At 31.7% G+C, this 57,671-nt stretch carries 64 protein-coding genes (1 of these 64 running past the window's edge); 54 read left to right on the forward strand and 10 right to left on the reverse strand.

What is annotated here, in order from left to right:
* Positions 1-28: 28 nt before the first annotated feature.
* The 7 genes from ACKI32_RS08700 to argH all read left to right on the forward strand — a co-directional run bounded on the left by ACKI32_RS08700 (position 29) and on the right by argH (position 3,746).
* Positions 29-421, forward strand: coding sequence for a PIN domain-containing protein (locus ACKI32_RS08700; RefSeq protein ID WP_407415507.1), 393 nt, complete (start codon positions 29-31; stop codon positions 419-421).
* 36 nt (positions 422-457) lie between these two features.
* Positions 458-1,036, forward strand: a complete 579-nt coding sequence (locus tag ACKI32_RS08705) for a DNA-directed RNA polymerase (RefSeq protein ID WP_407415509.1) — start codon at positions 458-460, stop codon at positions 1,034-1,036.
* A 2-nt stretch (positions 1,037-1,038) separates the two neighbouring features.
* Positions 1,039-1,215 carry a transcription elongation factor subunit Spt4 gene (gene spt4, locus ACKI32_RS08710; protein WP_407415511.1) on the forward strand — a complete coding sequence of 59 codons (177 nt, stop codon included), beginning with the start codon at positions 1,039-1,041 and terminating at the stop codon, positions 1,213-1,215.
* A gap of 10 nt (positions 1,216-1,225) precedes the next feature.
* Positions 1,226-1,735, forward strand: coding sequence for a GTP-dependent dephospho-CoA kinase family protein (locus ACKI32_RS08715; protein WP_407415513.1), 510 nt, complete (start codon positions 1,226-1,228; stop codon positions 1,733-1,735).
* A 21-nt stretch (positions 1,736-1,756) separates the two neighbouring features.
* Positions 1,757-2,095 (forward strand): 30S ribosomal protein S24e, encoded by a 339-nt coding sequence (locus tag ACKI32_RS08720; protein WP_407415515.1) that lies wholly within the window; start codon positions 1,757-1,759, stop codon positions 2,093-2,095.
* Between the two features lie 8 nt (positions 2,096-2,103).
* A complete protein-coding gene (locus ACKI32_RS08725) occupies positions 2,104-2,256 on the forward strand; it encodes a 30S ribosomal protein S27ae (protein WP_067042875.1) in 153 nt (50 codons plus the stop codon).
* Between the two features lie 68 nt (positions 2,257-2,324).
* Entirely contained in the window at positions 2,325-3,746 is a 1,422-nt protein-coding gene (argH, locus tag ACKI32_RS08730; RefSeq protein WP_407415517.1) for an argininosuccinate lyase, read from the forward strand.
* A 220-nt stretch (positions 3,747-3,966) separates the two neighbouring features.
* Here the strand turns inward: argH and ACKI32_RS08735 are convergent, their stop codons facing one another.
* Positions 3,967-4,980 (reverse strand): 7-cyano-7-deazaguanine synthase, encoded by a 1,014-nt coding sequence (locus ACKI32_RS08735; protein ID WP_407415519.1) that lies wholly within the window; start codon positions 4,978-4,980, stop codon positions 3,967-3,969.
* A complete protein-coding gene (locus ACKI32_RS08740) occupies positions 4,981-5,577 on the reverse strand; it encodes an NAD(P)H-binding protein (RefSeq protein ID WP_407415521.1) in 597 nt (198 codons plus the stop codon).
* Positions 5,578-5,674: 97 nt separating this feature from the next.
* Between ACKI32_RS08740 and ACKI32_RS08745 the strand changes: the two genes are divergently transcribed.
* The 17 genes from ACKI32_RS08745 (at position 5,675) to ACKI32_RS08825 (ending at position 30,059) form a co-directional block, all read left to right on the forward strand.
* Entirely contained in the window at positions 5,675-6,823 is a 1,149-nt protein-coding gene (locus ACKI32_RS08745; RefSeq protein ID WP_407415523.1) for an aldo/keto reductase, read from the forward strand.
* 86 nt (positions 6,824-6,909) lie between these two features.
* Positions 6,910-8,196: an O-acetylhomoserine aminocarboxypropyltransferase/cysteine synthase family protein gene (locus tag ACKI32_RS08750; RefSeq protein ID WP_407415525.1), complete on the forward strand. Its 1,287-nt coding sequence runs from the start codon at positions 6,910-6,912 to the stop codon at positions 8,194-8,196.
* A 139-nt stretch (positions 8,197-8,335) separates the two neighbouring features.
* Positions 8,336-10,699, forward strand: coding sequence for a BspA family leucine-rich repeat surface protein (locus ACKI32_RS08755; RefSeq protein ID WP_407415527.1), 2,364 nt, complete (start codon positions 8,336-8,338; stop codon positions 10,697-10,699).
* A gap of 69 nt (positions 10,700-10,768) precedes the next feature.
* Positions 10,769-11,548, forward strand: a complete 780-nt coding sequence (locus ACKI32_RS08760; RefSeq protein WP_407415529.1) for a hypothetical protein — start codon at positions 10,769-10,771, stop codon at positions 11,546-11,548.
* A 277-nt stretch (positions 11,549-11,825) separates the two neighbouring features.
* Positions 11,826-16,871 carry a cobaltochelatase subunit CobN gene (locus ACKI32_RS08765; RefSeq protein ID WP_407415531.1) on the forward strand — a complete coding sequence of 1,682 codons (5,046 nt, stop codon included), beginning with the start codon at positions 11,826-11,828 and terminating at the stop codon, positions 16,869-16,871.
* Positions 16,872-16,879: 8 nt separating this feature from the next.
* Entirely contained in the window at positions 16,880-17,587 is a 708-nt protein-coding gene (locus ACKI32_RS08770) for a DUF2162 domain-containing protein (RefSeq protein WP_407415533.1), read from the forward strand.
* Positions 17,588-17,595: 8 nt separating this feature from the next.
* The gene (locus tag ACKI32_RS08775) at positions 17,596-18,240 is read left to right on the forward strand and encodes a MotA/TolQ/ExbB proton channel family protein (RefSeq protein WP_407415535.1); all 645 of its coding nucleotides are present in this window, start codon (positions 17,596-17,598) and stop codon (positions 18,238-18,240) included.
* Between the two features lie 9 nt (positions 18,241-18,249).
* A complete protein-coding gene (locus ACKI32_RS08780; RefSeq protein WP_407415537.1) occupies positions 18,250-18,579 on the forward strand; it encodes a DUF2149 domain-containing protein in 330 nt (109 codons plus the stop codon).
* A gap of 256 nt (positions 18,580-18,835) precedes the next feature.
* The gene (locus ACKI32_RS08785; RefSeq protein WP_407415539.1) at positions 18,836-22,573 is read left to right on the forward strand and encodes a DUF3344 domain-containing protein; all 3,738 of its coding nucleotides are present in this window, start codon (positions 18,836-18,838) and stop codon (positions 22,571-22,573) included.
* A gap of 294 nt (positions 22,574-22,867) precedes the next feature.
* A complete protein-coding gene (locus ACKI32_RS08790; protein ID WP_407415541.1) occupies positions 22,868-23,671 on the forward strand; it encodes a tetratricopeptide repeat protein in 804 nt (267 codons plus the stop codon).
* Between the two features lie 78 nt (positions 23,672-23,749).
* Complete coding sequence (locus tag ACKI32_RS08795) at positions 23,750-25,549, forward strand: ABC transporter ATP-binding protein (RefSeq protein WP_407415543.1); 1,800 nt, start codon at positions 23,750-23,752, stop codon at positions 25,547-25,549.
* Between the two features lies 1 nt (position 25,550).
* Positions 25,551-27,335 carry an ABC transporter ATP-binding protein gene (locus tag ACKI32_RS08800; RefSeq protein ID WP_407415545.1) on the forward strand — a complete coding sequence of 595 codons (1,785 nt, stop codon included), beginning with the start codon at positions 25,551-25,553 and terminating at the stop codon, positions 27,333-27,335.
* Between the two features lie 293 nt (positions 27,336-27,628).
* On the forward strand, positions 27,629-28,486 hold the full coding sequence (locus ACKI32_RS08805; protein ID WP_407415547.1) for a DUF1002 domain-containing protein: 858 nt from the start codon (positions 27,629-27,631) through the stop codon (positions 28,484-28,486).
* Positions 28,487-28,882: 396 nt separating this feature from the next.
* On the forward strand, positions 28,883-29,470 hold the full coding sequence (locus tag ACKI32_RS08810) for an acyltransferase (protein ID WP_407415632.1): 588 nt from the start codon (positions 28,883-28,885) through the stop codon (positions 29,468-29,470).
* Between the two features lie 108 nt (positions 29,471-29,578).
* Positions 29,579-29,737: a rubredoxin gene (locus ACKI32_RS08815; RefSeq protein WP_407415549.1), complete on the forward strand. Its 159-nt coding sequence runs from the start codon at positions 29,579-29,581 to the stop codon at positions 29,735-29,737.
* Positions 29,738-29,816: 79 nt separating this feature from the next.
* On the forward strand, positions 29,817-29,936 hold the full coding sequence (locus ACKI32_RS08820; RefSeq protein WP_407415551.1) for a rubredoxin: 120 nt from the start codon (positions 29,817-29,819) through the stop codon (positions 29,934-29,936).
* Positions 29,937-29,948: 12 nt separating this feature from the next.
* Positions 29,949-30,059, forward strand: coding sequence for a rubredoxin-like domain-containing protein (locus tag ACKI32_RS08825; RefSeq protein WP_407415553.1), 111 nt, complete (start codon positions 29,949-29,951; stop codon positions 30,057-30,059).
* A gap of 13 nt (positions 30,060-30,072) precedes the next feature.
* On the opposite strand, the gene ACKI32_RS08830 is transcribed toward ACKI32_RS08825, so the two are convergent.
* The gene (locus ACKI32_RS08830) at positions 30,073-30,669 is read right to left on the reverse strand and encodes a YigZ family protein (RefSeq protein WP_407415555.1); all 597 of its coding nucleotides are present in this window, start codon (positions 30,667-30,669) and stop codon (positions 30,073-30,075) included.
* Positions 30,670-30,735: 66 nt separating this feature from the next.
* Between ACKI32_RS08830 and ACKI32_RS08835 the strand changes: the two genes are divergently transcribed.
* Positions 30,736-31,137 (forward strand): hypothetical protein, encoded by a 402-nt coding sequence (locus ACKI32_RS08835; RefSeq protein ID WP_407415557.1) that lies wholly within the window; start codon positions 30,736-30,738, stop codon positions 31,135-31,137.
* Here the strand turns inward: ACKI32_RS08835 and arfB are convergent.
* The 3 genes from arfB to ACKI32_RS08850 are packed head-to-tail and all read right to left on the reverse strand — an operon-like array spanning position 31,134 to position 32,830.
* Positions 31,134-31,826, reverse strand: coding sequence for a 2-amino-5-formylamino-6-ribosylaminopyrimidin-4(3H)-one 5'-monophosphate deformylase (arfB, locus tag ACKI32_RS08840; protein ID WP_407415559.1), 693 nt, complete (start codon positions 31,824-31,826; stop codon positions 31,134-31,136). The two genes, ACKI32_RS08835 and arfB, sit on opposite strands and share 4 nt — an antisense overlap.
* A 9-nt stretch (positions 31,827-31,835) precedes the next feature.
* Entirely contained in the window at positions 31,836-32,318 is a 483-nt protein-coding gene (locus tag ACKI32_RS08845; RefSeq protein ID WP_407415561.1) for an RNA-binding protein, read from the reverse strand.
* Positions 32,319-32,371: 53 nt separating this feature from the next.
* Complete coding sequence (locus tag ACKI32_RS08850) at positions 32,372-32,830, reverse strand: type II toxin-antitoxin system antitoxin SocA domain-containing protein (RefSeq protein WP_407415563.1); 459 nt, start codon at positions 32,828-32,830, stop codon at positions 32,372-32,374.
* Between the two features lie 290 nt (positions 32,831-33,120).
* Here ACKI32_RS08850 and ACKI32_RS08855 point away from each other — a divergent pair, with 290 nt between their 5' ends.
* The 4 genes from ACKI32_RS08855 to ACKI32_RS08870 all read left to right on the forward strand — a co-directional run bounded on the left by ACKI32_RS08855 (position 33,121) and on the right by ACKI32_RS08870 (position 34,534).
* Positions 33,121-33,351, forward strand: a complete 231-nt coding sequence (locus ACKI32_RS08855) for an LSm family protein (protein ID WP_116591755.1) — start codon at positions 33,121-33,123, stop codon at positions 33,349-33,351.
* A gap of 57 nt (positions 33,352-33,408) precedes the next feature.
* Complete coding sequence (locus tag ACKI32_RS08860) at positions 33,409-33,597, forward strand: 50S ribosomal protein L37e (protein WP_292804605.1); 189 nt, start codon at positions 33,409-33,411, stop codon at positions 33,595-33,597.
* A 129-nt stretch (positions 33,598-33,726) separates the two neighbouring features.
* Positions 33,727-34,137 carry a hypothetical protein gene (locus tag ACKI32_RS08865; RefSeq protein WP_407415565.1) on the forward strand — a complete coding sequence of 137 codons (411 nt, stop codon included), beginning with the start codon at positions 33,727-33,729 and terminating at the stop codon, positions 34,135-34,137.
* A gap of 7 nt (positions 34,138-34,144) precedes the next feature.
* Positions 34,145-34,534 (forward strand): hypothetical protein, encoded by a 390-nt coding sequence (locus ACKI32_RS08870; protein WP_407415567.1) that lies wholly within the window; start codon positions 34,145-34,147, stop codon positions 34,532-34,534.
* Here the strand turns inward: ACKI32_RS08870 and ACKI32_RS08875 are convergent.
* A complete protein-coding gene (locus ACKI32_RS08875; protein ID WP_407415569.1) occupies positions 34,527-34,874 on the reverse strand; it encodes a hypothetical protein in 348 nt (115 codons plus the stop codon). The genes ACKI32_RS08870 and ACKI32_RS08875 overlap by 8 nt on opposite strands.
* A gap of 163 nt (positions 34,875-35,037) precedes the next feature.
* Here ACKI32_RS08875 and rnc point away from each other — a divergent pair, with 163 nt between their 5' ends.
* The 24 genes from rnc to ACKI32_RS08995 all read left to right on the forward strand — a co-directional run bounded on the left by rnc (position 35,038) and on the right by ACKI32_RS08995 (position 55,233).
* Positions 35,038-35,709, forward strand: a complete 672-nt coding sequence (gene rnc, locus ACKI32_RS08880; RefSeq protein ID WP_407415571.1) for a ribonuclease III — start codon at positions 35,038-35,040, stop codon at positions 35,707-35,709.
* The gene (locus tag ACKI32_RS08885) at positions 35,710-37,176 is read left to right on the forward strand and encodes a homoserine O-acetyltransferase (protein ID WP_407415573.1); all 1,467 of its coding nucleotides are present in this window, start codon (positions 35,710-35,712) and stop codon (positions 37,174-37,176) included.
* Between the two features lie 50 nt (positions 37,177-37,226).
* The gene (locus ACKI32_RS08890; protein ID WP_407415575.1) at positions 37,227-37,910 is read left to right on the forward strand and encodes an AzlC family ABC transporter permease; all 684 of its coding nucleotides are present in this window, start codon (positions 37,227-37,229) and stop codon (positions 37,908-37,910) included.
* Positions 37,910-38,224, forward strand: coding sequence for an AzlD domain-containing protein (locus ACKI32_RS08895; RefSeq protein ID WP_407415577.1), 315 nt, complete (start codon positions 37,910-37,912; stop codon positions 38,222-38,224). The genes ACKI32_RS08890 and ACKI32_RS08895 overlap by 1 nt, the downstream gene beginning before the upstream one ends.
* A 432-nt stretch (positions 38,225-38,656) precedes the next feature.
* Positions 38,657-38,893, forward strand: coding sequence for a helix-turn-helix transcriptional regulator (locus ACKI32_RS08900; protein ID WP_366513274.1), 237 nt, complete (start codon positions 38,657-38,659; stop codon positions 38,891-38,893).
* An 11-nt stretch (positions 38,894-38,904) separates the two neighbouring features.
* Positions 38,905-39,636, forward strand: a complete 732-nt coding sequence (locus ACKI32_RS08905; RefSeq protein WP_407415579.1) for a DUF4013 domain-containing protein — start codon at positions 38,905-38,907, stop codon at positions 39,634-39,636.
* Between the two features lie 10 nt (positions 39,637-39,646).
* Positions 39,647-40,483 carry a DUF4013 domain-containing protein gene (locus ACKI32_RS08910; RefSeq protein ID WP_407415581.1) on the forward strand — a complete coding sequence of 279 codons (837 nt, stop codon included), beginning with the start codon at positions 39,647-39,649 and terminating at the stop codon, positions 40,481-40,483.
* A gap of 61 nt (positions 40,484-40,544) precedes the next feature.
* Positions 40,545-41,462, forward strand: coding sequence for an ABC transporter ATP-binding protein (locus ACKI32_RS08915; RefSeq protein ID WP_407415583.1), 918 nt, complete (start codon positions 40,545-40,547; stop codon positions 41,460-41,462).
* Between the two features lie 10 nt (positions 41,463-41,472).
* Complete coding sequence (locus ACKI32_RS08920) at positions 41,473-42,198, forward strand: ABC transporter permease (RefSeq protein ID WP_407415585.1); 726 nt, start codon at positions 41,473-41,475, stop codon at positions 42,196-42,198.
* Positions 42,199-42,515: 317 nt separating this feature from the next.
* Complete coding sequence (locus ACKI32_RS08925; RefSeq protein WP_407415587.1) at positions 42,516-43,964, forward strand: asparagine synthase-related protein; 1,449 nt, start codon at positions 42,516-42,518, stop codon at positions 43,962-43,964.
* Between the two features lie 74 nt (positions 43,965-44,038).
* Positions 44,039-44,254, forward strand: coding sequence for an Asp-tRNA(Asn) amidotransferase subunit GatC (gene gatC, locus ACKI32_RS08930; protein WP_407415589.1), 216 nt, complete (start codon positions 44,039-44,041; stop codon positions 44,252-44,254).
* Positions 44,255-44,265: 11 nt separating this feature from the next.
* Complete coding sequence (locus tag ACKI32_RS08935; protein ID WP_407415591.1) at positions 44,266-44,751, forward strand: amino acid-binding protein; 486 nt, start codon at positions 44,266-44,268, stop codon at positions 44,749-44,751.
* A gap of 8 nt (positions 44,752-44,759) precedes the next feature.
* Positions 44,760-45,779: a homoserine dehydrogenase gene (locus ACKI32_RS08940; RefSeq protein WP_407415593.1), complete on the forward strand. Its 1,020-nt coding sequence runs from the start codon at positions 44,760-44,762 to the stop codon at positions 45,777-45,779.
* 28 nt (positions 45,780-45,807) lie between these two features.
* Positions 45,808-47,019, forward strand: a complete 1,212-nt coding sequence (locus tag ACKI32_RS08945) for a cofactor-independent phosphoglycerate mutase (protein WP_407415595.1) — start codon at positions 45,808-45,810, stop codon at positions 47,017-47,019.
* Positions 47,020-47,655 carry a flavodoxin family protein gene (locus ACKI32_RS08950; RefSeq protein WP_407415597.1) on the forward strand — a complete coding sequence of 212 codons (636 nt, stop codon included), beginning with the start codon at positions 47,020-47,022 and terminating at the stop codon, positions 47,653-47,655.
* Positions 47,656-47,658: 3 nt separating this feature from the next.
* Positions 47,659-49,014 carry an MATE family efflux transporter gene (locus ACKI32_RS08955; protein ID WP_407415599.1) on the forward strand — a complete coding sequence of 452 codons (1,356 nt, stop codon included), beginning with the start codon at positions 47,659-47,661 and terminating at the stop codon, positions 49,012-49,014.
* Complete coding sequence (locus ACKI32_RS08960; RefSeq protein ID WP_407415601.1) at positions 49,014-49,421, forward strand: GNAT family N-acetyltransferase; 408 nt, start codon at positions 49,014-49,016, stop codon at positions 49,419-49,421. The genes ACKI32_RS08955 and ACKI32_RS08960 overlap by 1 nt, the downstream gene beginning before the upstream one ends.
* Before the next feature lie 8 nt (positions 49,422-49,429).
* Complete coding sequence (locus ACKI32_RS08965) at positions 49,430-50,206, forward strand: alpha/beta hydrolase (protein ID WP_407415604.1); 777 nt, start codon at positions 49,430-49,432, stop codon at positions 50,204-50,206.
* 8 nt (positions 50,207-50,214) lie between these two features.
* Positions 50,215-50,598, forward strand: coding sequence for a hypothetical protein (locus ACKI32_RS08970; RefSeq protein ID WP_407415606.1), 384 nt, complete (start codon positions 50,215-50,217; stop codon positions 50,596-50,598).
* Positions 50,599-50,672: 74 nt separating this feature from the next.
* Positions 50,673-52,292, forward strand: coding sequence for a CTP synthase (locus ACKI32_RS08975; protein WP_407415634.1), 1,620 nt, complete (start codon positions 50,673-50,675; stop codon positions 52,290-52,292).
* Positions 52,293-52,377: 85 nt separating this feature from the next.
* The gene (locus ACKI32_RS08980) at positions 52,378-53,247 is read left to right on the forward strand and encodes a prepilin peptidase (RefSeq protein WP_407415608.1); all 870 of its coding nucleotides are present in this window, start codon (positions 52,378-52,380) and stop codon (positions 53,245-53,247) included.
* A complete protein-coding gene (locus ACKI32_RS08985) occupies positions 53,248-53,673 on the forward strand; it encodes a class III signal peptide-containing protein (RefSeq protein ID WP_407415610.1) in 426 nt (141 codons plus the stop codon).
* A gap of 71 nt (positions 53,674-53,744) precedes the next feature.
* Positions 53,745-54,548, forward strand: a complete 804-nt coding sequence (locus ACKI32_RS08990) for a hypothetical protein (RefSeq protein ID WP_407415612.1) — start codon at positions 53,745-53,747, stop codon at positions 54,546-54,548.
* A gap of 4 nt (positions 54,549-54,552) precedes the next feature.
* Positions 54,553-55,233 carry a TIGR00289 family protein gene (locus tag ACKI32_RS08995; protein WP_407415636.1) on the forward strand — a complete coding sequence of 227 codons (681 nt, stop codon included), beginning with the start codon at positions 54,553-54,555 and terminating at the stop codon, positions 55,231-55,233.
* A 1-nt stretch (position 55,234) separates the two neighbouring features.
* On the opposite strand, the gene ACKI32_RS09000 is transcribed toward ACKI32_RS08995, so the two are convergent.
* From ACKI32_RS09000 to ACKI32_RS09010, 3 genes are read right to left on the reverse strand one after another with little or no spacing between them, the layout of a single operon-like run.
* Positions 55,235-55,774 (reverse strand): nucleoside monophosphate kinase, encoded by a 540-nt coding sequence (locus tag ACKI32_RS09000; protein WP_407415614.1) that lies wholly within the window; start codon positions 55,772-55,774, stop codon positions 55,235-55,237.
* Positions 55,775-55,779: 5 nt separating this feature from the next.
* Positions 55,780-56,517 (reverse strand): phosphopantothenate/pantothenate synthetase, encoded by a 738-nt coding sequence (locus ACKI32_RS09005; RefSeq protein WP_407415616.1) that lies wholly within the window; start codon positions 56,515-56,517, stop codon positions 55,780-55,782.
* A 12-nt stretch (positions 56,518-56,529) separates the two neighbouring features.
* Positions 56,530-56,913, reverse strand: a complete 384-nt coding sequence (locus tag ACKI32_RS09010; RefSeq protein WP_407415618.1) for a hypothetical protein — start codon at positions 56,911-56,913, stop codon at positions 56,530-56,532.
* Positions 56,914-57,245: 332 nt separating this feature from the next.
* On the opposite strand from ACKI32_RS09010, the gene ACKI32_RS09015 reads away from it, so the two are divergent.
* On the forward strand, positions 57,246-57,671 hold the beginning of the coding sequence (locus tag ACKI32_RS09015; RefSeq protein ID WP_407415620.1) for a ribonuclease H-like domain-containing protein. Its footprint extends 567 nt past the window's final position; the window shows 426 of its 993 coding nt (coding positions 1-426); its start codon is at positions 57,246-57,248; its stop codon lies off the right edge, out of view.

Below are 57,671 nucleotides of genomic sequence, written 5' to 3' on the forward strand. Positions count from 1 at the left end.
TTACGGTATTATTAAATAGAGGTAAATAATGAACTCTAAAGAAGTTGTGATTGATACCAATTTTTTTATGGTTCCTTTTCAGTTCAATGTGGATGTAATCACAGAACTTGAAAACTCATTACCTTCTTATAGGCTGACTACTCCTAGCTTTGTTATCAATGAATTGAAGGGTTTAAAAAGAAATTCCAAAGGAAAAGTAAGGTTAAATGCAAATTTGGCCTTAAAGTTAGCTAATTCTTCAAAAGTTGAAATAAAGGATATTTCATTACTTGAAAATGAAACTGTGGATGATGCGTTGCTTAGAGTTTCAGAAGTTTTAGCTACAAATGACATTGAGTTGAAAAATCGTGCAAAAGAAAAAGGCATTACTGTTGCCTACTTAAGACAAAAAAAATATATTGCTGTTGAAGGTAAAATATAATATTAATTAAACTTATTAATAAAATGAGGGATTATTTTGTATTACAAAACAAAAATTGAGGACACTGTAAGAATACCACCTTACAGGTTTGAAAGTCCTCTTGAAGAAGTCGCTATTCAAACTCTAAACGAAACTTATGAGGGTCGTTTAGATAAAAAACTCGGTTTACTTATCTGTGTTAATGAAATTGTAGAAATTAGTGAAGGTAGACTCATTATGGGTGATGGAGCTTCATATCATAATGTTGTCTTTGAAGCAATTTTCTTTAAACCAGAACAACATGAAATTTTCGATGGTGAAGTAATTGATATTGTTGATTACGGCGCTTTTGTTAGAATTGGGCCTATGGATGGTTTAATACATGTTTCTCAAGTAACTGATGATTATATTAACTATGATGGTAAAAGAGGAGCTTTAATCGCTAAAGAATCTAATAAAACTTTAGATGAAGGTGACTTAGTTAGAGCTAGAGCCGTCAGTGTTTCTATAAAAGACGAATCTACCAATAATATTGAAAATAATAGGAATTCTAAAATTCCTCTCACTATGAGACAAACCAATTTAGGTAGATTCGAATGGATTGAAGAAGCTAAAGAAAAAAGTAAGAAGGTTTAAGAATGAAAGCTTGTACTGTTTGTAAAATGATTTCAAGTAAAGACCATTGTCCTAGTTGTGGAAATCCAACTTCTGACAATTGGAGTGGTCTTTTAATTATAACCGATCCAGAAGAATCTGAATTAGCTCGTGAATTAAATATTCAAATTCCTGGTGAATATTGTTTAAGAGTAAGGTAGAGGTTTTATTGTGTTACGTTTAGATGCAGAATTAAATAAAGATATAATTAATGAGCTTAAAAAGCCATTAGGTAAATTATATCCTGACTTTGAAGATGCAATCGATGAAATAAAATCTTCTGAGTTTTTAATTTCTGTAGGTGATGCAACATTTGGTAATCTTACTAAATATGAATTATATCCAAACATTGGTATAATTGATAATTTAATTCAAAGAAAAAATCATACTCATGAATTTATACATGCAGATAATATTTTAAAAGCAGATAATCCTGCCGGATGCATTACAGATGATCTATGGGAAACCATAGGCCAAGCTCTTGAATTATCTAACAATGGCGAATGTTATGTAATTGAAGTAGCAGGGGAAGAAGATCTTGCAGTTCTTCCTTGCATCTTAATGGCAAATCCGGAAACTACCATATTATATGGTCAACCGAATGAAGGTTTAGTGCTTTTAAAAGTTTCTGATTTAAAAGATAAAGCTCAAATGCTTATTAACGGATTTATTAAAGAATAAAAATTAAATGAGGTTTTTATAATGGAAATCGAATTCATTGAAGAAAAAGAAAATAAATTATTTAACAGAAAAGAAATTAAATTTTATGTTGATTATGATGGAGAAGCTACTCCTAAAATCTTAGACATTAAATCTAAATTAGTTGCTTTATTAAACACTAAAAAAGATTTACTTGTAGTTGACAATGTACAACCTCACTATGGTGAACCTAAAGCTTTAGGTTATGCTAAAGTTTATGATACTATAGATGATTTAGAATACATTGAAACTAAACATGTTTTAGCTAAAAATGAAGAACCTGAAGAAGAACCTGCTGAAGAGGAAGAAGAAGCTGAAGCTGAAGCTGAAGCAGAAGAATAGGTGGTTTTATGGTAAGAAAATCTGATTTATATGAAGTAGATGGAGACAAAATTGTTAGAAAAAACCAAATTTGTCCTCGTTGTGGTGAAGGTGTATTCATGGCTGATCACGGTGACAGAGTTGCTTGTGGTAAATGCGGATACACTGAAATGAAAAAATAAGATTTTATAAATCTTCATTTCTTTTTTTATTTATTTTTATTTTTAATTATTTTTAAGAAGGGATTTCTTTGGATAATATTAGAAATGGTCGTTTTAAGACTGGAATGACTGATGAAGCAGCTGAATATACTTCATCTTTTGATGCTGATAAATATCTCTTTGAAGCAGATATTAAAACTAATTTTGCACACACTTCAATGTTAAAACATGAAGGTATTATAGATGGTGAAATTGCAGATAAAATTTTGTGTGCTCTTGATGAACTTAAAGAAGAGGGCTTTGATGCTTTAGTTTTTGATCCATCTGTAGAAGATGTGCACATGGCTATTGAAAATTATGTAACTTCTAAAATAGGTCCTCAAGCTGGGTTTATGCATACTGCAAAATCACGTAATGACCAGGTTGCATGTGATGTTAGATTAGTTTTAAGGGAGATGATTGAAGAAATTCAAATCGGAATTTTGGAATTTATTGAAGGTTTAGTTGAAATGGCCGGAGAGCACCTTGAAGATGTTTTCATTGGTTTTACACACTTACAACATGCTCAACCGATTACAATAGCTCATCATTTAATGGCTCATGTACAAGCATTAAAAAGAGACTATGAACGTTTAGCGGATACTTATAAACGTGTAAACTTAAATCCATTAGGCTCAGCAGCTATGGCTACTACAAGTTTTCCAATTAATAGGCAGTTAACCACTGATCTGCTTGGATTTGATGAATATTTGGAAAATTCTATGGATGGAGTTTCTGCAAGGGATTTTATCTCTGAAACAGTCTTTGATTTAGTGGCACTTTCATCAACACTTGCTAAAATCTGTGAAGAATTAGTATTGTGGAGTACATATGAGTTCGGTGTTATTGAAATGGCTGATGAATATTCATCAACTTCTTCTATTATGCCTCAAAAGAAAAACCCTGATGTAGCTGAACTTGCAAGAGGTAAAACAAGTATTGCTACTGGTGAGTTAATCACAATTTTAACCATTTTAAAAGCTATTCCATATACTTACAATAGGGATTTGCAGGAAATTACTCCTCATTTATGGAATGCAGTTAATGTAACCCGTGATACATTATCAATTGTTACTAAAATGATGTTGTCTGTTGAATTCAAAGTTGAAAGATGTGCAGAGCTTGCAGGTAAAAACTTTGCAACCGCAACCGACTTGGCAGACATTATGGTTCGTGAAAAAGAGATTCCATTTAGAACAGCTCATAAAATTGTTGGAAGAATTGTTAATGAAGCAACAGCCAATAATATGGCAGAAGAGGATATTACTTCTCAATTCATTGATGACATTGCAGTTGAGTTAGGCTTTGATGAGTTAAAATTAGATGATGATTTAATTCAGAGGGCTTTAAACCCTGCTGAAAATGTGAGAATTAGAGCTGTTCCTGGTGGTCCTGCACCGGAAATGGTTGAGATTGCTCGCGATAATATTAAAGTATTCTTAAATGAAGAATTTGAAAAACATGGAATTTAATTAAATTCCTATATTTTTTTAATTTTAAATTTATTTAGGCATACCTAAAATTTATATGCTTTCGAGTTCAATATTATAATCACTGAAATAATCTTTGATTATTGAAGTTGATATGCAAGAGATAATAGGATACTTATTCAAATTCAATAAGTAATGCTCAGCTCCTATAATCTCTTTTGCATAATCATAAGTTGTTTTTTTTAAATTAAAAATATTATAATTATTTTGTTTTGTAAAAACTCCAGATTAAATCAAGGGCTTCACCAGGCTCAAGTGCACCTGAACGGGTTTCCCTAAGTATCCTTTGTATTGAGAATTTTTTCATGTATGGAAATTTTTTGTGGACTTCATACAGCAGCGGACAACCAAATCCTTTAAACTCATTTAAATCATAGTTTCTGATTAAGGATTTTATCTCTTGTTTACCTACACTTAAACTTGCTGGAAGGTTCAAGCGATATAATGATTCATCTTGTAAATTTATGCATTGACTACCAGTTGCAAGCATATCACCAAAGACAATTATCGGTATTTCGTCATCTTTTGCATATTGCTTTACTAACTCACTGGTATTGTTTGAACATCTGCCGCAGGGATGAACTTTACCTGTAAAAGATTCTTTGATAACCTCCGAATAGTCAACTTCAATATATTCATGATGAATGTCTAATGATTCGGTTAAAAGTTTGATGTTTTCTTTAAATTGCTTTGGTAAGATTATTGTTCCCGGATTAACTGTAACTGCAATTGGGTTAAAACCTAACTTTTTAGCCAAAATAAGAGAAAAACTACTGTCAACACCACCTGAAAGAGCAACAACAGCTTCAGTTTCAGCTGATTCTTTAAATTTATTTTCTCTAAAGTAATTGTCGAAGTTAAAACTGTAAATGTTATTTAGTTTATCTTCAATTATTTTTTCCAAGTTTTTAAGGCCTATTAAATCCAAATCTATATTATGGACAGTTTTTTTAGATAATTTGAGTTTATATTCCTTGTTTAGAAAGTCACCATAACTTTCAACATGAATGCTATCCAGATTTAATTTTTCTTTAAGTTTTCCAACCACCCAACCGCCTTTTCCAATGATGGCTGATTTATCGGGACGGTCTTCAGTTATAATCCATAATTCATTGGCCTTAAAGTAAATCTCTTCGATAGAAATATTTACTTTGTCATGACCAATCTCTTCTCTTATGGCATTTATTTCATCTAAAAGGAATTCTTTTGTATACATCTAACTCATATCTCTTGTGACACTTATGCTTTCACATGAATAAAGTTTAGGATTTTTGATAATGTCTAAAACTATTTTTTTAATTGATTTTGCATTAGAAACATAACCTTTGGCAGGCTCTCCTTTTTTAGTGATGACATAATCCTCTTCATTCTGGTATGCAATGTATCCTGACCTTAAGATAGTATAGTCCAGGGAACTGTTTTCTATAATATCTGTTGCATTTCTGTGAACTCTTTGTTCTGGCTCATTGTCTAAATTAAATTCGTCACCATTGCCTTTGGGAAGTTCATTGTAAATTCCAACAACGCTCATGAAAATTAGTCTGTTCACATTTAATTCTGTTAGGTTACGTGCAATGGTTACTTGATCAGAACCTGAAACGGCACAGAATACAATATCCTGATTTTCTAAAGCACTCTTTAAATCTTTCTGATTTGTTGCATCTATGCTTTTAGCGGTTACCCTATGGCTGTTCTCATAGATATTTTCTGCTGATTTTGAAATTGCTGTTATTTGATAATTTGGAATAGAAAGTAATTTGGATATGAATAGTCTTCCAAATTTTCCGGTAGCACCAATTACTGCGATATTCATTATTTCACCTTTAAAAACTTATCATATATTCTTTTTAATTTTAAATGTTAAATATTTTTTAGTTAATTTTTTTTAATTTGAAATATAGAATAATAGTATGGAATATAGAAAGTTGGGAAATACTGGAATTGAAGTATCTGAAATAGCTTTTGGAGCCGAATTTTTAGTTGAAAGACCTTATGAAGATACTGAAGTATTAATTAAAGCCTGTGAAGCTAATGGGATTAATTTTGTTGACTGTTGGATGAGTGAACCGGATGTACGTTCACACTTGGGCCGAGCCATTAAGGACAATCGCAAAAATTGGATTATTCAGGGCCACATCGGTTCAACTTGGCAAAATAACCAATATGTTCGAACACGGGATATGGATAAGGTAATTCCTGCTTTTGAAGACTTTATGGAAAGGTTTGAGATTGATACTTTAGATTTTGGTATGATTCACTATGTTGACCAATTAGATGATTATAATGAAATAATGAACGGACCATTCATAGATTATGTTCGCAAGTTGAAAAGTGATGGTACGATAGCACATATTGGATTAAGTACACACAATCCAGATATTGGAATTTTAGCAGCTCAAAATCCTGAAATCGAGCTGCTGATGTTTTCAATTAATCCTGCATTTGACATGTTTGGTTCAATGAGCGATATTGAAGAATATAGAAAAGAAGATGCATATGATGGCGAGTTTTCAAGTGTTCATCCTAAAAGAGCGGAGTTATATAGTTTATGTGAAGAAAATGGGACTGCGCTAACAGTGATGAAAGGTTTTGCAGGGGGAAATTTGCTTTCTGATGAAACATCACCGTTTGGAGTGGCTCTAACACCGATTCAATGTATACATTATGCATTGTCTCAAAAAGGTGTTTCAAGTATTTTTGTTGGGGTAAAGACAGTTGATGAGCTTTTGGAGTCTTTAAAATATTGCCAAGCAACAGATGCTGAAAAGGATTATGTTGAGGTTCTAAGAAATGCTCCAAAACATTCATTTGAAGGACAATGTACTTATTGTGGGCATTGTCAACCATGCACTTCAGAAATTGATATTGCAATGGTAAATAAATTGTTTGACCTAGCAAAAAACCATGATGAAGTGCCTGCAAGCGTGCAAGAGCATTATAATAACTTAAAGTACAATGCAACAGATTGTATTGCATGCGGTGAATGTGAACTTAGATGTCCTTTTGATGTGCATATTGTAGATGTGATGTTGGATGCACAGGATCTGTTTGGTTTTTAGTGTTTGGCGAAATCTTTTTTTAAGCATTAAAAATTCAATCGAATAGTTTAATATAAGTATTTTTACAAATGTTTTAAGTGATTATTATGGCGTATGAAATTAAAAACAAAAAAAATATATCAACAATTGGTGTTCATGCCGGACAAGAAGAAGTTGATGAAACAGGTTCAAGGGTAACACCGATTTATCAAACCACTTCTTATGTATTTGATTCATCTGAACAAGCAGCAAACAGATTTGCACTTAAAGAAGGGGGAAATATTTACACAAGATTGACAAATCCTACAACAGAGGCTTTTGAAAAAAGAATGGCTGCTATTGAAGGTGGAACTGCCGCATATGCGACTGCTTCTGGTATGGCTGCTATATTTTATGCAATCATTAACTTGACTCAAGTTGGAGACAATATTGTATCCGCTGATAATTTATATGGCGGAACATATGAGTTGTTTGAAAATACTTTAGAAGAATTGGGCCGTACAGTTACTTTTGTTGATTCACAATCTCCTGATTTATTTGAAGAAGCTATTGATGATAGGACCCGTGCAATCTATGTTGAATCAATTGGAAATCCAAAACTAGACATTCCTGACTTTGATAAGATTTCTGAAATTGCACATTCTCATGGAATTCCACTAATTGCTGATAATACTGTGGGTATTGGTTCAGTTAGGCCTTTCGACCATGGAGCAGATATTATTGCTTCATCTGCAACTAAATACATTGGAGGTCATGGAACCACTCTTGGGGGGATTGTCATTGAAAAAGGTGATTTTGACTGGATGAATGGAAAATTCCCGACATTATCCGAACCCGATGAAACTTATAATGGATTGGTATTTGCTGAAACATTTAAAGGAGCTGCTTTTACAACAAGGATCAGGACAGTTGTTGGAAGGGATACCGGTGCCGTACCTTCTCCATTTGGTTCATTTTTACTTTTACAGGGTTTAGAAACCTTAGGCTTAAGAATTGAAAGGCATGCTTCAAATGCAATGGCTGTTGCTAAACACTTGGAAGCCCATCCAAAAGTAGCATGGGTGACTTACTCTGGTTTGGAGTCTTCCCCTAATCATGAAGTGGCTAAGAAATATGCTGAAAAGGGTTATGGTGGAATTGTGTCATTTGGTTTAAAAGCAGGTTATGATGGTGCTTTAAAATTCATTGAAAATGTGGAACTGATTTCATTTTTAGCAAATATTGGAGATGCAAAATCATTAGTTACCCATCCAGCATCAACCACTCATTCTCAACTATCTGAAGAACAGCAATTATCTACAGGTGTAACTCCGGATTTAATTAGATTTTCAGTAGGTATTGAGGATATTGAAGATATTTTAGCTGATGTAGATCAGGCTTTAGATAAAATTTAAGGTTTAATGGCAATTATTCTCAAAAAACTTTTTTAAACTTTTTTTATTAACTTTTTTTTAATAATTATAATGATGTAAAAAATTTTATATTTTCTAACTGATATAGTATTAAATAGCTATTTTAGGAAAACGAGAAAACATGATTAGCAAGCAATTAAGAGAATTTGAACTATTAAACACAGTCAGTGAAAGTATTTATGAATTAAATGGTTTAAGAGTTCTTATTATATTGAAAGATGGATCTAATTTAACTAGTTGGGATGATGTAGATAATAAAGAAGATATTATATATATCAGTGAAGATTTATTCGGCGAAACAAATCTTATGGGAAGATATGCTGGAATGACAAATCTTAAAGCTATTATAGCATCTGGCTTTGGAAAAGTAGAAACCATGAAAAGCATGTTTGTTGGCTGTAAATCTTTAGTTGATATTTCATCTTTAGCTAGTTGGGATGTTAGTAATGTCTTTGATATGAGAGGAATGTTTCATGGCTGTGAATCTTTAGTTGATATTTCTGCTCTTGAAAACTGGAATGTTTCTAGCTTAGAAAAGATGTCAACCATGTTTTGGCGTTGTTCTTCTCTTGAGGATGTTTCTGCTTTGGCTAATTGGGATGTTAGTAATGTTGATGACATGTATTATTTGTTTTCCGAGTGTGCATCTTTAGAAAATATCTCCGCTTTGGCTAATTGGGATGTAAGCAATGTACGTGATATGGGGTGTATTTTTGATTTCTGCTCTTCTCTTAAAGATATTTCTGCTCTTAAAAATTGGAAATTATATAATGCATTTAATATAACTGCAATGTTCAGGGGTTGTGTTTCACTTAAGAATATTTCCGCTTTGGCTAATTGGGATTTGTCTAAAATGAAGGATAATTCTGATCTTTTAGCTTTATTTAGTAATTGTACTTCTCTTGAAGATGTTTCTGCTTTAAAATCTTGGGATGTTTCCAATATTTCAAGAATCGATGGATTGTTTGAGGGTTGCATCTTTTTAAAAAATATTTCTGCACTAAAAAATTGGGATGTTTCTAATATTTCGTCAATGGAGCGATTATTTAAGGATTGTGAGTCATTAGAAGATATTTCTGCTTTAAAAAATTGGGATGTTTCTAATGTCACCAATATTATTGAGATGTTTTGTAATTGTAATTCCTTGGTTGACATCTCACCATTAAAATCATGGAATGTTTCAAATGTTAAACTAATGGAGGATTTATTCAATAGCTGTGAATTATTGGAAGACATTTCCCCGATTGCTAAATGGAATATTTCAAATGCATCATCTTTAATTGGCATTTTTGAATATTGTAGCTCATTAAAAAATATTTCTGCACTGGCAAATTGGAATGTTACTAATATTAAATCTATGGAAGAGCTGTTTTGTGGATGCAAATCATTAGTTGACATTTCACCATTAATGAAATGGGATGTTGGTAATTTAATTAATATAAATGAAATGTTTAAGGATTGCAAAGCACTTAATAATGCAAATCCACTTGATTTTTGGATTTTTAGAAATATACAAAATGCAGCAGATGTTTTTGAAGGATGTGATGATTTAAAATATTATCCTGCATGGTATGCTGAAGAAGGATTTAGAGGAACCAATGAATATCTATTGGAATTTGACAGATTTAATAAAACCACTAGGAATATTTTTGATTTAGGCAATTTGAATGTTTTAATTATCTTAAAAGATGGTACTAATCTAACCAGTTGGGATGAGGTATTTCATAGAGAAGATATAATCTATGTTAACGAAGATTTATCTGATAAAGAAGATTTAACTGAAAGATATGCTGGTTTGACATCTCTTAAAGCTATTTTTGCATTTGGCGTTAATAAAGCCGAGAAAATGAATGGAATGTTTTCCGGATGTCATGCGCTAGATGATATTTCCTTTTTAAGATTTTGGGATGTGTCTAATGTAACCGAGATGAAATTCATGTTCCATAAATGTAAATTTTTAAATGATATTTCACCATTGTCTGATTGGGATGTCTCTAATGTGATGGATATGAATGGACTTTTCTTGGATTGTGTTTCTTTAAGATATATTTCACCATTGGCTAAATGGAATGTTTCTAATGTAAAATTCATGAGGGCAATATTCTGGAATTGCAGGTCATTATTTACTATATCTCCATTAATTAATTGGAATGTGGAGAATGTAGAAAACATGAAAGGAATGTTTTTCGGGTGCATATCTCTAGATGATATTTCCTCACTAATTAATTGGAATGTGGAGAATGTAAATATTCTAGCTGGAATGTTTGGGCATTGTAAAAATCTAAAAAATATAGATTTTTTAAGTAATTGGACTATATCCAGTGCAAGCACAATAGATCATATGTTTTTTGGCTGTGAGTTATTGAAGGATGCAAGTGTTTTGGATAATTGGGACATTTCCAACATTGAAAATATGGATATGATATTTAAAGGATGTGTTTTATTAGAAAAATATCCTAAATGGTATGAATATGATGATAATTAATAATTATTCATGGCTTTCTTTCATTAAGTATTAATAATATTGATTTCAAAAATAATATATGGTGTTTAAGTGGAAATAGATCATTTGTCAATTTTAAAATTAGTATCTGAAATTATTATTTTTCTACTCTTAATAGTTATTTTTAGATTTGGGGGTTCTAAACTTAAAAAGTCTTCCAATAGATTTTTAAACCCTAAAGAATATTTGCCAGAAGAAGAAATCCATTCCTTAAGACAAATATTTTACTTAATGATGATGGCATTAATATTTATAGATATCTTATATGCCGTTGTGTTTATAAAGAACGATATAATTTATTTTGTATTATTTGACATTCTCCTTTCTTTATATATTGCCAGCTCCTTGGACACAAGTTCTTTAAAAAATAAGATTTTAATTATATTGCTAGTTCCATATGGTTCTTTAACTTATCTCATATTTGGCAATTCTCTTGTTGGATTAATTGATTTAATTCAGATTCCAGTATTAATTTACTTTATAAAAGTGTATTTCGATAAATTTAGAGAATATACTCAGTCAAATGGACTGGGAATAGCAGTAATTTTATTGTTTGCAATAATTTTTATTAGTTTTTTAGCAACACAAGTTAGTGAAAATGTTAATCCACTAGATTCTCTTGTTATGGTTTCAAATGCATTTACCAGTAATGGTTATGCAGTTTTAGGTAAATCTATTCCCGGTAAAATAAATGCTATAATCTTGGTTTGGGGAGGTTATTTATTGTCTGGTGTGGGTACTGCTACTTTAACTGCCGCAATCTTGACAAAGCATTTCAATAACCGATTTGATGAATTGGAAAAGAAGATTGAAAAGAACAATGATGATTAGTTGAATATTATTTTCATATAAAAGTATTACATTTTTTGTTATTTTTTAAGTTTTAGTGTTATTCTATCTTCAAGTATTACTTTTTTTTAATCCATTTAAATAATAATTATTACTTTTTATCAATGAACTTGATTAGTATTACTTTTTACACGATTTAAGCCGTTTTAGTATTACTTCAATTGGAAAAATATATATTTAATTATTATTAAAAAATTATTAAATGTAGTGATAATTTTATTTAAAATTATGTAATCAATCTTTAGTTAGTGGAATTTTTATGAATCTTTTTAGAAATAAGAAAAAAATTGTTTTGATACTTTTAATAATATTAGTTTTTAGTTTTTCTCTTCAATTTACATTTGCCGGGGAAAACCATACTAGTGAAATAAATCAAACTTCAACTTCAGAATTATTAAAAGTTTCTAATGATAATGTTTCTAAAACGATTTCAATCGATGATTCAAAAGAAAATATTTCTAATTCTCAAGAAACAACTTTATTTATCATTAGCGATAATCCGGGAGTTAATATTTTAGATCAGGCCAGTATTGAGCTTTCTGAAGAAAGCAAATTAAAAGATGTGAAATTGATTATCAGGAATGGTAATCAGATTAAAGAGATGGATGAAAATGAAATGATTAATTACTTGTCCTCCTGTGATGCATTTATTGGAGAGTGGGTCAGTAGTGATGTTGATTCAGTTTTAACAAGTATTTTGGCAAAAAATCCAAATTTATCTGATAAAAAGATTTTTCTTATACTAGAACCTCCTTCAGGTAATCTAAATTCAGAATCCAGTTCAATAAACTTAATTAGAAATAATACATTGAATTACAATAAAATATTTTCCATATATTCTAATGAAGAGTTAATAAACTATTTTAAAAATACTAAAAGAGGTATTGCTTATTCAAATGTTTATAATTTCATAAATGGTGATGGAAAGGATTTTAATTCTTTTTTAAATCAATTAATCCTCTATAAGGATATCAATGATAAGGAAAATCTGAAAAATCAAATATTATATATTTTAAATTATTTAGGTTTTGATGTAAAATATGAAAATCCAACTTTTACAGGCTCTAAAACTTATGGAATTTATCGTGAAAGGTGGTATTCTTTAGATGAGTATATTGCTACTTTTTTCAACCCTAATAATACTCGTACAATTGGTATTTTAGAAAGTACGATGTATGTTTCATCTCAACAATTACATCCAACCTACTCTTTTATAGAACATTTTGAATCAAAAGGATATAATGTTATCCCAGTTTTTGCAGCAGGTGGATCTGCTGAGCAATTGGCCGTAATGGTTGAATCATGGACAAGTGCAGGTAGTGATATTGATGGATTTTTAGCTAATTCATCTAATTATGATATTTATGTTGATGCAATTGTATCAATGGTTGCTTATGGTGTTGGTGGAGAAAACTTTACAAAGGCAACCGACTTTTTTGAAGAAGTGGGAGTTCCAGTTTTCAGAGCAGTACATTCAGATTATGTTTCAAATGAAATGTGGGAGTTAGGTTCAACTGGACTTACGACTGAAAGAAGTGATAAATGGTGGCACATTACTATTGCAGAAACTCAAGGAATCATTGATGCCACATTTGTTGGAGGTCAATCTACTTATATCTCTAATCTAACTGGGGCTAGCATAATGACTTATGTCCCATATGAGCGTAATATTGAGTTATTAACTGATAGGATAGATTCATGGGTTGATTTAAAGTATACTTCAAATGCTGAAAAGTTAATTTCAATTATTTATTATAACTATCCTCCTGGAAAGCAGAATATAGGTTCCAGTTATTTGGATTCAATAAAAAGTATCTATAATATACTTTACGCCTTAAAAGATGAAGGTTATAATGTTGGCGATTTGCCAAATAATGTGTCAGAACTTGAAAATCTAATGCTTAAATGCGGTATTAATGTAGCAAATTGGGCACCTGGAGAACTTGAAAAACTAGCCAACCAATCAGGAGTCACTTTATTGCCTGTAAACGAGTATACTGAATGGTTTGATTCATTAGATGATATAGTTAAAATACAAGTAAAAGAAGGTCCTGTTGCATACATCGGAGAGCTTGCAAGAAGGGCCGTTGAAATTAATTATACTTCAACAATTGGAGACACTATTGATGATTGGTTTAATCAAATTGTTGCACTGCTTCCAGAGGAAAATTCAGACCAATCTAAGGAAGTTTTAACAAATATCGTAAACAGTTTAAAAGATTACACAAAAACCAAAGATGAAAAATATTTTGATTTATTCTTAAAATACTTTGATGACTTTAAACAGTTAAATATTTCAGGTTTAAATGGTTGGGGGGAAGCTCCAGGAGATATCATGGTAATAAATAAAGAAGGTATTGATTATTTTGTTATTCCTGGATTAACTTATGGAAATATTTTCATTGCTCCTGAACCTCAAAGAGGATGGGAAGCAGATATCCAAAATCTTTATCACTGTACTGCAGTTGCTCCAACTCATCAGTATTTGGCCGCTTATTATTATATGCAAACAAAGTATCCTAATGCAATGTTATTTATTGGAAGACATGCAACTCACGAATGGTTGCCTGGAAAAGAGATTTTACTTTCAGCAACAGACTATGGATCAGTTGTTGTTGGGGACGTTCCACAGTTATATTTCTATATAGCTGATGGTTTAGCTGAGGCAATCCAAGCAAAAAGAAGAGGTTTTGCTGTTATCATTTCACATTTAACCTCTCCAATGTCATACACTCATTTATATGCTAATTTAACCGCAGCCGCCAGCTTGATAAATGATTATAAAGATAACCCTAGCAGCAGCATTGCTAATGAATTACGAGATTTGATAATAAATAATGATTATTCAACAAATATTGGCCTTACAATTGATGAAGTCAAAAGCATGTCTGATGATGTACTCATGGAAAAAGTTAATAGTTTTTTAATTGAAATGCAATCTACCTTGTATCCGTTAGGATTGCATGCATTAGGGGAGATGTGGTCTGAACAAGACTTGGCAAGCACAGTTTCAGCAATGTTGTCTTATGATTATGTGCTTGAAAACAATCATGGAGTGCTTAATTTATTCTCTGAACTTTCAAATTATTATTATTCAAAAGATTATTCTCAATTATCTGCTTTTGAAAGGGAGTTTATATTAAATAAGTCCTATGATATTGTAAAAGCATTAATTTACTGGGATGTTGATACAGTTAGCAATGTTTTAATTAGTGAAAATTCCAAATTTGACAATCCAACATTTTTATCTTGTCTAAACCTGGCAAAAGGATATATTAATCTGATTACATTTTCTATTTCTAATGAATTGGATGCAATGATTGAAGGATTGAATGGAAAGTATGTTCCTGTTGGTGAGGGTGGAGAACTTGTAATTAAGCCTAGCATTCTTCCTACAGGTAAAAACATGTTCCAGGACCAATCTTGTGAACTTCCAACTATTGAAGCATGGGAATATGCTAAAACTTTGGCATTATTGACCTTATCAGATTTAAATGACACAACCGAGAAAATCATAATGGGTATTTGGTGTGTAGAAACAGCAAGGGATGATGGGGCATTGGTTTCAACAGTACTTTATTTATTAGGTATGAAACCTGTGTGGACTGATTCTTCAAGTGCTGGCTATGATGATGAGGGCAATCCTACAGGTAAAAAAGTTAATGCAATGCCTCAAGTAATTAGTTTGGATGATTTGACTCGTCCGGATGGTTGGGATAAAAAAAGGATAGATGTAACTGTAATTACAAGTGGTTTATTCAGAGATCTTTATTCATCACAGGCTATTCTAATGGATAATGCATTTAGAGTTGCTCTTGCAAGATCATATTTAACAATGAGTAAAAACAATACATTAATGGAATCACAAGAATTAAAAGAAGCTCTTGAAAGTGTAATGAGTAGTATTAATTATTATGGTGTTTCAAATGAGCCATTAGAATCAAATTATGTTGCACAACATTGGATTGAAGATACTTTGTTCTATTTAAGTCAAGGATACAATGCATCATATGCAGGTGAGTGTGCAATAACTCGTATCTTTGCACCTCCAAATGGTGATTATGGTGCAGGAATATCAAAACTAGTTTCAATGTCATGGACATGGAACGATACAAGTGAGCTCGCTGACTTTTACCTTGGAAGGATGGGAAATATGTACTCTAAAAATTACTGGGGAGATACAAACCCATTAGTATTCTTAAGAGCTCTTTCAAACTCAGATACAATTGTCGCTAGTCGTAACACAAATCAGTATGGTGTTTTAGACAACGATGATTTCTTCGATTATTGGGGTGGATTATCCATGACCGTTGAGGAGATTTCAGGAAAATCTCCAAAATTCAATGTTTTAATGTATGCTAATAAGAATAGTGCTTATGTTTCATCACTTGAAGAGGTAATGTATAAAGAAATCGCTGCAAGATATGATAATCCTGACTGGATTAAAGGAATGATGAATGAAGGTTACAGCGGTGCTCGTTACATGTCAAACAAATTTGTAAGTAACTTGCATGGATGGCAAGTAACAAGACCTGTAGCAGTAACAGATGACCTCTGGAATAGAATTTACAATACATATTACAATGATAAATATGGATTAGGAGTTAACGACTGGTTAATGAGTGGAAATAATGCATATTCACTTATTTCAATGAGTGGAACAATGCTTACAACAATACATGATGGATATTGGAATGCAGACCAAAGTACAATAAATCATATTGCAAATACTTGGGCACAGGCAACTGTTCAAAATGGTGTTGCATGTTGTGACTGTAGTTGTGGTAATATTGCAATGATGCAATGGGCAGTACAATACGTAAATCCAGATATACTTGCACAATTGCTCCCTAAATTATATGAAGCGACTAAAAATCCAATATTTAAAAATAATACTCAATCAACTCAAGTACCTGAAAATGACCCGAATAACCAAAATGAGGCTTCTACACAAAATCCGGTTAAAGGTTCATCATCTTCATCTACATTCGCTTCCAATTCAAGCTCAACTACTCAAAATACAGCTCAAAATGGAAATAATGCTCAAGGAGAGGCATTTTCAAATGTTGGTTTAGGCAGTGAATCAGTTGAAGCGGGAAGTTCATTCTCTGAAGGAGCTGATGTTAAAAAATCAATTGAGATTAATCCAATAACTTCACAATCTGCTAGTGAAGTCGGTTTATCTCTTATAGCAGTTTTGGCAATTTTATGTTTAATTTTAGTCGTAGCTTTTGGATACTTCAGAGATAATGATGATAAAGATAAAGTTCAAGATTTAGATAAATTATTCAATGAAAAACGATAGGTGTTTAGATGGATGCAGTTAATATTTTATGGCAAGTTGGTATATTATCAGCTGTTTTAATATTTGGAATCAAGTTAGGTCTTGCAACAGGCCTTGCAAATATGTCTAAAAAATATTTGGCATTGGTATCTATTGGATATGGTGGAGGAGTTTTACTCCTAACTGAAATTTCATCATATTTTACAGAACAGATTACAGATTTAATTTACACTTATAATTTTGAATTTTTCTTAATAATGGCTATAATCATGATTTTAGCCGGAATATTTACAATTAGAGAATATAAAGTATTCGAAAAAAATACAACTGCAGCTACTTGTATGGCGGTTGTTGCACCGTGTCCTTGTTGTTTTGGATCAATTATTGTTAGCATAATGCTTGTAGCACCTACTGTTGGTTTAGGGCTTATGGATTTAAGTCTGGTTGTTGCAGCAGCATTGGTTTTAACAATCATAGTGACCTATTTTGCATCAAATTACTTAGTAAAATTTATTAATAAACCTTATCCTATTGTACTTGGTAATTTCATGTTCTTTTTAGGAATTTATTTCTTATTATCAGCATTATTCTTACCGAATATTACTGCAATGATTCAAAATCCAATGGATGCAATAACAATAGCTTCTCCTTATTATTTAATTGGTGCTTTAATATTGGTGATTGTAGTAGCACTAATTGGTGGATTAATCTCAAGGAGAACTAGTAATTTTAATTAGGTGATTTAATGGTATCAACAATTCCTGGAAGTGAAATATTAACCTCAACATTGAATATGATTTCTCAAAGTTTACAGATTCCTGTAATCATATTCTTGGTTGTATTTGCAATATTTGCAGTATTGGCAATTGGGGGGCTTATTTCAGAGTATACTTCTAGAAGAAAAGTTTCAGTTGATTTAATAGAGGAGTTAATTTATTCAATTTCAAATGCAAGTTCATTAGACGAAATCAAAAATGTTATCAAAAATGCAAAAATCTATGAATCCCAAAAGGTAGTTTTGATTAAGATATTACGTTCAAGCTCTTTAACTCAAGATTCAAGACATGCTCTTGCTAAGAAATTAATAGAAGCAGAAGAAAATAAATTCACAAAAAAAATTGAAAAAACTGATGTTGTAACACGTATTGGACCAACATTGGGATTAATGGGTACTTTAATACCAATGGGGCCAGGTCTTGCAGCATTAGGTGCAGGAGATGTAAATACATTAGCTAATGCGATTATTGTTGCATTTGACACAACCGTTGTTGGAATTGGTGCAGGTGCAGTGGCCTATTTTGTATCTAAAGTAAGACGCAGATGGTATGAAGAATATCTTTCCAACTTAGATGCAATTGCCGATGTGCTTCTAGACAAATTAAATCAATAGGTGTTTATCATGGTTCGTGATAAAAGTAAAAAACGTTTTGCAGAAGGCGAAGAAGATCCGATGGCTGGAACATCAAATCTTGTAGATGCAATGTTGGTAATTGCTGTTGGACTATTGATATTTGTTGTAATCAGTTGGAATATGCAAAGTGTTGTTTTTCAAGACAGCCAGCAACAACAGCCTATTGAACAGAACTCTCCTGATGTAACTGAAGTTAGTGAGGGACAAGTTTTAAATGAAACTCCAGACACTTCAAATTCTTCAGGTCAAGGTTATATGGAAATGGGTAAGGTCTATAAGGACCCTTCAACGGGCAAGTTGATTATGGTTGAAGGTTAAAAGTAATACTTTTCATAATATTTATTTTACATTTTTAATTAAATGTATTACTTTTTTTATAATTTAAAGCTATTTATTATTACTATTTTTCTTTATTAATACTTTTCGCCCTTATTTCGGCGATTTAGTAATAACAAAATATTTATTTAATTATTACTTTATAGTTATATTGTAGTATTAAAAGTAATATAATTTAATTTTTTTTTATTAATTATATTTCATATAATACTTAGAGGAATGTATAAATGGGATTATTATGGAAAATAAAAAAATAATATTTTTTTCAATTTTAATTTTCATGATTGTTCTTGGCGTTAATGCAGTTTCTGCGCAAGATGGCAGTGATGCTATCTCTGCAACTGATGGAGATATTTCTCTTGGAGATTCTCAAGAAGTTCAAGGTACTGTTTCGGGGGATGTTGATGTAGCAACTGTAAATCCTTGGAATACAAGTGGTGAACTAACTTATGATATTCCAACTGATGCTAAGACAATTAAGAGTGCTGATGTTTATGTGAATATTTATGCGGGTAGTGCTAAAAATACCTATGGTTGTAATGCTAATATAAGTATTATGGCAGGTAATGGCGTTACTCCGAAATATGAGTCATTATGGATTGAAGAAGGTTCAACAGATGGTGTAATCTATCCAGTAAATAATCATACTACCAAATGTTACTCTGATTATATGATTCATTATGATGTTACCAGTTTAGTTCAAGGTTTAAATGGAACTACTTTAAATGTAAAAGTAGATACATTTGAAATGGAAGATAAATCATTTGATGGTAAAATTAAATTGATTGCTTTAGTTTTAGCTTATGATGATGGTGATAATGATGCCATTAGTTATTGGGTTAATTCTACTCAATTATGGAGTAAATCAAATGTAACAATACCATTTAATACAGAAGGCAAATCTGGAGTTTCAACCTTAACAAATGTTGTACTTTCTAGTGGTGATGGAACTTATAAAATAAATGGTGAATTTTTAGGCGACCCAATTGATCATATATCTGGTAGTTATTATCAATATAATCAATGGGATGTTACTAAATTAGTAGATAAAACTAAAAACACCTCACTTGATGTTGCATATGCTGGAACTGGTGCATATGGTTCAATAAAAAATGTTCTTTCAGTTTTAAAAATTGATGATATACAAACTAACATGTCATTGCTTACAGAATACACTGCTAGCAGCAACACTGTTTTAAATGCTTTTGCAGGTACTAACAATACTATAACAGTTACAGTTTCAACCAGCAAAGCAGGAAAATACACAGTTAAATTATTCGCTGATGGAGTAATGGTAAATGAAACTGAAGTAAGCTTAGATAATTCTTCAAAAGCTGTATTGTTAACTGATCCTACTATTAGGCCAGTTGATGAATCCACTGTTAATGGAGCTGACAATCCTAAAGTTGATTATACTGCTGAATTATTATTGGATGGCGTAAGTGTTAACTCATCTTCAATAAATGTTCCAATCAGATATAATGGTTATTTAGGAAAAGATTTAGCTTATCCTGCTGGTGGAATGGAAGCATTAGATACTATTGTTATCAATGGTGACATTGTTGTTGACGTTAAAACAGAATATCTATCTGGTGCAGGTAATCTTAACAAGACTGATATTTGGAATATTAATTTAGATGAAAATTCAACCATTGTCAGAGCATTTGCTTATGTGCCTTACACATGGTGTAATCCAACACAAAATACAGAACGTCTAGATATGTTTAATGTAACATTTAATGGTGCTAACATTACAGCTATTGCTTTATACAGAGACCAATCTAATTTAGGTGGTGCCTCTGGTGCATATGGTTATGGTGTATTAGTTTATGATGTCACTGGTTTAATTAAGAAAAATGATAATAATACTTTATACTTAAGTAAAAATGCCACATATCCTGGTGTTTATTCATCTGCATTAGTCTACATGTACAATACTACAAGTAGCAATTACATTAAAGAGATATACATTAATCATGGTGCAGATATACTTTACAACAGTTATAATAAAGCTAACAGACCAGTCAAATCCGATTCAACATTCATTGTTGATTCCAAACTAACTTCAGATGCAAAACTTTATGTATTCGCATCAAATGCGCAAAATAACTATGTCGATGTTGTATTCAATGGTGAAGCTCATGCAAATGTTTTCAACGCTTCATCCTACCAAACAAGTTATTATGAATTGGATGTTACAGGTAAAGTTAAAGACAGCAATGCTGTTTCAGTTGTATCTACTAAAGGTACTTTCTTAGCATTACATCAAATCATGGTTTTAACTAAAGACTTGGATGATGTTGAAATTTCACTTGCTCCTGAATACACAGGTACAGCTTATGCAGGCACAAATAATGCAATAACAGTAACAATCGAAGCACTTAAAGCAGGAAAATTCAATGCTACATTATTGGCTAATGGTGTTGAAGTTAATAAAACTGAAATTGACTTAGTTGCAGGTACAAATAAATTTGTATTAATTGATCCTACAATAAGGCCGGTTGATGAATCTACTGTTAATGGAGCTAATAATACTAAAGTTGATTATACTCTTCAGTTATCATCTGGTGATAATGCTACAATCACTGTTTCTGTTTTATACAACGGTAATTTAGGAAAAGATTTAGCTTATCCTGCTGGTGGAATGGTATCATTTATAAATGTCACTTTCACTGGAAGTGGAGGTTTTGATATTAAAGATGAATCAACATATCTTTCTGCAGCTGATATGAACAGAACTGATGTATTTAATGTTAATTTAGATTCTAAAACAACTACTTTTGCAAAAGCATTGATTTTCATTCCATACAACTGGTTTAACCCAAAACTTGGCACTGAAGATGTGACAATGTTCAATGTCACTTTCAATGATGTGGCTATTACTCCTATTGCATGGTATAGAGATCAAAGTAACTTAGGTGGCTATGGTAGATACGGTTACGGTGAATTCATCTATGATGTAACTGATTTGATTGTAATAGGCAACAATACATTAGTTTTAAATAAGAATGTTGCAACTCCTGCTGTCTATCCATCTATGTTGATGTGCATGTACAACACTACTGGCAGTCCAGTTGTTCTCAATGCATATATTTCCGCTGGTGCTGATTTACTTTCAGGAACAAGTAATAATGTAGCCGGCAGAATTGTAAAAGCAGATTCAACAATTGATATAGAAGTTGCAGATTATGCGGATTTATATGTTTTCGCAGCTAGTGCTCAAAAAGGTGAAGGTAATCTTATAGTTAATGGTAATGTTTATGAAGATGTATGGGCAGGTAGTTCCAAAACTACTGATGTATTTGATGTAGATATTACAGATTCAGTTAAGAACTCAAACAATATCTCATTTGTGGCTACCGGTTCTACAATCTTGGCATTACACCAAATGATTGTAACCACTAAAAAAGCTGCAAGCCAAATCACTGCTCCTGGAGTAACCAAGGTATACAATGTAAATAAAAACTTAGTAATTACTTTAAAAGATTCTGAAGGAAATGGTATTCCAAATGCTGAAATAACCGTTGTTATAAACAATGTCGAAAAGACATATACAACAAATGCTAAAGGTCAAGTTAGTGTTGCTATTTCTAATTTAGCTCCAAAAACTTACACTGCAAAGATTACTTTTGATGGTAATGATGATTATCTTAAATCATCTGCAAATGCTAAAATTGTAGTTAAAAAAGCAACACCTAAACTAACTGCTAAAGCAAAAACTTTCAAAGTAAGCACTAAAATTAAAAAATACACTGTTACTTTAAAAACCAATAAAAATAAAGTAATGAAGAATGCTAAAGTTACTTTAAAAGTTAATGGTAAAACATACTCTGCTAAAACCAATAGCAAAGGTCAAGCAACCTTTAAAATTACCAAATTAACTAAGACTGGTAAATTTACAGCAGTGGTTAAGTATGCAGGTAATAATTGCTACAATGCAAAAACTGTTAAATCTAAAATAACTGTTAATAAATAGAGATTTTTCTCTATTTTATTTTTTTATTTTTTTTGAGATTATACTCATTTTTTATATGCATTTATTTTGATGAAATGATTAATTATTTTCAATGAAAATAGCTTAATATATTGTTTAATTGAAGAATTTTTTAATTATTTTTATCTTATGTTAAATTTTATATTTTTCATATTTTATCATATGGATAGTTTGATAAAATTAGTAATTATATCTCAGATTCAATCAATATTTCAAACAGAAATCTTTTTATAATTCAAGAATTAATTATTTATCACTAGTTGTTATGGTGATAACATGAAAGAAGAGGAAGATATTAAGGTCAACAGAAGAAGAACTGATAAGGTATATTTTGAATCTACTTTCATCCAATCAATATCTGATAAAATTGATTTTTTAAGGGAAGAATCAAAAGAAATCTTAAAAGAACTTGATTCAACAGAATTTAAGCAACAATTAGATGAATTTGATCTTGAAGAATTTAGTGAAGATACAATAAACAATATCGATGACATATTTGATGATATTTCCAGATTTAAAGATGATGTAATTAAATCAGATGATATTCCTGATGATATTAAAGAGCAATACAGGAATACTCAAGCATATTTCAATAGAGATGGCGACTATCTTAGAAGAGCAAAAAGAAAAATGGATAGGCTCAATGAGGAAAAATTAACTGACGAATATAAGACAAACAACAGGATAATTGAACTTTGTGATAAGGCTATTGCTGTTAGGTATGATAATTTCGATGCATATGTCCTTAAAGCTCAAGCATTAATTAATCTTGAAAGATATGATGAGGCTATTGAAGAGTTCATTAATGCTCTTTCACTAAAAGATGATGTTGATGTGTGGTTAGCTATTGCAAATGTAAATAGGCTTAATGGTGATTTTGATGATGCAATAAATGTTTATGATAAAGTATTGTTAAAATATAATGATTTATTTAATGTATTTAAAGGAAAAGCTTATGTTTACTTTGATTTAGAGGATTATCAAAATGCAGCTGAATTTTTCGAAAAAGCAAATTCCATAAAATATTTGGATGAGGAATCCATGAAAACTTGGGGTGAAAGTTTGGAAAAGTTAGAATGAGTTTATAATTATTCTTTTTTTCATTTATTCAAATTTTTAAAATGCCTTTGAGAAATAATAGAAACGAATAGGAAAATCATGAATTTAACTAAAACACTAAAAACTATAATTAAATTACTAAGCCCATTAAAAAAAAGCATATTTCCACTTCTCCTTATTGTTGCATTCTTATTGATTGATGTTTACTGCAACCTGACTTTACCTGCTTACACTGCAGATATTGTAGATGTTGGTATAAAAAATGCTGATTTCAACTACATAATAAATGTGGGAACTATGATGATGGTCATGGTCTTAATAGGTGTTTTAGCTACAATAGGCCTTTCATACTTTTCAAGTAAAGTTTCTGCAGCATATGGGAGAGACTTAAGAAAAATAAGTTATGAAAAGATTTTAAAATTTTCAAATTTTGAATTAAACAAGATATCAAGGGCTTCTCTTATTACACGTAATACTAATGATGTGTATCAAATACAGATTTTTTTAGGATTATTTTTTACAACAATATTATTTTCACCGATATTGGGTATAGGAAGTATAATTAAGGCAATGGAGCTTGGAACCAATCTTTTATGGATTATTGGAGTGACATTTGCTTCAGTAATAATTCCTTTTTTAATACTTTTTATAAAAGTCGTACCTTACTTTAAAGTGATGCAGGAATTGACAGATAAGATCAATCAAATTTCAAGAGAAATATTAATTGGGATACCTGTTATCAAAGCGTTTGTAAGGCAGGATTACGAAGAGAAAAGATTTGAAAAAACAAATGAAGACTTTAGATTGGTCAACCTAAAGGTTTTCAGAATTATCCTGATTGCAATACCTGCAATGACTTTGCTGTTAAACCTGATGATTGTTCTTATTTTATACTTTGGAGCATATGATGCAATCAGAGGGGAGATATTAACAGGAACAATTATAGCATTTATCCAGTATGCTACACAGATTGTAATGGCATTTTTAATGATGGCAGGTTTCATCATATTGCTTCCAAGAATCTTAGTATCTGGAAGGCGTGTTGCTGAAGTGATAAACACAGAAATATCCATCAGTGATGGACCAATTGATAAAATAGAGGATAATCCCACTATCGAGTTTAAAAATGTGACTTATATTTATCCTGGAAGTGAGAAGGAAATACTGAAAAACATTAATTTTAAGTTGGAAAAAGGAAAAACCACAGCAATAATCGGTGGAACCGGAAGCGGAAAATCCACAATTCTAAATCTAATCCCTCGCCTTCAAGATGTAAGTGACGGTGAAATCCTAATCAATGATAGGAATATCAAGGATTATAAATTATCTGTCCTTAGAGATAGAATCTCCTATGCTCCTCAAAAGGCAATTCTTTTTGAAGGGACAATAAGGTCAAATATGCAAATTGGTAAAGAAGATGCAAGCGATGAGGAGATTAAAAGGGCATTGGATATGGCGGAAGTGGATTTTATTGAAAGCTTGGATGATGAAGTTTCACAAGGGGCATCCAATTTCTCAGGAGGGCAGAAACAACGTCTCCAGCTTGCAAGATCAGTAATAGCTGAACGTGACTTTTACCTGTTTGATGACTGCTTTTCTGCACTTGATATGAATACGGAAGCAAAAGTGAAAGAAAATTTGAAAAGCTTAAAAGAAAATTCATCCATGCTTATTATCTCACAAAGGATTTCAACAATTATGGATGCTGATGAAATAATTGTGCTTGATGAAGGAGAGATTATTGACAAAGGCAGTCATGATTACCTGAATGAAAATTGCAATATTTATAGTGAAATAGTATCCTCTCAGATAGAACAGTCTAAAGAGTTCTTATATGAGGATTCTTCTAATCTCATCATAGATGCAGATTATATTAAGAAAACTACTGGAGGCAAATAATATGCCAAGACCTAGAAGATTGCCTCCTGAAAAACCGGCAAATACTAAACAATCTATAAAAAATATAATCAGTCTCCTGCTAGGATATAAACTAAAATTAAGCTTAACAGTCATTTGCGGAATCATATCAACAGTATTTTCAGTAATAAGTCCTCTTTTAATTGGATTTGCTACAACTGCAATATTCAATGGTATAAAATCTGGAAATATGAATTTGGAATACATAATCAATCTGCTCATCACAGTAGTAATTCTATATGTTGTAAGTGCGGTTTTCTCATATCTTCAGAGCTATTTCTTGCTTGACATTACAACTGATATAAGCTATAATCTAAGAAAAGAACTGATCGAAAAAATCACTCATTTGTCCATGGGGGATTTGGATATAAATACCAGAGGAGATATCTTATCAAGAATTACAAACGATGTGGATTCCTTGCAATCAGGTATCGTTCAAACCTTTAACCAGTTACTTACTGGTGTCATCACGATAGTTGGAGTTACAGTAATGATGCTGTCCATTAATTTATGGCTGACACTTACTACAATAATACTGGTTCCAATTGCCTTTTTTATCATATTTAAAGTTACCAAATTCTCACAGGATTATTATCTAAAGCAATTGGAATATAGGGGCAGGCTAAACGGACAAATTGAAGAGTCATTTACAGGTCACGAAATCATTCGTTCATTCAACCAGGAAGAGGAATCCATGAATATTTTCGATGAGGAAAATGAAAACTGGTATGAACAGGAGTGGAAATCCAAGTTCTTTTCAAGTTTATCAGGTCCTTTAGTGCATTTCATTTCCAATTTGCAATACGTAATCATATCCGTTCTTGGAGCAGTGCTTGTGCTTCAAAATGCAATAAGCGTTGGAGATATTTTGGCATTTATCCAATACTCCAAAAACTTCACAACCCCAATAGAACAAATAACAAGAATAATGAACATGATACAAACTGCAATGGCAGCAAGCGAGAGGATATTTGACTTCTTGGAATTAAATGTTGAAGAAAATCCATCCAAGGATTCAATCAAAGAAATAACTGAAGAGATTAGCTTTGAAAATGTTAGCTTTGGCTATACTGAAGATGAATTGGTAATAAAGGACTTGTCATTCAAAGTTAAGAAAGGAGAAAAAATAGCTATTGTAGGTGAGACTGGAGCGGGCAAGACAACCATTGTGAAATTGCTTATGAGATTCTATGACTTGAATAGTGGTGAAATAAAAATTGATGGAGTAAACATCGACAAGTATGATAAACACAGTGTCAGATCTCTTATAGGCATGGTGCTTCAGGATACATGGCTATTCAATGACACTATCTTTAACAATATCCGTTATGGAAAATTGGATGCTACTGAAGAGGAGATTATAGCAGCTTCAAAAGAGGTGCATGCCGATAATTTCATAATGCAGAATCCTGAAGGATATGAAATGATGTTAAACGAGGATGCAGACAATATTTCCCATGGTCAAAAACAACTTTTAACAATTGCAAGAACAATCCTTTCAAATAAACAAATATTAATTTTGGATGAGGCAACTTCTTCAGTTGATACAAGAACGGAAAAATTGATTCAAAAGGCCATGGACAGATTAATGGAAGATAGAACAAGTTTTATCATAGCCCATAGGCTTTCAACCATTAGGGATGCAGATAAGATAATTGTAATTGATGATGGGCGTATTATCGAGCAGGGTACTCATGAAGAATTGCTAGAACAGGAAGGATATTATTACAAAACCCTGAATAGTCAAAGTAAGCGGGTTTCATATTAATTCATTTCCTTCACGATATTACTTGGCATGTTTACAACCATAATAGTATTTTCTCATTTTGGATAAATGTTGATTTTGAAAAAATTTTTATAATTCTGATAATTTATTAATTGTTATTTTTTTAATTTTCAAAAACCGAACAGTTGAACAATTTTTAGAATATATCTTTATATCATTGTATATTTTTTACAGATTTTTTTATATCTAAAATTTCATTAAAAATTTTCAAAAAACTATAACATTTAAATACTACTTCGACAAATTTAAGATAGGAATTTAGTGAGGTGAAAATAATGAAAAAGATTACTATGGCAATATTAGCTTTAATCCTTATGGGAATGTTGATCCCAGCAGGATTTTCAACTGATTCCAACGTTGTAATAACTTATGGTGAGACCACCTATGCAAACAGCAACTACAAATCAATTGTAGACAGTTTCTTTGCAGGTCAATCAAATTTAGATGTCAATAATATTGGTACAAAAATAATTACAGCAAATGAAGTAAATCAAGTTTCAAGTGGAATTACAGGAAAATATTACTCTTCAAATCAAATATTGTCCTCAGCACTCCTTGATTTAAACGATAATGATAATCTTGAGGTTAGTGTAGACAAATCCAAAATCACTACAATAACCGGTGACATGTACATATCTGCTTTGAAATCAGCAGGTATTACCAAAGGTCACGTATATGTAACAAGTCCTGTTGAAGCGACCGGTGAGTCTGCTCTTGCAGGAATAATGAATGCTTATGAACAAGTAACTGATGTTGAAATTCCAGAAAGTGTAAAAGAAGCAGCTAATGATGAAATTTACACACAAGCAGAAATCGTGGACAATTCAGACGTTAGTGCTGATGATTTGGCTCAATTAGTTGACAGCGTAAAACAAGAGGTTGCACAAGATAACATTACTGATCACAACACAATTGTAAATATCATTAACAATTATGTCCAAAACAACAATATTAACATAACAAACAATGATATTGAAAACTTAGCAGACACTATTGAGCAAGTGCAAAATGTACAAGGTGATGTAAGCTACTACCAAGACCAAGTCAGTAGTTTTTTAGATGAAAATTCCAATGGTGGATTTTCAATTGATAGTTTATTTAATTGGATTAAATCCTTTGTAAATGGGATTTAATTCCCATCTTTTCTTTTTTTAATTATTGAAATTTTCAACATTATCAACATATTTTTTAAAAAATTCACTATTTTTAACCATTTAGTATATATACTAAGTAAAAACATAAATTAATTCATTAATAAATTAAATTTAATTAATCGTAGGTTTGATAATATGGTTAGATTTTCACAAACTCTGGAGGATAGGCAATCACAAAGTCGAGAAAAACCTTATGAACAAAGGGGAGGAAATCCTTATGAAAGGCAACCTCAACAAGTAAATGTACCTAGAAACGATAAAATGTACAGTCAACCTCCTAGACAGGCCTATCAGCAAGATAATTTCTACAGACAACCTCAAAGAGAAGAACCAACTGAAATTATCTATGAAAGACCAACTATTGAAAGAAAATCCATCCAACCAGATTATTCCAAGCCAGAATTAGATTTCGACCCTGAAGATAATATTAAATTCGGTGTTGAATACTCTCCAAATTCAAAACCTCCTGTCATTGGAAAAAACTATACTATCAGATCAAACTCAATTATTTACAACGATGTGGTTATTGGAGATAATTTTAGAACTGGACATAATGTTGTTATCCGTGAAAACACCAACATTGGGGATGATGTTTTAATCGGAACCAACACAGTTATTGAAGGGGATGTAATTATTGGAAATGATGTTAGTATCCAATCTAATGTATATATTCCAACCAATTCTGTAATTGAGGATAATGTATTTATTGGACCTTGTGCTTGTTTTACCAATGATAAATATCCTGTAAGGATTAACTATGAACTTCAAGGACCTAAAGTAAGGCGTGGGGCTTCAATTGGTGGTAACACTACATTCTTATCCAATGTTGAGATTGGTGAAGGTTCTATTGTTGCTGCTGGAGCTATTGTAATACATTCTGTTCCACCATTTTATTTGGCTATTGGAACACCTGCACGTATTAAACCGCTTCCGGATCACTTAAAAGTTCCTAATAGATTCTAAATTTTTTTATACTTTTTTTAGTGAGTATTGTTATTAGCTATTTTCATTCGTAAGTAGCAAAACATTTATAGTCAAATTGTTAAAATAAGTATTAAAGGAGATTATTTTATGGCAGTCTATAAATGTAAAATATGCGGATATACTTTTGATGAGGATGACATCGAAGAGGGATTAAATATACCTGCTGGAACTAAATTTGAGGATTTACCTTCTTCTTTTAAATGTCCAAAATGCAAAATGCCTAAATCTATGTTTGAAGAAATTTAAATAGGTTTATATATTTATTAATATAAACTATAATTAAATTAAATATACAATTTAGTATATTTTAAGGAGATTGTTAAAAATGGCAAAATTTAAATGTAAACTTTGCGGATATGTAACTGACGAATTTGAAGAACTCCCAGAAGACTTTAAATGTCCAATGTGCGGTGCAACTGCCGACATGTTTGAAAAAGTAGAATAGGAGCATGAAATAATGGCTTTTGTTTGTAAAGTTTGCGGACATGTTGTTGAAGCAGACGAATTAGCAGATGATTTCGTTTGTCCTATCTGTGGCGTACCTGCAGAACAATTTGAAGAACAATAAGTTCTTCATTTTTCTATTTTTCTAAAAATTGTTTGTTTTTATAATTGACTTTTATTTTTCCAGAGTATTTTTCAAATATTTTTATAATGTCTCTGTTATCTTTTGATACAACATTGTAGATTACTTTATCACTATAATCCTTATCAATAACATCTAAGCTGTTGTTTCTAACTTCACTGTCTGCTATTTTAATATCAGAGTATTCGAAAATAAGTTCAAAAACATCATACTCTTCTATTTCAAGTATTTCTGCCTTACCAATAGATTCCATAACAGATTTTGAGTATGCTCTAACTAATCCTCCGGCTCCAAGTTTGATTCCGCCGAAATATCGTGTAACAACTGCAGTGACATTGTGAAGTTCGTTTTTTCTCAAAACATTAATCATAGGTTTGCCTGCAGTTCCACCAGGTTCTCCATCATCGTCAAAGCCTTCCCCATCATTTACAATATAAGCTGTACAATTATGAGTTGCATCTGAGTATTGTTTATTTAATTTTTGAATTATCTCTTTTGATTCAGCTTTTGTATTAGTTGGAAATAAAGAACAGATAAACTGGGATTTCTTAATAACAATTTCGCACTGAACAGGGGTTTTAATAGTTTTCATCTTAACCAATATATTTATATAACTTATCTTATATATTATTGTTAGTTAATTTTTAAGGTGTTAATCATGTCAAGTAGAACAGCTACTGTTTTGGTAATTCTTATAATATCCATTATAGCTTTTTGTCTAGCATGCGTTTGTGCATCAATGACTGGGCCAATATCAATTTTACCACAAGAAAGTGAGTCTGGAGGAGTTTTAGATAATCTTTCTGCTATTACTGAAGATACAGGTGATACAGGTAATAGTTATGGAAATCCAGATTATACTGATTATTCAAGTAGTTCTTTATCTGATGATTCACAAGTAGAGACTACAACTGATGATTCTAGTAGCCGTGATTCTGGCGGTTCCAGTTCATCTGGTTCATCTAGTTCTGGTAGTGGAAGTGGTTCAGGCAGTTCAGGTGGTTCAAGTTCATCTATTGAAACAAAGGTTGTAACCACAACTGATGATTCTACTTATTAGAAGTCCAATAATTTTTCCACATCAAAGATTACTGAGTTAATAGCTAATGTAAAGAGTCTATTTCCATAGTCTTCATCTACATAAACGCCATTTTCTTCAACGTCTATTGCACCTTCTTCGATGTTTGGGTCATCACGACGGGCCTGTTTAAAACCATGTAGGCCAACTTCTTCATATTCATTAACGTTGGCTTGATTTTCTATTTCATCCTCATTTAAAATACCTAAAACCTTTGCCATGGATAACTCACCGCTTCCACCATGTGGACCTTCTGATGAGATTACCTTATTGTTGAATGTAATAGCTAAATCAGTTTTATCTTCAATATCCCATAATTCTGCCATAAGAGGAATATTTCCTCCATGGGCATTGACAATAACAACTTTTTCTATATCCAAAAATTTTTTAGCAGAATTTAGGGTATTAATGACATTTTCTTTCAATTCATCAAGGGAAACATGTACTCCATGGTCTATGGTGTCTAATTCATAAGCTGGAAAGATTATTCCTAAAAATTTGGCTCCTGTTTCTAGAGACGCCCTAAATGCGATATTTGCTCCAATTTTTGCATCAGTATCAATCGGAAGTGCGGGGCCATGATTTTCCAAGTGTGATCCAAGTGCAATAATACCTATCTTGTGAACGCCAGGGTCTCTGATTTTTCCTGCTCTGTATCTTAACTCAGCCATTTTATCACTCTATATCTCAAAGTTCCAAATGTCGTCTCCAACATAATGTTTGGTTTCAACTGCTTTTCCAGAGTCATTTTTAACCATTTCTTCACCACTTATCAAACTTACTCCAATAGCCAGTGGTTTTCCGTGGGTTTCATCAATGATTAATACGATGTCTCCAGGATTAACTCCTTCAGAAGCATTTACAATTCCAGGACTCATGATGTCAGCACCATTGCTTACAAATCTGATTGCTCCCATATCAACGGTGACGGTTTTTGCATCAATCTGATTAGCAAGTGCTGCTTTAAGGGTTGGGAATGGTTTATCGTCAATAATTATAATGTAAGGTTCTCCATCTACTAAAATAAATGAATTAGGTTCTGCTTCAAGTATTTCCACATTCTTTTTTCCTTGGAGTAAATCCCCATATTCTCCTAATTCTGCTTTTATTTCTTTTATTTTCTTTTTTTTCAAGAAATTTCTTTTTTTAACTTTTATTGCCATGTTAATCCCTGAATTTTTATTAAGTAATATTTTTGTATTTTAAATTAATAAATCTATTTATTATCCATGTAGTTTATTTTTTCACCAAATTCGGTTTTAATTACTGGATGATTATTTTTCACATACTTTGTTATTGAATATGCATTATTGTTAACTAGTTTATTGATTGTCAAATCAATTATTTCATGTTCTTTTTTGTTGAATTGAACTGTAGGAATTATTATTAGATAATATCTGTGTATTGTCCTGTGATAATATGATTCTTTTCGCAGAAATATATGTTTTTTAGCTATCAGTTCCTCACTTATTTCTTTGAAATGTTTTGGTTTTATTCCTTTTTTGGATTTAATGTAGGTTTCATGTGTGAGGAATCTGCCATATTTATTGTAGTAATTAAAATCAACTAAATAAAGGATTGTACACAAGACAGTTTTTCCAAAATGTGGCTTATTGTAGGATTTTGACAAAACATACATTAGAAGATCAATATATTTTTCTCGGTCGAATTGCATTCTATCACAGTGATGGTTGGGTGGAAATATATTTATGGGGGTTCTAAATTAAAGAATGTGTGAGAGAGCATTTGTTAACAAATAATCAGTTAATATCAATTTTGATATTAATTTTTTCCCAGTTTTTGCCTAAAATAAGGTAACCTTTATATAGTAGGTTAGTTATATTTAATAGTATTAGTTTTAATTAGGTTTTGTCTTATCTTAACTTGATTATATTATGTGTATGAGTATTATTTTACTCGATTTAATATTTAAAAACTAAAATTTTGATAATATAAGGTGATATAATGAGCGGACAAAATGTTCAAAGACCACTTGACGCATTAGGAAAATCTGTAGACTCTCCAGTTTTAATAAAACTCAAAGGAGATCGTGAATTTAGAGGTATACTTAAGAGCTTTGATTTACACATGAATTTAGTTCTTAATGATGCAGAAGAGTTACAAGACGGAGAAGTAACAAGAAGACTCGGTGTTGTGCTCATTAGAGGAGACAATATTGTTTATATTTCACCATAAGTATTATTCAATACTTTCGAGATTACATTTTTAACGATAAATTAGGGAGGTGTATCAATGTCAAAGGGAACTCCATCAATGGGTAAAAAGAATAAGAAAACCCATATTAGATGTAGAAGATGTGGTAAAAACACTTATCACATACGTAAAAAAGTCTGTGCTTCCTGTGGATTTGGTAAATCTAAAAAATTAAGGAGATACAGCTGGCAAAATAAAAAGCCAACTACTAGACAAAGATTAGTTTAGGTTGGTAAATTTGAAGATTATTTAATAATCTTCTTCAAACTACTTTTTTTGATAACTTTTCAGATACTAACTACTTTATTAACTTCTTTTTACATATTCTTATTAAATCTTTTTAAGGAGGAGATTGCTATGACTGAATTAATTGACATAGCTAGAGAAAATGATGTGAATTTAGATGAATGTGTTATTTTTGTTAGAGGAAAAGAGGATATATTGGCTGTTGATATTTCAAATGCAAAGATAAGGCAAAGAAGTGATGATACTATGGGATTTGAATTTTCCATCACTCCAAAGCAAACATTAAAACTAGAAGAATATTTCACAAAGTTAACAGCAGGTGAAAAATTCTACTTCAACATTTCAGGAACTGGTTATAGGCCAGTATATTACAGAGGTTTATCACCGATTACCAAAGAAGTAAGCCCGGAATATGAACCGAAATTTAACATTACATTATTTGCACAAAAAGCTATTGTTGAGCCGGATGATTCTTATTTCGCTCCAACTTGTGCATGCTGTGAGTTTTGCTACATTGAATAGTGATATTATGTTAAATTCAGAAATGTCAAACAGAATAAAATTAACGATTATTAAGACTGGGGAATCTATTGAACTAGATCAAAGACGTGTTCAGATAAGGGAAAATAAGAATGGTTTGATGGCTTTAAGCTACGTTGCACCAATTTTTGAGGCAATGGGTTTAGAAGATTTTTTTGATAATATTGATTCCTCTGGAAAGTTAACAATGAATATAGGTGGAACTGGTGATGTTAATGTTAACTTTAGGGGGATTGTTGAGGGAAGAGAAAAGAATTTCTCTAAGAATATAGACCACAAGATTCTTCTTTTGGAAGAACCCAAATGTCATAGGTCCGCAGAGTATGTTCCAATTAAAAGGTCTTCAAAATTTAGGCCAAGAGGTAAGATTTCTAAATAATCTTTATATCTTCATCTTCTAAAGCTTCCCACAAGTCAACTGCCCAGCCTTGAGAACCATCAATTACCATGTCAAGCAGTCTCACTTTTCCATCCCTAAAACGGAATAGTCTGTAGTCTTGTTGTGGTTTTTTAGCAGTACCTTCTTTGTTGCAATCAAGATATATTCCTTCATCGTATTTTTCTTCAAAATCGCCTGCTTTGACAAAGTCTCCAACAAGAGAGTATCCGTTTTTAACACTTTTATCTAGTTTTTCAACGGTTTTTAACCATCCGCCTTGTGCTCTGAACTTTATGTCCGGGTCGATTTTTGTTATTTCTTCTTGCCAATTAATAATCATAGTACCAAATCCTTTTTATTTTTTAATTTGGTTTTAGTATGCATATAAACGAAGAGTGAGAGAGCATTTGTGAACAAATATTTATAACAATAGTTATAATATATCTATATATAAGTAAAATTCCATAATTAATAGTAATATTAAATTAACTTTGGGTTTACTTATGAATTTAAAAGAAAAATTTGATATACAAACTGAAAATGAACATTTATATAAAATGGCATTTACTCATGGTTCATATTCAACTTTACATAATTTAGATTATGACTATGAGAGATTGGAATTTTTAGGTGATTCAGTTTTAGGTTTAATAGTTTCAGAGTATTTGTATAAGAAGTACCCTCAATATGAAGAAGGCAAATTAACAAAATTGAGGGCAAATTATGTTTGTCAATCAGCGTTAATCTATTACTCTCATGAAATTGGGCTAAGTGAGTATATTCAAATATCTGCTGAAGAATCAAATTTAACTAAAAATGAGGTATTGTCTGTTACGGCAGATGTTTTCGAATCATTTTTAGGAGCAATATTCCTAGATCAAGGAATGGAATTTGCAAAAGAGTATATTTCCGAAGTAATATTCAAATATATTGATGAAGAGAAAATATTCTTTGCAGACTATAAATCTGCCATAAAAGAATATGCTGATGCTAAAGAAATTGACATATCCTATGAAGTTTTAAGTGAAAAGGGTGTACCTCATGATAAAACTTTTGTAATGTCCATACTGTTGGATGGACAGATAATGGGTGTTGGTAAAGGTAAAAATAAAAAAGAAGCTGAACAAGCAGCTTCAAAAGTAGCTATAGAAAAATTAAATATTAAGGTGTTTTAAATGATTAAAGAATCTGTGGGCATTGTTGAAACAAAGTATTTCAATATCTCAGAGCCTATTGAATTAGATAGTGGAGAATCCCTTAAAGAAGTTACTGTCGCTTATGAAACTTATGGCGAACTTAACAAAGAAAAATCAAATGCTATCTTAATTTGTCATGCCTTAACTGGTGATGCACATGCAGCAGGTTGGCATGAAGGCGATAAGAAACCTGGATGGTGGGAAATTGTAATTGGTCCAGGTAAAGCTCTTGATAGTGAAAAATATTTCATTATATGTTCAAATGTTTTAGGTGGATGTAAAGGAACAACAGGTCCTAGTTCAATTAATCCAGACACTGGTAAAGAGTATGGGCTTGAATTCCCAGTAATAACCATAAAAGACATGGTTGAAGTTCAAAAAAGGCTTGTTGATTCATTTGGAATAAATCAGTTAGCAGCTATTATTGGAGGGTCCATGGGTGGAATGCAAGTTCTTCAATGGATGGTGACTTATCCTAAAATGATGAAAAAGGCCATTCCAATAGCTACAGCTGCGATGTCATCCCCTCAGCAAATTGCTTTTAATGCTGTAGGTCGCCAATCAATCTTTTCAGATCCAAATTGGAACGGTGGAAACTACTACAAAACCGGTGAAATTCCAAGAAATGGATTGTCCTTGGCTAGGATGATTGCCCACATTACTTATTTAAGTGATGAATCAATGGATATCAAATTTGGACGTGGTCTTCAGGATAAAGATGAAATCAGTTATGATTTCACTGTTGATTTTCAGGTTGAAAGCTACCTTAAACATCAGGGTGAATCCTTTGTAAAACGTTTTGATGCAAATAGTTATTTATTCATTACAAAAGCAGTAGACTTATTTGATTTGACTGTAAATAATTCGTTAATTGATGGATTGAAAGATGTTGAAGCTAAAACTGAAGTAATTTCTGTTGATTCAGACTGGTTGTATCCAACAGAACAAAGTATGGAAATTGTTACAGCTTTAAATGCAAATGATGTTGAAGTTTCATTTTCAGAAATTAAATCCAATTATGGTCATGACGCATTTTTACTTGAGAAAGGTCAACTTAACTATATCTTCTCAAAATGCCTAGCGGACAGTGTTGTTGAAGACTTGATGATGGAGGAAGTAGTGACAATTAAGGAAAATGTGGATGTTCGTAAAGCAGCTCAATTAATGCTTAAAAAACATGTAACTCACATTCCTGTTGTAACTGATGATTATAAGTTAATAGGTATTGTTACAAGTTGGGATTTATCCAAGTCAATTGCTACTAATTCAAATCAGCTAAAAGACATCATGACAACAACAGTCAAATACTGTCATGCTAGAGATAGTATTGAAGACATTGCTCGTATGATGCGTAAATTTGATATATCTTGTCTTCCAGTTGTTGATGAGGATATGAAAGTACTTGGCCTTATTACAACAGATCAAATCAGTAATTTACTTAGTTAAATTACTTTTTCTTTTTTTTATTATTTTTTGGAGTCGTTATAATTTCTAGATTGTCTAAATTCATTGAAGGTGCTAAAAAAGGTATTCCGATTACTTTTGGTTATATTCCAATGGGAATTGGATATGCTGCAATTGCAATAAAAGCTGGAATGAATCCTCTTGAGACAATTTCAATGTCTTTTTTAGTTTATGCAGGAGCAGGTCAAATTATTGCAGCATCCATGCTTTTAAATGGCGCAACTACCATGGCGATTATTTTAACTAATTTTGTTGTTAATTTGAGATATTTTGTAATGTCAACTTGTGTTTTAAATCAAGTTGAAGAGTCGAATATTCCTTTAAATATCTTGGCAGCTCATGTTACTGTTGACGAGTCATTTGCAATGTTTTCATTAAGTAAAGATTCATCAATCTGGATTTATTTGGGAATTGCCATTACAGCATGGCTTTCATGGTGTTTAGGTGCTGCAATAGGGGTATTCACACTAGATTTGCTTCCAGTTAGCGTTACAAATAGTTTTAACATTTCCCTATATGCATTGTTTGTAGCTATTTTGACTCCAGCAATTAAAGAAAACAAACAGATTGCAGTTTTAGTTGTAATAACAGCAGTATTAAATGTTATTTTAGGTCAATTTTTGGGCAATTGGTCTTTAATCGTGTCAACACTTGTTGGTGCGGGAGTTGGAATGTATCTGGTTGATGATGAGTATGTGCTTGCAGGTGATGCATGATGGATTATATTGCTTTGGTCATTTTGGGTTGTGCTGTTGTAACCTTTGTTCCACGACTGATTCCAGCATTATTTATAGATAAACTTGATTTCAGCCCAAAATTTGAGAAATTCCTGAATTTAATTCCATATACTGCCCTTGCGGCTTTGATATGTCCTGGAGTTTTGACTGTTGACAGTCAATTGTGGTACATTGGTTTGATTGGTGCGGTGGTTGCAGCTGGTCTTTCCTGGAAGAAAGTACCGATAGGTGCTATTGTAATAATAACGGTGGTTGTTTTAATCAGTGTATATTCTATTGTTCCATTTTTTTAGGTAATTTAGCTCCAAGCAGATGATTTAGGAAAAATGGGTTAAATGGAGGTCTTAAGTTTGAGTTCTGCTTGGAACCATTTTTTGTAACAAAAAATATTATAGATTTGTTACATATGTTAAAGATGTTTTACCTAGTATATAAATCTTTTGTTTTTAATTTTTGCATTGAATATTAATTATAAACAATTATTTAGTTTTAAAACTATTTAATTTATATTATAGATAACATTTTTCTATTTTATAAACTTATATAACTTAATTAAAGTAATTTTTAGTAGTTTTAATTAATTTTAACTAATATGATTAATTTTAATATAAACCATAATATTTATATACTATGTAATATAACATTAACATAAGTAATTAGATTTTGACATAATTACTTTCAGTACTTAAATAGTTTTGCAAAATGAAAAAATTTGTGGGAATACTATGAGGACCATGATTAAATATTTAAGACAAGAGCTTAAAATGAGCCAGAAAGAACTTGGGGATAAAGTTGGTGTTACCCGTCAGACCATTAATGCGCTGGAAAATGGTAGATATAACCCATCTTTATTTTTGGCATATGAGATAACCCAAGTGTTTAATAAAATGATGTTCAAAGGTGATCGAGAAAAGTATTTCATCATGGAAGAAATCTTCATCTTTGACGATGATTACTATTAGGAGTTTAAAAAATGATATTAGATATATATAAAGATTCACTAGAATATTCAGCAAAAGACTGGAAAAAGCTAGTAATATTGGGTGTAATCTGTTTATTCAGCTTTTTGTTACTTCCAGTTTTCTTAATTACAGGATATAATTACAGAGTTATAAATACAGCAGTTCATGGTATAATCAATGGAAGAGATCCACTTCCAGAGTTTGATGATGTCATTGACATGTTCGTTGATGGTGTTAAAGTGGTAATAGTTCAGATTGCCTATCTGCTTGTGCCAGGTATAATCTTTTTAATATTCGTATTCATCGCAAATGCTGTCGGTGGTTTTGCAGCTACTGTAATAATGGTTATAGGATGTTTGATTACATTTGTTTTAGTTGTAGTGGCTTGCTTGATGAGTCAAATGGCACTTTGTCATATGGCATATAATGAGGGTGCATTTTCAAAAGCATTTGCAATTTCTGAAATAAGAGAAGTGATTGATGAAATCGGCTGGTTCAATTGTATTGCAACCTACATTGGTTTGATTATAATCACTATAGCAATAGCAGTTGTCGTAACTGCAATCATTTATGGAATATTTACTGTATTTGGTGTTTCAGGAGCAATATTGGGTGTTGACCCAAGTGGAGTATTTATTGTAGGGGCATTGATTAATTCATTAGTAACCATGTTCTTTGTTGGACCTTACTTAAGTATATTCAACTCAAGATCAATTGGATTATTATACACAATGCAAATTTAAGGTGATTTTGATGGCAAGTATAACTGATTGTGTTGTTGAAGGGTTAAAATACCCTTTCAAGGACATTAAAAAACTTTTAGGCCTTGGTGGGTTATTTGCATTAATAAGTGCAATATCCGTATTCATAAGTTATAAATCATTAGATATTTTCAGAATGACAGTACACCTAGTTGAAAAAACCAATACTACAGTATCTCATTTGCCATTTTCACTATTGCCTGCTGGTGATTTATATCTTGTAGTTGGTTTGGCTATTATCAGTTTCATTATTTCATTATTCATAATGGGATATCAATATGATATTGTAAAATTTTCAATTGATAAAAAAGAAGACCTTCCAGGATTCAGTGATGTCCTAGGCATATTTGTTAAGGGAATCAAATATTTCCTTGTATGTTTAGCATACAGCATTATTCCGATACTTGTATTGGCGGGTGGAATAATGTTGATAGGTAACTCATCAATATTGCTGGTAATTATTTTAATTGCGATGTTGTTGTTCATAATTGCATATTTCCTCCTAATCATGGCATTAAACAATATGGTTGCGCATGATAATATTAAAAAGGCATTTGATTTTAATGAGATAATTGGCAATATTTCTAATCTTGGATGGGCAAAATATATTGGAATAGTCATATTTACACTCATTGTGTATATGATTATAATGGTTGCTGTAAGCTTCTTATTAACCTTTTTAACCGTATTATTTGCAGCAACTATCTCTAATCAGGCTTTTATAATATCAATTGTTATTGCAATAATTGAAGGATTGTTCATTCACTCTTATGGAGCAATATTTTACAATAGAGTTAGTGGATCAATATATCGAGAAGCAGTTAAATAATTGGAATGTTTTAAAAACATTCTACTTTCTTTTTTTAATTAATTTTATAGGAGATTTTATCATGGTAGACTATGTCATCGAAACATACAATTTGTCAAAAAAATATTCCAATCAATTAGTAGTAAATTCATTAAATATGCATGTAGAAAAAGGAAAAATCTATGGCCTTTTGGGAAAGAACGGAGCGGGAAAAACCACCACTATGTGCATGCTATTAAATCTTACATATCCGAGCAGTGGGGAAATATTCCTTTTTGGAAAGGATCCTAGGAATTATTCAAATGAAATCTATTCAAACATAGGTTCCATTATTGAGACTCCTGGATTTTACGAGAATTTAACAGCATATGAAAATTTGAAAATCATCTCAAAGCTAAGGGGAAACTATAATCCTCAAAATATCAGGCTGGTTCTTGAAATGGTCAATTTGGAAAATACAAAATCAAAGAAATTCAAGGACTTTTCCCTAGGTATGAAACAACGTTTGGGAATAGCGGCAGCCATTATGCACAGTCCGGAACTATTGATTCTGGATGAACCCATCAATGGTCTTGATCCATTTGGAATTAAGGAAATAAGGGACTTGCTTAAAAGATTGGCCCATGAATTCGGAATAACAATCCTAATATCCAGCCATATCCTAAGCGAAATAGAAAACATCGCAGATGTTATTGGATTTATGGATAATGGCATTTTAATTGAAGAGATTTCAAAAGACGAGTTATACGAAAAATTAAATAAATTCGTTGAATTTGAAGTATCGGATGTTGATTTAGCTGTTAATATTCTTAAAGACTTGGGACTTAATGAAAATATTGATTTTACATATTCAGATAATGGAATTTGTTTATATTCAAATATAGAATTGAGGGATAAATTCAATACTTTATTTGTTAATGCTGGAATTGATGTTAAAAAAGTTAATTTATGTGAAGAAAATTTGGAAGACTTCTTTACAAGATTTGTATCAAACAATTAAAGGTGATTAAATGCTAACTTTTATAGAAATGGAATTTTTAAAACTCAAAAGATCAAATATCTTTTTGTTAAGTATAATCGGAGCTATTATTCCTCCTCTTTTAATGTTCATTGCAACTTTTGCATTTGATGAAACACAAAGTTTTGAAATGTTGTTTTCAAGCGTAAATATGTATATGTCTGCGTTATTTGCAGTTCTACTCTTTGCAATAATCATATCATACCTTTTTGGAAGAGAATACAATGAGCATACCTTAAAAACAATGTTGACTATTCCAATATCAAGGGGAAAATTCCTGATAGCTAAATATATAATGTTTTTTGCATGGATTTTAATCCTAACGGCAGTGACAAGCCTATCAACAGTGGCATTCGGTTTCATTGCAGGCCTTGGCGGATTTACATTAAAGCTATTTATCGATAGCTTTGCCCAACTTCTGTTTGGAAACGTCTTGTTGTTTTTAACATTCTCCCCATTTGTGTTCATATCATTGTTTGTCACAAATATGGTTCCTGCAATGGTTGGAGGGGCCGCTTTGACATTGATAAACATGTTAATATATGGTCAAAACTGGGCACCGTTTGTTCCTTGGGTATGCCCATATCTAATTGCGTCAGGTGAGATTGCGGAGTACAGCACAAGCATTACTGTATCATATGCAATTATTTTGGCCACTTTTGTCACTGGATTAACCATTTCTTATATTTACTTTACAAAAAAAGATGTTTCGCTTTAAAAATAGAAATTAATTGTAAAGCACTGGATGTAATGTCCAGTGCTAATTCGGTTTTTTGGATTAATGTTTAGATTTGCCAAATATTTGGGTATATTTGAAACAAATTGATGTCGAGGCTGAAAATGGATTATTTTGATAATCTATACCAGTTTATTCATTGGGTGATAATCAACAGGTTCAGTTCCCATTGGTTTTACTGCTTCGCTTATAAACATGTCTATTTGAGCTACTGCAGGAAATGCAATTTTTGTATTTTCAATCTATAGACATGGAATTTAAGATGTAATTTAAGTATAATAAGTCTATAATATTATATTATGTGTTCAATTGTTGGTTTGCAAGGTAATTTTAAAGCAAATGATATTGTTAAAATGTTGAAAACCTCTAAATTCAGAGGTCCTGATTCATCCAGTGTGTTTTTAGATAAAATTTATGCAAATATTGATTTAGATGAATTTCAAGATGATAATGATTATGAAATAGCTTTTGGCCATAATTTACTTTCAATTTATGATTTGGATGACAGGCAATCAAAACCACAACCCATAAAAACTGAAAACCTTGTTTTGGTGTTCAATGGTGAGCTATATAATTTCAGAACAATTTCTAATTTTCTATCAAAAGTGGGTGTTGAAGCTGAAATCACATCAGACAGCGAAGCACTACTTTATCTGATTGATTTTTATGCTAAAAAATTGGATTTACTTAAAGCCATACAATCAGCAATTAGATTGATTGATGGAGATTATGCATTTGCAGTTTATGATGGTGAAAACTTGGCGCTTGCCAGAGATCCATTGGGTGTAAAACCATTATTCTACTCACATGCTGATGATTTATTTGGATTTGCATCATCAAGGCAATCTCTAGAAGAAGTTGGATTAACTGACATTGACACTTTAAAACCAGAACACATACTTTTCAATGGTGAAGATATTGCTCCTGCTCAAGCATTGTATGAACAAATAATTGAAGGGGATGTAGCTAAAATAGACAAGATGCTAAGATTAAGTGTATTAAAAAGAGTGGATGGTTTATCTGAGATTGGTGTGATATTTTCAGGGGGTCTTGATAGTTCATATTTGGCACTACTGTTAAAAGAGATTTCAGAAAATATTCCTTTAAAAATTACTCTTTATGCAGTTGGAGCTGAAGGCTCAAAGGATGTTGAAGCAGCCATTTATGCATCTAAATTCTTGAATTTACCTCTAGAGATTTGTGAAGTGACAGAAGAGTTAATAAGGGAAGCTTTACCAAGTGTTGTTAAATCCATTGGTGATGACAATCTAATGAAAGTTGGTGTTGGCCTTACAACTTATTTTGCAACCAATATGGTGGCTCGTGATGGTATAAAAGTAGCTATTTCTGGTCAAGGTGCTGATGAGCTATTTGGAGGGTATAAGAGGTATGTACAAAGTTTTATTGATGGAACATTAAACTATGATTTGAGAGTGGACATGTCAAATATGTATCATGTCAATTTAGAACGTGACGATGCATGCTCTATGCTTAATTCTGTTGAATTAAGATTACCATTTTTGGATAAAAAATTGGTTGAACTGGTTTTAAACATTCCAGATAACAAAAAAATTGTATCAATGCATGATGATATGAGAAAAAGCATTTTGAGAAAGTTGGCCTTTGAAGAGGGTCTTGACTATGAAATTGCCTATAGGCCTAAAAAGGCAGCTCAGTATGGAACGGGCATTGATAAAATTTTGAGAAAGAAAATTATTAAAGATACTGATATTTCAGAATTTTTATAAACGTATTCTTTAAATTTATTAATATCAAAAAACATAATAATTATATTATTAATTACTATTGGAGTTTTTATTTTATGACAATCGAAAAAGATGCAGAAGACATTATAGAAAAATTCTCAAAAATATTGGAAGATATTCCTGATTCAGATGAAACCTGGTATATTACCGATAATTTAAATTTAACTCGTGAAGATGAATCTCACGAAAAGAATCCTGAAAAAATATTAAGAAATGCTAGTATTGATAAAGAAGGAAATCTCATTGTTAAAAAAGCAGATTGGACAGGTTAAGAGGGATTTATATGAGGGTAGACTTAGTTCTAGAACTTTTAGATAGTCCAGGACAATTAGTTAAAGTATTAGAACCAATAAGTACATTTGGCGCTAATTTAGTAACTGTTATCCATAAAAGGGACTATAAAAACGATAATGGTAAAGTTCCGGTTCAACTTACTTTAGAAGGGGAACATGAAGATATACAAGGTATCGTTAATAGATTTGAAGATTTAGGATTCAGCATTATTGAAATGGATGGTGTTGTTAAAAAAGAAAAAATAAGCACTATTCTTTTCGGCCATATTGTAGATCAAGATTTAAGGGACACAATGGATAGAATCAATGAATTGGATGGTGTTGTAATCGTTGCATTTGATATTAAGTTAAATGGTGAAGAAAAATCTACTGCATTGATTAATATTGAAGCAGACATTGGCCGAAAACAAGTTTTGTTTGATAGAATTGCAGAAATTGCTGAAGAAAAAGATTTACTTGTTATTAATGAAGTTTAGGGATTATTATGGATGAATGTAAAGTTATTATCATGGGTTTTGGTTCAGTAGGTCAAGGTGTTGCCAATGCCATTTCCATGAAAAAAGATTTAATTAAAGAAAAAACTGGAGTGGCTGTGAAAGTAGTGGCAGCTGCCGACTCATCTACCTCTGCAATTTCACAAGATGGATTAGATGAGAGATTACTTGTTGAAACTAAGAAAAATGAAGGAAAATTATTAGCTTATCCTGAATATGGAAGTGATAAAAGTGGTTTGGATGTCCTTGATGCTGTTGAATACGATTGTCTTATAGAAGCAACTCCTACCAATATTGTCGATGCTGAGCCAGCATTATCATTAACACTCAAAGCATTCGAGCAAGGAAAAGATGTAGTGACATCTAACAAAGGACATTTAGCACTCAAATTCAAAGAAGTAGTTGGAGCAGCTGAAAAGGCAGGTGTTGAATTTAAATACGAAGCCAGTGTTGGCGGATCAATGCCTATAATCAATTTAACAAAAGATACTCTTGCATCATGTGAGATAAAATCAATTAAAGGTATCCTAAATGGTACTACAAATTACATTTTATCTAGAATGACTTCAGAAGGTTCTGATTATGAAGTTATTTTAAAAGAATCCCAAGAATTGGGTATTGCAGAAACAGATCCAACACAAGATGTTGAAGGTATTGATGCAGCTTGTAAAACAGTTATTTTAGCTAATTCACTTTTAGGAATTGATGCAACTTATAGTGATGTTAAAGTAAAAGGTATTTCCGATATCAGTGCCGAAGCTATTGAACTTGCTAAAAAAGATGATTATTTAATCAAATTAATAGCTGAAGTATCTCCTGAAAACTTACAGGTATCTCCTCGTTTAGTTAAAAGAGGAAGTTCCTATGATGTAAGTGGAACCTTAAACATGGCTACAGTTAAAACTGATTTGGCTGATGAAATATCTGTAATTGGACTTGGAGCAGGTTCCCTTGAAACTGCTTCTGCGATGTTGACTGATTTAATTAGTATTTTAAGAAATAAAAACTAATTAAATATTTTTTACTTTTTTTGATAACATGAAATACGTAATTTTTATCCCTGATGGGGCAAGTGACTATCCTGTTGATGAACTAGACGGTAAAACTCCTTTAATGGCAGCTAATACTCCAAATATTGATAAATTAGCCAAAAATGGATTTGGAGGATTTACAAATAATGTGCCTGAACAATACAATCCAGGTTCCGATGTAGCCAACATGAGTATTTTCGGATACAATCCTGTAGACTACTATACTGGCCGTGGACCTCTTGAAGCAGGCAGTGAAGGAATTCCAACAACACCTAAGGATGTAATATTTAGATGCAACACAATATTCAGCGAAAATGGTGAAATGGACGACTTTAATGCAGGCCATATCTCCACTGAGGAAGCAGATGAATTAATGAAAGGATTAAATGAATACTTTACTGAAAAATATCCTGACTTTAAGGGCAAATTCTACACTGGAGTTAGTTACAGACATTTATTTATCTATTCATGTGACAGTATTGAAGATGCGGAAATCCTATCAGGTATTCAGACAATACCTCCTCATGACATGGCTGGTGAAAAGTTATCGGATAACCTATTTGGAGACTGTGAACTGGCCCAAGAAATCCAACAAATAATGTTTGGGTCCAAAGAATACCTAAAAGACCATGAAGTCAACCAAAAAAGAGAAATACCTGCCAATATGGTGTGGTTATGGGGACAAGGCGTAACACCTAAATTGCCTAACTTCAAAGAAACTTATGGAATAACAGCTTCAGTAATAACTGGTGTTAATCTTCTTAAAGGTATTGGAAACTTTGCAGGCATGAATATTGTAAATGTACCTGGAGCTACTGGATACTTTGACACTGACTATAAACAGAAAGGTGAATATGGTATTGAAGCTTTAAAGGAAACTGATTTGTTGTTGATTCATATCGAAGCACCTGATGAAGCAGGTCATGCTCAAAACATTGAAGAAAAAGTCAAGGCCATTGAAAGAATCGATGAATTCATTGTTGGACCAATTATTGATAGCTTAAAAGGTCAAGACTTCAGAGCAGCAATATTGCCTGACCATCCAACTCCAATATCTGTTGGAACACATACTCGTGATGATGTGCCTTTGGTAATCTATGATTCCAATCGTGAAGGCGATGGGTGCGAATCCTTTGATGAGGAAGGAGTTAAAAAAGGTTCTCTTGAAAACAAAAAAGGACATTACTTAATCTCAAGACTTATTAGTGGGGAATTTTAAATGAAAGTTATTTTAGTTAACGGCAGTCCTCATAAAGAGGGTTGTACTTATACAGCGCTTAGTGAAGTTGAAAAAACTTTAAATGAAGAAGGAATCGAAACAGAAATTTTCTGGATTAAAACAAAGCCTATAACTGGTTGCATTGCCTGTGGAAAATGTGGTGAGAAAGGCCAATGCACATTTGACGGTGATGTTGTAAATGAATTCGTTAAAAAGGCATATGATGCAGACGCATTTGTTTTCGGCTCACCAGTATACTACGCAGGTGCAAACGGGTCCATGATTTCATTTTTAGACAGAGCATTCTACTCAAACTCCCATGGGGATTCAGGAAAGGCATTCAAACATAAACCTGGAGCAGTAATATGCTCTGCAAGACGTGCAGGAACAACTGCAACTTATGATCAATTAATTAAGTATTTAGGAATTTCCCAAATGCCGATTATTTCATCATTTTATTGGAATATGGTTCATGGAAACACTCCTGAAGAAGTACTTCAAGATGAAGAAGGGCTATCAACAATGAGACAATTAGGTCATAACATGGCATTTTTCCTAAAATGTCTTGAAGCAGGTGCAGATAAAGGTCTAACTGTAAATGAAGTACCTAAAGGCCGTACAAACTTTATAAGATAAGTTATGAATATTTTTAAAACTCCTGAAGGTTATTTGTATTCAAACAGAGCATTACTTGCTTTGTTTATTCCACTTTTAATAGAATATGGTCTGGAATTCTTTGTAGGCCTGGCAGATTCCATAATGGTGGCATCTTTAGGTGAAGCAGCAATTTCGGGAGTTTCATTAGTTGACTTTCTGGTTCAACTTCTTATTTTCTCTTTTTCAGCTCTTGCAACTGGTGGTGCAGTTGTAGCAGGACAATATTTAGGGGATAAGCAGATTGAAAAGGCGCAAGACTCTGCAACTCAGCTTGTCTGGTTTTCAACTATTCTATCAACAGTTTTGATGATTGCAGTAGTTTTATTAAGACGTGTTTTGATTGGTCTTCTGTTTGGTCAAATCGAAGCTGACGTCTGGGCAAATGCAGATATTTATCTATATATTGTAGCATTGTCCATTCCATTTATAGCAATCTACAATGCAGGAGCAGCTATTTTTAGAACAACAAATAATGCATCCCTTCCGATGAAGATATTGCTAGTTTGTGATGTATTAAATATTATCGGTAATGCAATTTGCATTTACTATTTGGGGTGGGATGTTCGTGGAGTGGCCATTCCAACGGTAATTGCAAGGGCACTGTCTGCAGTTTTGATACTGTACTTTGCAGTTGATGATAACTACAAGCTACATATCAAAAAGACTTTAAAGCATAAATTTGACTTTGTTATTTTAAAAAAAGTCCTGCAGGTGGGCATTCCATACGGTGTTGAAAATGGCCTGTTCCAATTGGGAAGAGTTTTGGTATTGAGTCTTGTTTCAACATTCGGAACAATGGCGATAGCTGCAAACTCAGTTGGTTATGCAATCGGAATATTTTCAGTACTGCCAGGTTTTGCAATCAATTTGGGTCTGACTGCAGTAATATCAAATTGTGTTGGAGCAAATGACTATGAACAGGCAAGATATTACAACAAGAAATGTTTAATCATTGTTGTCATTTCACATATTTTCATCAATTTATTGATTTTTGCCGGATTGCCATTGATTTTGGGCATTTATAATTTGTCAGCCCAAACTGCAGCAATGACAACCGAAATGGTAATATGGCACGGAATATTTGCAATTATAATCTGGCCGATATCCTTCACATTACCATCCACATTCAGAGGAGCAGGTGATTCAAAATCCGTAATGTACATCAGTTTAGCGGTCATGTTTACCTGTAGAATTGCATTATCTTATGTGATTGCCGATTGGATGGGAATCGGAGTGTTTGGAACTTGGATTGCAATGTTTATCGACTGGTATGTAAGAGCCGGAATTTATGTTTACAGATATTTCTCAGATAAATGGACAGAATACAGGGTGGTTTGATGAGTAAAATTGAATATAAAGAAATTCATGAATTTGAAATAGGAGATTTACGGGATTTGTTTTTATCTGTTGAATGGTCATCTGGTCATTTTCCGGAAAAACTTCAAATAGCAATGAGAAACTTTGAAACGGTCATCTCCGCATGGGACGGGGACAAATTGGTAGGCATGATTTGTGCCATGGATGATGGGATAATGACAGCATATATTCACTACCTGCTTGTAAGACCGGAATATCAAGATAAGGGAATTGGAAAAGAATTAGTCCTAAAAGTTACAGATATTTATAATGATTATCTGAGAATAGTTGTAGTCGGATATGATGAGGAAATTGGGTTTTATGAAAACTGCGGTTTTGAAAAGGCAGATGATGCAAGCCCATTATTCATTACAGATTTGTGGACATAGGTGTTAATATGGTATTGTTTAGAGGAGACGTTAAGTGTAAGAGCCTGCAGAGAAGAACTTCAATTAGTGTGATATTGCCTTCAGATAATATTCACTTCCTGCAGGATACAGAAGAAATTGTACCACAACCATATAAAACATTATATTTGCTCCATGGATTGTATGGTAGTGATGACATATTCCTTGCTAACACTTCTATTCAGAAATTTGCAGAAGATAATGGGATAGCTATTGTAATTCCATGTGGTGAAAACAGTTTTTATGTAGATAATGAGAAGGCACATGTATATTATGGCGAATATATCGGTCAGGAACTTCTAGACATTACAAGAAACATATTTCCATTATCTGACAAACGTGAGGATACATATATTGCTGGTTTTTCAATGGGTGGCTATGGAGCCATTAGAAACGGTTTGAAATACTCACAAAACTTCTCAAAGATAGGAATGATATCGGCGGCATTGATAACTGATGACATTGTAAATTACACTGATGATAATAATGTGTTACGCTCAAGACAATTTTATGAATCAGTTTTTGGTGATTTGAATAAATTAAAGGGTTCTGATATGGATCCAAAGGCATTGATTGAAAATAATTCTGATATTCCGGATATTTTTATGGCTTGCGGTGAGGATGACTTTTTGTTCGATAAAAATATGGAATTTTATGAATTTTTAAACTCTAAAAATGTTAACGGCCAGTTTATAAAAGCCCAAGGGGAACATACCTGGGAATTCTGTGACAAATACATTAAGGAATTCATTAAAACATTAATTTAGGTGATATTATGAGATGTCCTAATTGTGGTGAAGAGCTCGATGAAGATAATTACTGTGATTCTTGTATGCAGTTTTTCAATGATTCAGATGATTTAGATTTTGATTATTCTAATTTTTATGAATCAGATTTCAATGATGATAATTTTGATGATATGGTGGATAATGGAGATGAAATCTGTTTGAATTGCACATATTGGTCAGTAAGCCCATATTGTGCTGCTCATGGAATGATTTGCAGGAAAGGTAATCTGACAGATGGGCCTGGTGACTCCTGTGGAGAATTTGTCCAGGAACATCACTTTGCAAGTTATGGTGATGACGGTCAGTTTCAGTTTGATGAAACCGGAAGGGCAATATCAAATAAATTGTACCATTGGAAGAACAATAGGTGAAATATTTCTTTCATTTATATACTAAATTAAATTTTTATATATTATTAAATTTAAAATTATAAATGTAAATTTTAATTAAGGAGAGGATTTTTCTGACAAAATATATTATTATAACTGGTGGGGTAGTTAGTTCCATAGGTAAGGGCATTACCTCTGCATCTATGGGTAGAATTCTAAGATCATATGGTTTAAAAGTTTCAGCTATTAAAATAGACCCGTATTTAAACTGGGATTCTGGAACACTCAATCCATATCAACACGGTGAAGTATTCGTAACTCACGACGGTATGGAAACTGACTTGGATCTTGGTCACTACGAAAGGTTTTTAGATGTTGAACTTGATGGAATAGCTAATATTACAACCGGAAAAGTTTATGAATCTGTCATCGCTAAAGAAAGAGAAGGTGGATACTTAGGAGAATGTGTACAGGTAATTCCACACATCACTAATCGTATAAAAGAAATGATTAGACAGAACTCTGAAAGTGCTGATTATGATGTGGTTTTAGTCGAACTTGGTGGTACTGTCGGAGATATTGAAAGTCAACCTTTCCTTGAAGCATTAAGGCAACTCAGAAATGAGGAAGGCCGTGAAAATGTTATGTTTGTCCATGTTACATTTATTCCCTACCTAAATGCAGCTGGAGAATTCAAAACAAAACCAACCCAACACTCCACTAAAGAATTAAGAAGTGTCGGTATAAATCCTGACGTTATTGTATGCAGATCCCAAGTGCACATTGACGATGCTTTGCTTGGAAAAGTTGCTCACTTTTGTGATGTGGATGTTAGTGCAGTAGTAAACACTCCTGATGCAGGTACAATCTATGAAGTGCCATTGGTTTTAGAGGATAAGAACATCGGTGAGCTAATCGTTAACAGAATAGGATTGGATGTTGAAGCTGACACATCTAAATTGGATGAATGGAGAGAAATTGTTGATTCTTTAAGAATTACCAATCCAGAAGTTACTATTGGTATTGTGGGTAAATATGTTGAACTTGAAGATTCCTATATCAGTATCAGAGAATCCCTTCTTCATGCAGCAGCCAGTATTGGAGTAAAAGCAAATATCAAATACTTGAGTTCAGATGTTGAAGAATTGGATGCTGATGCAATGAAGGAATTTGATGGTATTTTAATCCCTGGTGGATTTGGAGAACGTGGTTTTGAAGGCAAATTGGATGCAATCGATTATGCTATTGAAAACAATGTACCGTTGTTTGGAATTTGTCTTGGAATGCAATCAATGGTTACTCAATTTGCAAGAAGAAATGGATATCCTGGTGCAAACAGTTCTGAATTTGATGATAATTTGGAATTCCCTGTTATTGATATGATGGAGGAACAAAAGAAAATCAAGAACATGGGAGGGACTATGCGTTTAGGTTCATATGACTGTAAAATCATTGAAGGAACTAAAACTCATGAAGCATATGGTGAAATAGATATTGAAGAACGTCACAGGCACAGATATGAGTTTAACAATGATTTCAGGGAGGACCTACAGGAAAAAGGTTTGATTATTTCTGGAACCAGTCCGGATGACTTTTTAGTTGAAATTATAGAAATTCCAAATCATCCTTGGGCTATCGGTTGTCAATTCCATCCAGAATTTAAGTCTAGGCCTAATAGGCCACACCCATTATTTAAATCATTTTTAGAAGCTATATTTGAGTATTCTAAAAATTAATATTTCCCTTTTTTTTATTTTAAAAACAATTTTGCTTTATTCTTTTCGATATATTTAATACTATTATCTGTAGAATAGTATTATTATGAATTTCGTTACTATATTTCTAATTCAGATAACAATTACAATATTATTTTCGATAATTGCGGCAATTTATGATGTTAAGGATAATATTGTTCCTGATGTGTTGACATATGGTTTGTTATTTTTTGGATTATTTTCAAATTTGGTTTTATCATTAGTTTCAAATAATCTTAAATTCATTTTAGCTTCAATTATTTCAATGGTTATAACAAATGCCATCACGTATATGTTGTGGAAATTAAATATGTGGGGTGGTGGTGATGTAAAACTGTTTACTGCAATTGCAACAGTAATACCATCAGGTCTTAATATTAACTTTTTGAACATTTATCCGGAATTGTCAATCTATCCATTTTCATTTAGTGTTGTAATTAATAGTGTCCTGGTGTCATTTCCATTTTTAGTAATCTTTGTAACTCATCTGCTTTTTAAAAAGAGGATATTTGACAATAACGTTGATTTTTTAGTCAATCTTTTAAATATTGAGAGTTTAAAGTTCATTAAAAATGCAACTTTAAATAAATTAATCTCTATTAAAGATTTAAAGGAAGGAATGATAGTCAATGATTATTATTTTAATAATGAATATATTATTGAACTATTAAATGAAATAGATGGTAATTTGGTTATTTATAGGGCAAAAAACAATAAATATTTCAAGTATTACTTTAAATCTCAAAGTGCTGGTGGAATAACAAGAAAGGAAATGTGGCAACTTAAGATTATGAATGCTCAGAATATAATTTCTGATAATATATCTATAAAAGTTGCATTCCCATTTACTCCAGCAATACTATTTGGGTTGATGATTGCTATTTTTTATGGAGATGTGATGATGTTATTTACTAAAAATTTATTTTTGGTGATATAGATGATTGGAGATAATAATGGACAGGTTTCACTAGAGTACTTGTTGATATTTGCCATATCAATAGCTATTTTAATTGTTTTTACATTGCCATTAACCGAGCAAGCGATTGAAGATACCCTAGATGTTTCCACTTCACTTGATGTTAAAAACGATTTGTCAAAGATAACTCAAGCAATTGAAAAGGTATATGGTGAAGGGCAAGGATCAAAACAAACAGTTAATATAATAACCTCAAAAAAGGTTAAAATTTATTTAACGGATAATCATATGTCTTGCAGGTTAAAGCTTAAAAGTGGTTCATATAAAACAATAGATGATTATTATGAGTCAAATCTGGGAGAATATTCAATTACTCTAAACAAGGGTGAAAACGTTTTGATTGTGGAGTGGCCAGAAAATAGCGAAAATATGCTAATCTATCAATAAATTCATACAAAATTATTTTAAGTATTATACTTTAAATATAAGTATATAATACTTTAATGGCGAGTGAATTTATGGATATTATAATTTCAATTATTTACATCATTTTATTTATTATAATGATGATTTTTGTCTTTTCAATTGGAATGTTAAAACAATATATGCCTAAAAAAGAAGTCCTTTTAGTTTTAGGTGTTGCTTTTCTAATCGGCTGTATTGGAGGAGCATTCTTTTTAGAACCGGTTTATCAGGATTTGCCAGAGGTTTTAAGTCTTGTTGAGAAAAACATGCCAAATAATGAAGAGACTTTATATTTAGACGTGTCTTCTTCAGTTGATATAAATGAATTAATACGTACTTGTGAAGCAACTGAAGGTTTCAAATCATTTAAGGAAACATCAATCTCGATTCCAATGTGGAAGTTTGATGATACTGAAAAGTCATATTTCGAATTTGTTGTAGGCAATATTGATTCTGGTTATAAAAGTTATAATGTAACTGATTCTACAATAGAAATAGAGCTTAAAGATAATTATTCTGCAACATCTGCTTTAAAATCATTTTCTGATTGGTATAAATTAGTTTATGGTGGTTCAATATCTTATGCTCAAGTCCATTCCGAATTAGTTGTTGATTCATCTCAATTAGATACTTTTGAAGATATTCTACTTCAAAGAGGTATTGTTGCATCAGATATGGAAGGGCCTGTACAAGAAAGAATTAATCAAACAAATTCATCAATGTTGTCTGATATTGAGTTTACTCTAGCATGTGGTGGTGTTGGTGTTATTGTTGCCATATTGGGAATATACATTGAATCTGTTGTTCCAGCGTATAGAAGATTTAAAAAATCAATGAATGAAAAACGCAAACGGTAATACAATGAATGTTGCAGTTTTGTTTTCTGGAGGTAAAGACAGTACTATGGCATTGTATCATGCCTTAAATGAGAAAGAAGATGTAAAATATCTTCTTTCAATGAAATCCAGAAATGATGAATCATACATGTTTCATGTTCCTAATATTCACATTACTGATCTGCTCTCACAGGCACTTGATATTCCTTTAATTTCTGTTGAAACTGATGGTGTTAAGGAAGAGGAACTCAAGGATTTAAAAAGAGCCTTTGAAAATCTTAAAAGTTTAGGTGTTGAGGCCATATATACAGGTGCACTTTACTCAGTTTATCAAAAGTCAAGAATCGAGAAATTGGGTTCGGAAATTGGCTTAAAAATCATTTCTCCCTATTGGCATGTTGATGAACTGAAGTATATGCGGGAAATTGTAGCTCTTGGATTTAAAATTGTGATTAGTGGCGTTGCTGCTTGGGGCCTTGATGAGTCATGGCTTGGCAGAATCATTGATGATGAAGCTATTGATGAGCTTGTCAAACTTAATGAAAAGTACAAGATTAATATTGCTTTTGAAGGTGGTGAAGCTGAAACATTGGCTATTGACGGACCTATTTTTAAAAAGAAAATTAAAATTTTAAAAGATAAAAAGGAATGGCATCTTGATAGTGGTGTTTACATTATTGAAGATGCTATTTTAGAAGAAAAATGACTTATAATCCGATTTCTTCTAAATATTCATCAATTTCTTGATAACAACTTTCCAAGTCACTTTCGTTGATAATCATTTTGTCGGATAGTGAAATTACATTGCCGATGCCGAATCCTAATTCATTTAGGTCTCTTGTTCTAAATCCTTCGTAGTCTTGTGAGTCATCTTCTCTTTGTCTTATTTGCAATCTTTTGAAACGTATGGTAGGATTTGCAAAAATAGATAAAATGATAAAGTCTTTAAAGTTTTCTTTAAACATGTCAACTTCATGATGGCTTCTGATACCTTCGACAACGATACTATTTTCATTGCCTTCCTCAATAATTTTTTTAATTTTTTTAATTGTCAATTCTGCAACAATAAATTGGCCAAATTCTTTTCTAAGGTTTTTAGCGGTATCGCCAGTACTTTCTCCTCTTTTTTTAGCTTCTTCACGTATGATGTCACCCATACTTACAATAATTGCACCTTTTTCAACTGCCTTTTCAGAAACCAAACTTTTTCCAGAACCGGGCATACCGGATATTCCCATTATTCTCATAATATTCACTCTTTAATTTTAATCTGTTCTAGAGATTCTTTAAGATTCTCTTCATTGTCAAATTCATTAACTAATTCATATAAAACTGCTTTATCTTGGGTTTTTAAATCTTCAGCTATTTTTGTCATGAATGGAATTGCACGTACAATATTGTCAGCAATTGATATGTCTGACATTTTTGAAGTTCTTGAAAGTGGATTTAAATCAATTGTAATTATATTTTTTCCACCTTTTTTTAGGATTTCTGCTCGATCTCCATCTTCAAGAGGTATTAGTATTGTATCGGCACTGTATATTCCAGTTTTACTTGCTGTTGCTCTACTATTTTTAATGTCGTTAATGTATTCAATTTCATCATCTAATGTTCCCAGGATATTTTTGTAACCGTGATCTTTGTATAATTGGGTAATAATCTTTACTCTTTCATCGGTTCTATAAAACAAGTTAATCTCAATTTTAGCATTGACGACTTTTGCAAAATCAATTATTTCATCGATTGCAAGGGCTGTTGCATTACCGTTAACTGAAATAACAGGATTGTTTGATAAAAGTATGGCTGCAACTGCAACATACATTGCTCTTTTTGCAGGATAAGTTGTTTTTTCTCCAATTAAGTAATCAAAAGCTTCGCCTCTTCCATGAGCTATCAATGCAGAATCTGCAAGATAACCTTTTTCAGCAGCTTTAACCATTTTATCTCTTAAAAGTAAAGATTCATAACGTGGGTGTGATTTAGGTATCATATTTTCATCTCTTTATTTTAAATCAATATTCATTTGAGCTAAATATCCTAAAAATGTTGTAATTGATAATATTATGATTATCATGGAAATAACGTGTACTGTAAAGTTATCAACAATTAATGCCGGGTGATTTGGAATAATAAAAAAGGTATAATCTAATATGAAGTCGATTATTATAAAGATAATTCCGGCCATAATACCTTCCATTACTTCATTTGAGTTAATTTCTCTAATGTACAATATTCCGAAAAAGCCGGTAACTATTATAATTGTTATAGGTACTACAATATTTACATTTGGAAGATTGTCTGTAAAAATAGGATTTAGAAGGGATGTAAGAATATATGTTATAAGCCAGATTAATATCCCAAATATAATTGCTCTTTTGAGTTTCATAGTTAAACCTTAAAAAATACTTAATAATATCTATGATTTAGAATTAATAAATACTTTTCTAAAGTATAATTCTTTAAAAGTATTTTTTTAAAAAAAGATTTTGGGATGGTTAGGTAGGAAATTTGGAAATTTACTACCTAACAACTTGTTTTTACAAGTTTTTAGAGAAATGAATTTTAAAATTTGGCTGTTTAATCTATCTCTCTGGCTACATTGTAGCCAATTATATTATATGGTATTACTCCATATATAAAGTTTATGTATATTTTATATTTTATCAAGTATACTTTATAAAAAAATTATATATTATTTGAGCAACATAATTAAATTGAATGACATATGATTATGAATTTGAGGATTATTTGAGAAAAGCATTATCCAATTCAATTAGTTCTTCTAACCCATCTGAAAATGCAAAACAGAAGGCAAGAAGACACTCTAGTTCATATTTTGAAGATTTAAAACAAAGACTTTTAGCAAAATATGAAGATAAATCTCTAAATGATGTTATGAATTGTAAAATATGCTCAAATTCTTATGGTGAAGTATTAAAAATAACCAAAAAAGAAAAAGTTAATTTTAACATAAAAGACAATGATTTTAAAAATCAGATGAATAATAATCTTAAATTATTGCCTAAAATTGGTGTTAAAACAGAAATTAACCTTAAAAATAAAGGTTATGATACAATTGAATCTCTAAAAAATCATGATAAATATTCAAATGATGCATCAAGATTCATTGATAACATCGATGAA

Origin of the sequence: Methanobrevibacter sp. (assembly GCF_045611865.1) — an archaeon.
In the GTDB taxonomy this organism is placed as follows: domain Archaea; phylum Methanobacteriota; class Methanobacteria; order Methanobacteriales; family Methanobacteriaceae; genus Methanocatella.

Coding starts and splice junctions, on each gene's coding strand:
- ACKI32_RS08700 (WP_407415507.1), top strand. CDS start 29: ATGAACTCTAAAGAAGTTGTGATTGATACCAATTTTTTTATGGTTCCT.
- spt4 (WP_407415511.1), top strand. CDS start 1,039: ATGAAAGCTTGTACTGTTTGTAAAATGATTTCAAGTAAAGACCATTGT.
- ACKI32_RS08720 (WP_407415515.1), top strand. CDS start 1,757: ATGGAAATCGAATTCATTGAAGAAAAAGAAAATAAATTATTTAACAGA.
- ACKI32_RS08725 (WP_067042875.1), top strand. CDS start 2,104: ATGGTAAGAAAATCTGATTTATATGAAGTAGATGGAGACAAAATTGTT.
- ACKI32_RS08735 (WP_407415519.1), bottom strand. CDS start 4,980: ATGTATACAAAAGAATTCCTTTTAGATGAAATAAATGCCATAAGAGAA.
- ACKI32_RS08740 (WP_407415521.1), bottom strand. CDS start 5,577: ATGAATATCGCAGTAATTGGTGCTACCGGAAAATTTGGAAGACTATTC.
- ACKI32_RS08745 (WP_407415523.1), top strand. CDS start 5,675: ATGGAATATAGAAAGTTGGGAAATACTGGAATTGAAGTATCTGAAATA.
- ACKI32_RS08750 (WP_407415525.1), top strand. CDS start 6,910: ATGGCGTATGAAATTAAAAACAAAAAAAATATATCAACAATTGGTGTT.
- ACKI32_RS08755 (WP_407415527.1), top strand. CDS start 8,336: ATGATTAGCAAGCAATTAAGAGAATTTGAACTATTAAACACAGTCAGT.
- ACKI32_RS08765 (WP_407415531.1), top strand. CDS start 11,826: ATGAATCTTTTTAGAAATAAGAAAAAAATTGTTTTGATACTTTTAATA.
- ACKI32_RS08770 (WP_407415533.1), top strand. CDS start 16,880: ATGGATGCAGTTAATATTTTATGGCAAGTTGGTATATTATCAGCTGTT.
- ACKI32_RS08775 (WP_407415535.1), top strand. CDS start 17,596: ATGGTATCAACAATTCCTGGAAGTGAAATATTAACCTCAACATTGAAT.
- ACKI32_RS08780 (WP_407415537.1), top strand. CDS start 18,250: ATGGTTCGTGATAAAAGTAAAAAACGTTTTGCAGAAGGCGAAGAAGAT.
- ACKI32_RS08785 (WP_407415539.1), top strand. CDS start 18,836: ATGGAAAATAAAAAAATAATATTTTTTTCAATTTTAATTTTCATGATT.
- ACKI32_RS08790 (WP_407415541.1), top strand. CDS start 22,868: ATGAAAGAAGAGGAAGATATTAAGGTCAACAGAAGAAGAACTGATAAG.
- ACKI32_RS08795 (WP_407415543.1), top strand. CDS start 23,750: ATGAATTTAACTAAAACACTAAAAACTATAATTAAATTACTAAGCCCA.
- ACKI32_RS08800 (WP_407415545.1), top strand. CDS start 25,551: ATGCCAAGACCTAGAAGATTGCCTCCTGAAAAACCGGCAAATACTAAA.
- ACKI32_RS08805 (WP_407415547.1), top strand. CDS start 27,629: ATGAAAAAGATTACTATGGCAATATTAGCTTTAATCCTTATGGGAATG.
- ACKI32_RS08815 (WP_407415549.1), top strand. CDS start 29,579: ATGGCAGTCTATAAATGTAAAATATGCGGATATACTTTTGATGAGGAT.
- ACKI32_RS08820 (WP_407415551.1), top strand. CDS start 29,817: ATGGCAAAATTTAAATGTAAACTTTGCGGATATGTAACTGACGAATTT.
- ACKI32_RS08825 (WP_407415553.1), top strand. CDS start 29,949: ATGGCTTTTGTTTGTAAAGTTTGCGGACATGTTGTTGAAGCAGACGAA.
- ACKI32_RS08830 (WP_407415555.1), bottom strand. CDS start 30,669: ATGAAAACTATTAAAACCCCTGTTCAGTGCGAAATTGTTATTAAGAAA.
- ACKI32_RS08835 (WP_407415557.1), top strand. CDS start 30,736: ATGTCAAGTAGAACAGCTACTGTTTTGGTAATTCTTATAATATCCATT.
- arfB (WP_407415559.1), bottom strand. CDS start 31,826: ATGGCTGAGTTAAGATACAGAGCAGGAAAAATCAGAGACCCTGGCGTT.
- ACKI32_RS08845 (WP_407415561.1), bottom strand. CDS start 32,318: ATGGCAATAAAAGTTAAAAAAAGAAATTTCTTGAAAAAAAAGAAAATA.
- ACKI32_RS08850 (WP_407415563.1), bottom strand. CDS start 32,830: ATGCAATTCGACCGAGAAAAATATATTGATCTTCTAATGTATGTTTTG.
- ACKI32_RS08855 (WP_116591755.1), top strand. CDS start 33,121: ATGAGCGGACAAAATGTTCAAAGACCACTTGACGCATTAGGAAAATCT.
- ACKI32_RS08860 (WP_292804605.1), top strand. CDS start 33,409: ATGTCAAAGGGAACTCCATCAATGGGTAAAAAGAATAAGAAAACCCAT.
- ACKI32_RS08865 (WP_407415565.1), top strand. CDS start 33,727: ATGACTGAATTAATTGACATAGCTAGAGAAAATGATGTGAATTTAGAT.
- ACKI32_RS08870 (WP_407415567.1), top strand. CDS start 34,145: ATGTTAAATTCAGAAATGTCAAACAGAATAAAATTAACGATTATTAAG.
- ACKI32_RS08875 (WP_407415569.1), bottom strand. CDS start 34,874: ATGATTATTAATTGGCAAGAAGAAATAACAAAAATCGACCCGGACATA.
- rnc (WP_407415571.1), top strand. CDS start 35,038: ATGAATTTAAAAGAAAAATTTGATATACAAACTGAAAATGAACATTTA.
- ACKI32_RS08885 (WP_407415573.1), top strand. CDS start 35,710: ATGATTAAAGAATCTGTGGGCATTGTTGAAACAAAGTATTTCAATATC.
- ACKI32_RS08895 (WP_407415577.1), top strand. CDS start 37,910: ATGGATTATATTGCTTTGGTCATTTTGGGTTGTGCTGTTGTAACCTTT.
- ACKI32_RS08900 (WP_366513274.1), top strand. CDS start 38,657: ATGAGGACCATGATTAAATATTTAAGACAAGAGCTTAAAATGAGCCAG.
- ACKI32_RS08905 (WP_407415579.1), top strand. CDS start 38,905: ATGATATTAGATATATATAAAGATTCACTAGAATATTCAGCAAAAGAC.
- ACKI32_RS08910 (WP_407415581.1), top strand. CDS start 39,647: ATGGCAAGTATAACTGATTGTGTTGTTGAAGGGTTAAAATACCCTTTC.
- ACKI32_RS08915 (WP_407415583.1), top strand. CDS start 40,545: ATGGTAGACTATGTCATCGAAACATACAATTTGTCAAAAAAATATTCC.
- ACKI32_RS08920 (WP_407415585.1), top strand. CDS start 41,473: ATGCTAACTTTTATAGAAATGGAATTTTTAAAACTCAAAAGATCAAAT.
- ACKI32_RS08925 (WP_407415587.1), top strand. CDS start 42,516: ATGTGTTCAATTGTTGGTTTGCAAGGTAATTTTAAAGCAAATGATATT.
- gatC (WP_407415589.1), top strand. CDS start 44,039: ATGACAATCGAAAAAGATGCAGAAGACATTATAGAAAAATTCTCAAAA.
- ACKI32_RS08935 (WP_407415591.1), top strand. CDS start 44,266: ATGAGGGTAGACTTAGTTCTAGAACTTTTAGATAGTCCAGGACAATTA.
- ACKI32_RS08940 (WP_407415593.1), top strand. CDS start 44,760: ATGGATGAATGTAAAGTTATTATCATGGGTTTTGGTTCAGTAGGTCAA.
- ACKI32_RS08945 (WP_407415595.1), top strand. CDS start 45,808: ATGAAATACGTAATTTTTATCCCTGATGGGGCAAGTGACTATCCTGTT.
- ACKI32_RS08950 (WP_407415597.1), top strand. CDS start 47,020: ATGAAAGTTATTTTAGTTAACGGCAGTCCTCATAAAGAGGGTTGTACT.
- ACKI32_RS08955 (WP_407415599.1), top strand. CDS start 47,659: ATGAATATTTTTAAAACTCCTGAAGGTTATTTGTATTCAAACAGAGCA.
- ACKI32_RS08960 (WP_407415601.1), top strand. CDS start 49,014: ATGAGTAAAATTGAATATAAAGAAATTCATGAATTTGAAATAGGAGAT.
- ACKI32_RS08965 (WP_407415604.1), top strand. CDS start 49,430: ATGGTATTGTTTAGAGGAGACGTTAAGTGTAAGAGCCTGCAGAGAAGA.
- ACKI32_RS08970 (WP_407415606.1), top strand. CDS start 50,215: ATGAGATGTCCTAATTGTGGTGAAGAGCTCGATGAAGATAATTACTGT.
- ACKI32_RS08980 (WP_407415608.1), top strand. CDS start 52,378: ATGAATTTCGTTACTATATTTCTAATTCAGATAACAATTACAATATTA.
- ACKI32_RS08985 (WP_407415610.1), top strand. CDS start 53,248: ATGATTGGAGATAATAATGGACAGGTTTCACTAGAGTACTTGTTGATA.
- ACKI32_RS08990 (WP_407415612.1), top strand. CDS start 53,745: ATGGATATTATAATTTCAATTATTTACATCATTTTATTTATTATAATG.
- ACKI32_RS08995 (WP_407415636.1), top strand. CDS start 54,553: ATGAATGTTGCAGTTTTGTTTTCTGGAGGTAAAGACAGTACTATGGCA.
- ACKI32_RS09000 (WP_407415614.1), bottom strand. CDS start 55,774: ATGAGAATAATGGGAATATCCGGTATGCCCGGTTCTGGAAAAAGTTTG.
- ACKI32_RS09005 (WP_407415616.1), bottom strand. CDS start 56,517: ATGATACCTAAATCACACCCACGTTATGAATCTTTACTTTTAAGAGAT.
- ACKI32_RS09010 (WP_407415618.1), bottom strand. CDS start 56,913: ATGAAACTCAAAAGAGCAATTATATTTGGGATATTAATCTGGCTTATA.